This window comes from Exiguobacterium indicum HHS 31 (genome assembly GCF_001939065.1).
Taxonomy (GTDB): Bacteria; Bacillota; Bacilli; order Exiguobacteriales; family Exiguobacteriaceae; genus Exiguobacterium_A; species Exiguobacterium_A indicum.
The window spans coordinates 57,672-114,535 of record NZ_MPSZ01000005.1 but is presented as its reverse complement, the minus strand read 5'-3'; the positions used below and the strand labels follow the sequence as shown (position 1 = coordinate 114,535).

Sequence of the window (56,864 nt, the reverse complement as noted above, 5' to 3'; positions counted from 1 at the left end):
CTCGACATACGCTCCTGGTGAGAATCAACAAGCAAGAGCAGCGTTTGAGAAAATGCGTGTAGCGGCTAAAAAAGAGGGAATTACGCTCGTTGCATTTAGTACTTATCGCTCCTATGCCTATCAAAAAACGTTGTTTGATAAATATGTTGCGCGTGATGGATATGAGAAGGCGAGTACGTATAGTGCGGAACCCGGGAAAAGTGAACACCAAACAGGTCTTGCGTTTGATATCGGAGGCGCTGATTCAACAAAATACGCCACGTTCAGCTTTTCAAAAACAAAAGAGGCAAAATGGTTGTTTGCGAATGCTCACCGCTACGGCTTCCATCTCCGTTATCCATCTGGTAAAGAATCTTGGACGGGTTATACGTATGAGAGCTGGCACTATCGGTATGTCGGAGCAACGCTTGCCGCTCGTCTAAAAGTCAGTGGATTAACAATGGAGGAGTATTTCCACCTCGCACCATGGAAACCAGTAAAGGTTTCGACTCCTTAAAAACATGGTAAATAGAGGATGTTGGCTTAGTCCGTTATTCGTCTCGGGTGAAAGAGGTGGAACGAATGGCAAAAAAAGATGCGAAACATCACATCATGACGTTTACGTTCAAAGAAGAAGCGACATCCTATCAAGTATTTAGTGAATTGAAGAAATATCATGCACGAGGTCAAGTCGATTTCGAACAGGTTGCCGTCATCAAGCGAAATGAGAATGGTGCTTTTTCGTTTGAAGATGCTGTAGACCTAAGCGGATCGAATCGCGCCGTCAAAGGCTCATTGATTGGAATGGCCGTTGGTATCTTAGGTGGACCATTTGGCATCTTGCTTGGTTCGATGACGGGTATGCTGATTGGTGGATCGAAAGACATGAAGGAAAATCAAGAAATCCAAGAAACGTTCAAACGAACACTCGGTGTCATTCCACCTGGACAAACAGGAATTATCGCGATCGGTGAAGAGTTTGAACCATCCGTTCTTGACGGATTAGTAGCGCAACATGATGGTACATTAGAACGAACGGATGAACAGTTAGAGTCGTAAGCCTGATAGAACGAAAGGGGCCTATCGCTTGGATCGCGATAGGCTCCTTTTCATGTGCATTTACTTAGTCGTACGTTCTTTTTTTGCTTTTTTGAAGAAGAACAATTCATAGACGACAGGAACGATGATAAGTGTTAACAACGTAGAAGTCGTTAATCCACCGATGACCGTCAAGGCAAGACCTTTTGAGATCAATGTTCCTGAAGAAGTGGTTAATGCGAGAGGTACCAATGCCATGATTGTTGCAAATGCGGTCATTAGGATTGGGCGTAATCGCGTTTTACCAGCTTCAATCAATGATTCGCGGATCGGCATACCACGTCCGACGTTTTGACCAATGCGGTCGACGAGAACGATTGCGTTCGTGGTGACGATTCCGATCAACATCAGGAAGCCGATCATGACACTAACAGACAATGGTTCATTCGCAAGGAAGAGCGTGACGAGTGAACCAATCGGAACAAAAATCAGAGAGGACAAGATGATGAACGGAATCCGAGCTTTTCCGAATGTGATCAACATTGTCAGGTAAACAAGTCCGATTGCAACGACGATCGCAATTCCGAGTGATTGGAAGATTTCGACCGTATCGTCATTTCCGCCACCACTTGTCAGTGAGACACCGTCTGGTAAATCGATTTTTTCGACGTCAGCTTTTACAGCGTTCGAAACGTTTTGAACGTCGTCTCCTTTGACTTGTCCAGATACGCGAGCATATACTTTTCCGTCGAGTTTCTGAATCGATGTGAAGGTCTCGACTTCATTGACATTCGCAACATCTTTTAAAGCGACAGGACCGTTTGCTGAGAAGAGTTGGACATCTTCGAGATCTTCTTTCGAGACGAGTCCTTCTTCATAAGATAATTGTACGTCTTGATCCTTATTGTCGAGATTGAGCGTTCCGACCGTGACTGGCTTCGTTTGATCGTTGACGGTACCGAGAATTTGGAAACCAGATAGTCCGCGATCACTTGCTTTCTCAGGATCGATTTCTACGAGATACTGCTTTTGTTTTTCGCTGAAGTTGTTCGTGATATATTTCAAATCATTATTTTTCGACATGTTATCCTCGACGAGTTTTGCCGCTTCTTGAAGGGCTTCGAGGTCGTTCGAGAACAAGTCGACATCGACGTTGTTATTCGACGGAGGACCACCTGTCGATAGTTCAGCCACACTGATTTTGACATCGACGTTTTCATCTTGAGCGATGTCTTCCATCTGTGTTTCAAGTGACTTGATCGTTTTCTCGACGTTTACACCGTCTTTTAGATTCAAGAAGTAACTTGCTTTATTATCGAGACGTAAGCCTGTCGTGAAGTCACGTGCTCCGACAGAAGTCGTCACGTCAGCAATGGCTTTTTCTTTATCAAACATTTTTTCCATCTCAAACGAGACGTCACTTGTTTTTTCAAGTGATGTGGCAGCCGGAAGTTCGAGCGATGCCGTCAAGGTCTTCGATGCCTCGTTCGGAATGAACGTAAAGCCGAGACGCGGTACGATCGCTAGGGAACCACCGAGAAGGACGAACGATACGATCAAGATGATCGCCTTGTGCGAGAGTGATTTTTCAATCAGCTTGCCATACCAACGTTGGAGAGCGCCTTCTTTTTCTTCTGCTGGTACCTTCTTGAAGGCAAATTTTGCGAGAATCGGTACGATCGTGATCGCAACGAGTAGTGACGCAAGTAATGAGAAAATAATCGTCAAAGCGAACGGTAAGAAGAACTTACCAGTAATCCCACCGACAAATCCAATCGGTAGGAAGACGACGACGGTCGTCAGCGTTGATGACGTGATTGCTTTTAGAATCTCTTTTGTCGATTGTTCGATGATCTCATCCGTCATACCGGATTCGGATTTTCGGACGCGCCGGAAGATGTTCTCGATGACAACGATACTATCATCGACGACACGACCGACTGCAACAGCCATCCCACCAAGTGTCATGATGTTCAGGGAGATATCTTGCCAGTTCAAGAAGATAGCGGCGATGAGTAATGACAATGGAATCGAGACGATGGCGATGATCGTCGCGCGGATGTTCCGCAAGAATAAGAGTACAGCGAGTGATGCGAAGAGGGCACCAAGTAATCCTTCTTTGACGAGTGTCGCAACGGACTCCTCGATATCCTTCGCTGAATCAATCCCAATCGTATAGTCGACTTGGTCGTCATATTTATTGAGGATCTTCGTGACTTCATCTGCGATTTCGACCGTATTGGCATCTTGTTTTTTCGTGATTGCCATCGATAAGGAATCTTTTAAATCGTAACGTGTTTTTTCACTTTGTTGTGAGACGGCTTCGATTTTTGCGATATCCTCTAGGCGAATCGGCTCTGCAGGTTCAGACGCCTGATCTGCAGCTGCACCACCTGTTGTACTTGGTGGTCCTTGCGTTGCACCTTGTGGTGGACCGCCAGCAGATGAACCACCTGTTTGACCGTTACTTGATGAACTAGTTGCACCTGTAGCAGGTGTTAATTGTAGATTTTTTAGTTTATCTAGATTTTCTAGTTTTTCCTCAACACGAATCGGAATTTTCGAATCGTTTTCTGATAGCTGACCAGATGGGAACGAGACATACTTTCCATTGATTTGTTCCTTGATGCTTGAGAGCGAGAGACCCGCTTCCGTCGCTTTCTCCTTATCGACGGTGATTTGAACGAGATCATCCTTATAGCCACCAACCGACACGCTGTTGATGCCTGGAATCTTATTAAGTTCAGGCTCGATGTCTTCCTTAAGGATTTTTTCGATGTCTTTACCATCCTTGCTAAAGAAGGAGATATTATAGATCGGGAACGATCCAAAGGACAGACGATTTAATTTCGTCGTTGCTTCCTCCGGTAGATTCGCATCTTGGATGGCAGCATCGATTTGTTGTTCGACCTTATCCATATCGGTATCGAACGGGAATTCGATGTTTAAGATACCGATACTTTCATAAGAAGAACTTGTTAGCTTGGTAGCCCCTTCAATTCCTTTAAGGGAAGTTTCAAGCTTTGAGACGACTTGTTTATCGACATCGTCAGGTGATGCACCAGGGTAAACCGCTTCGATTGAAATCTGAGGAAACTCGATTTCCGGGAACTGATCAACTTTTAATTGTGAGAAGGAATACACGCCTCCTAAAATCAATAGGATTGCAATGATGAAGACAGCAACCGAGTTCTTCAAACTAAATCGGGTTAAAAAGTTCATATGAACGCTCCTTTCTTTTTATATGTGCTTATTTACATAGTAGAGGACACTCATAGAACCCGCAACTTTAAAACTGTTTTTATTTAAAAAGATCTTTCTTGGAAAAAGATAATTTTTTTGTGAAAAAGGCTTTACACTTTTCGATATGCTGCTATAATAAAAATATACCCAGTAACAACACAGCATGATTCTGTAGCTCAGCTGGGAGAGCGCTACCTTGACAGGGTAGAGGTCGCTGGTTCGAGCCCAGTCAGAATCATACCGAAATCGTTCCTTTTCGAAGGGACGATTTTTTTTTGCGTTAAAAAAACTATTCCCGAAATCAATCAGGAATAGTTGGAAGGGAGGTAAATTGTTTTATTGAATTTCAAGATGAAGATCGCCACGCTTCGTCCACCCTGCGACGGTCGTCAATCGATAGAAGACGAGCGTCAAGACGCCAGGTAGAACGACACCAGTCAAGAAGAAGACGAGGAACGCCTGAGGACCTTGGTTGACGAAAATATTGAGTGGGGCAATCATCGAATTTAATCCAAGTCCTGCGAGTTCGTACGGTACTTTCAAAGAGAGAAGAAGCGTCGCGACAGGAGCTGAAATCATCGCTGCGAGAAACGGTGCAACGACAAGACGTGGATTTTTAACGATATTCGGGAATTGTACTTTAGGTGTTACAAAGAATGAAGCAATCAAACCACCTGGATCCGTCTGACGGTATGCCATCAACGTGAAGCCGACGAATTGAGCGGAACAGCCAATCAGTGCAGCGGCACTTGCTACAGGATCAAGTTGCAAAGCGATAGCGAGTGCAGCGGACGAAGCAGGAGACATCAATAAGACACTAAAGATGAGTGCGATGACAAGAGAAGTTGCGATTGGAGATGATTCAACGGATGCTGTGATCATGGCACTGAATTTTGTAAGGAGTGGTGTCGTGACGGCAGCAGCACCGATTCCAGTCACGCCGCCAGCAAGGACAGCACTCATCGGGATGACCATCATGTCAAATTTCGTTTTTCCAGTCATACGTTTTCCGACGTATACAGCGACGGCAGCTGCGAGTAACGCACTGATCGGCTGACCGGGTACAAGAACGAGTCCAGAAGCAGTTGATTGAAGAGCGGCACCACCGATCGTCGCTGCGATCATCGCGCTGAACAGAACAAGTGTATTTCCTCCGAGCTGAAAGGCAATACCGGCACCAAGTGCAGGGGCGAGTAGTACTTTTGCGACACCACCAATCGTCAGTAGCATTTGGATATGTAGAAGATTTCCGAGTGTCTCAATCAGGAGTCCGACACCGAGTGTTACAAGAACGGCATTTGCCATTCCAGCTGATACTTTTACCATTCGATCCATCGCATATTCTTTCAACGTTGTCATCCTCTCTCTATCTATCTCTATTTTTTGCCATGAAAAAAGCCTATCCGTTTTTGGGATAGGCGCCACTCATTCTGTGCGGGCGCCTCATTCGATGCATCGAAAGAAGGGCCCAAAAATCATTTCCGTTTCATCATCGGAAAAGTTTTCAGTCCCTCATGCATAGAATAATCAGTCGGCCGACTTGGTTAAATGGCTGTTGCGTCGGAATCATTCGATCGTGCCCCTCTCTGTGAATTTTTCTAAGCCTAACATGCTCTTGATTAATAATCAATATTTTCTGACAATTTATTTTTTCCTGAAATCTGACAGGAATTCACGGTATCATCGGGAAATCCTAATGTACCAACAATGGAGGCGTTTACATGAAAGTGATGCTTTTTACAGATATTCATGGTAATGCATCAGCATTACGTGCAGTATTGTCCTATCTTGATCAACAACCAGAGATCGATGCCGTCTATTGTCTCGGTGATCTTGTCGGCATTGGACCAGAGCATAATGAAGTCATTGATCTATTGAAGCAACGACCAGATATTCAAACGATTTCTGGGAATCATGATGAATGTGTCCTTGCTTTAATCCATGGGGAGAACTATCCCGATAGTTACCGCCATGCGAAAGAGCACCATCAATGGATTGCGGATACGTTGACGCAAGAAAATCAAAAGTATTTGGAACGTTTACCGCGTGTCTTAAATATCATGCATCAGGAACAAACGATGCACCTGACGCACTATGCTTATGCCGACCAGACGAAGAAGATTGGTGAAGAGCCGTTAAAGCAAGCGGTGGATGGAACGAAAGAAAACTTATCCGTCCTGTTTGCTGGAAGTGAGGCGCGGATCATTGGTTTCGGTCACCATCATCCAGCGCAACAAGTCGAGACAGAGCAAACGCTCTTTATTAATCCAGGTGCACTTGGATGTCAGGAAACAGCTATTGCTCCAGTAGCAATCATCGATTGGGAGAAGGACCAAGTCCGTTCAGAAATCCTGAAGCTTTCATATGATGATCGACCATTTTTAGACGTTCTCAAAACGACGGAGATGCCGGAACGTGAGTTGATGCGCCGACTCTTCTTCGGTAGTAGGACATGAAAAAACCTTCATGAGTAGTTCATGAAGGAATTCAATCAAGACGACAATTTTGTCATGATTGAGATAAGACAAACGACAATCAGTAACACGATACCGATGTTTCGTTTCAATGGATGGCGTGACCAGTAAAAGAATAGCGCAAGGACAGGGGCCACAAAAAAGGCAACGATGAGACTGATTAATGTTGCAAGAAATAATACAAACATCCAAAGCTTGCTCGTTATCCGGTATACCTGCCACATGTCGTAAAGCGACATGAGTGTATAGGCGAGTAACACGAAGATGATTCCGGTCGATAAACTCAAAGTGATCATCACTCCATTCTCTATTTAGTATAAGGGAGGGAGCGAGAATGACTACACGACTTGAAGTAAAAAACGTGACGAATCGATGAACGTGCGATTATACGCTGTAACGAAAGAGAAAGGGGAAAGCACCAATGTCAAATATTTATCGTCGTTTTTTTCTGTTTCCGGATATTTTGATGATGCTCGTATTACTGATTGCGGTCAGTAGTTATGTCCTTGCTCAGCCGTTTCATTGGACGACTATATTATTCTTTTGTCTTGGACTGATCGTATTTAGCTTCAGTGAATACTTGACGCATCGTTTTTTGTTTCATTTACCACCGCCTAAAAATGTGCTTGGACGAAAATTGTTGAAACGACTTCATTACGATCATCATGCGCATCCGAATGAACTGCATCTGTTGTTTTTACCGGTCTGGTATTCCTTGCCGAATCTTGGTTTCTTTGCTGCTCTGACCTATTTTCTGACGCAATCTGTCGTTTCGACAGCGGCAGCCGCGAGTGGATTGATCGTCATGCTGCTTGTGTATGAATGGAAACATTACGTGGCACACGTTCCGTTGAAACCGAGAACACGCTTTGGAAAATGGATGAAAAGAACGCATCTATTACATCATTTCAAAAATGAACACTACTGGTTTGGTGTGTCAAATCCGGTGGGAGATTGGTTGTTTGGCACACTGAAGGATGAAAAAACAGTTACTTCTAGTCAAACGGCACGGAATTTAGAAAAGAATCGAGAATATGAAAAACCGCCGATCCACTGACCGGCGGTTTTTTGATTCATAAAATACGTAGCATGGCACGACGAATCGTATCGAGCTCAAGTGGATGCGCAATCGATGGCCATTCGGCAATCAATGCGATATACGTCCGGAAAATCAGAAAGGCTGTGACATCGACTGGTACGTCACGATCATCTTGTCCAAGGCGAGTCTCAAGGAGCGTTTTAAGATATTCGACGACATGTCGTTCAATACGTGTCCGTAATTCTTGCATTTCTTGTAATTTAAGATTACGTGTTTCTTCAATGATTTGAAGAATGAACAAATGTTGTTGCTGATGATAGACGATAGCATCGATCATTGCTTGCTTATTTTCTTCTACCGTCGCATGTTCGACGTAAGCGCGTTCTGCTTCTTCTTTCATCTCTTGCAGCACACGGGTTACGAGCGATTCGAACAAATTGAGTTTACTTTCAAACAGTTGGTAGACGGTCGGTTTCCCGACATGAGCGCGTCGAGCGACACGCTCGATCGTCGTACCTTTATAACCGAGTTCAGAAAAGCAAGCCATCGCTGAGTCTAGTATCAGTATTTCTTTATCAGACTGTGTCATGTTGTTTTCGTCTCACTTTCGTTGAGAGTAAAATCCGCTTGGCTCCGAGCCCTCCAACGAAGCTGATGAGCAACGCGACGACTAGGATGGTCGCGAGGACTTGACTGTTTGAGATGAGGGTGTCCGTCACACCAAGTCCAAGGGCTTCACGGAATCCACCGACTGAATACGTCATTGGTAAGAAGGCGTGAATCGCTTGGAAGAAGCTTGGCGTCATCTCGACTGGGAACGTACCGCCACTACCACCGATTTGAAGCAGAAGTAGTAGGAAGGCAAGGAATTGTCCGACGCGACCGAGTAGCATCGCGAGCGTGAACAGAATCGTGATGAACGTCATACCTGTTAAGGCGGCGAATCCGTAGAGTGCAGGAACGCTCGCGACATCAGAATCGAGAACATAGACGATGGCCGTAGCCGCTGCGACACCTTGTAATGCGCCGATCGGTAAGATGAGTGATAATTTACCGACAAGGAAGCGCCATGTCAGACTCTCGCCATGTTCTGGACGAATCTGGTAGACAGACGAGAACATCAAGGCACCTGCGAATAAGGCGATACTAAGGATGTAAGCTGATAAACCAGAACCGTAGTTGTTGACCGTCGAATAGTCATGTTCTTTTAAGACGACAGGTTCTGCCAGCATGTTATCCCGCTCTTTCGTAGGCTTGACAGTTGCGTCCTTAGCCCCTTTGCTAAGCTCATCCTTCAACGTTTTAGCCCCATCTTCAAGTTTCGTATTGGCATCCGCGATTTTTGAAGCCCCATCGGTCGTTTTACCGATACCGTCTGTAATCGTAGTTGAACCAGATGCCAATTGACCTAACCCGTTAGTTAACGCGCTAGCTCCTGTTTGGAGTTGGTGTGTGCCATCTGAAAGTTGATTAGCTCCGTCAGCCAGTTGTGTACCGCCTGTTGCCGCTTTATGCACGCCTGCAGTATATTGACCGAGTTTTTCATTGAATGTCTTTTGTCCGCTTGCTAATTGTTGTGCGCCAGATTCGACTTGCTTCGCACCGTCGACGAGTTTTACTTGACCTGCGTTCAGTTGCGATACGGCGGACTCGACTTGCTTACCGCCAGCAGCAAGTTGACCGATTTTTTTCGTCGCTTCGGTTGCTTGAGCAAGACTTTGATCGATTGCCCCTTCTTGCGCAGCGAGGCTTTTAATATTTTCTTCTAACGTTCCAATTGTTCCAAGTAACGTTTGTTTCTCCTCATCTGATAATTGATCAGAAGCGGAAATAACTTGTTTTAGTTGAGCGGCATTTGCTTCAAGCGCTTCTCGACGCGCACGTAGATCTTGTTTAGATTGTGCAGCATCTTGATTCAATTGATTTAATAATACATTAGCTGCCTGAGCTTTCTCGTCCAGTTGATTTAATCCGTCCGTCAACTGAGGAATTTTTTCGTTGAGCTGAGCCGTACCCGCAGCCAGTTGCTCTACCCCTTGACGGACTTGTGTCGAGCCACCGCTGAGTTTTGTTGCTCCGTCTTCTAGTTGCGCGGCACCGGCTTGCAACTTACCACCATTTTCGTCTAGCGTGTTCAACCCAGAAGACAACTCACCCGTTTTTTGAGCGAAGAGAGCAGTTTTTTCGTCGAGTGTCGTGACACCGTCACTGAGTTTTTTTGAACCTTGATTTGCTTCCCCGAGCTTTTCAGATAGTGTCAGACTGCCATCCGCAAGTTTTCCGAGGTTCGTAGCCAGTGTTTTAGCACCATCCGCTGTTTTGTGGTTGCCATCTTCTAGTTTAGAAGAACCGTCCGATGCCTTTTCCATACCGTTTGCAATTTTCTTTAACGCACCGAAGATCGCACTACTGTATTGTTTTGTCACGGATTTACGGATCTTTTCGTTTAATTGTTTGGCAGCCGTACTCGAAATTTGTGTGCCCGAGTAGTTTTTGGCTGGGTTCAAGTAATATTCCAACTCAATCTTTTTTGGATGATCATCGAGTAGTGTCGTTGCATTTTTAGAGAAATTCTTCGGGATGACAACCGTCATGTAGACTTTTCCGTCGCGTAGTTCTTTTTCGGCTTTGTCCTGAGACAAGAACTGCCAATCAAAATCATCATTTTTTTTGAGTTTGTCGACGAACTGATCCCCGATGTCGACTTTTTCTCCTTTAAACTTCGTTGCTTTGTCTTCGTTGACGATAGCAACCTTAATATCTTCTGTACGACCGTATGGGTCCCAGAATGCAGATAAGAAGATGGAGTTGTAGAGAAACGGTACGAGGATGAGGGCGAGAATGACGACGATCATCATCGGACTCTTCAATTTCTTCCATTCTGAGCGAAACATAAATACAAATCCCCTTTCTAAAACTCAAAACTAGTTTGAGTTTTAGGTTTTGATGAGGTTTACTTTACTCTCTTCATTAAAAAAAAGCAATCGATAATCTTGATTTCACATAAAAAAGACGACTCGCAGGGAGTCGTCTCGAAAAAAGCGAGTTAAGGGAGCAAAAGTAGTTTTCCTGTGCTGCGTCGGCTTTCCAAAAAGTCATGTGCTGCTTTGCCATCAGATAATCTGAATGTTGTAGGCGAAGACAGGGTGAGATGGTCGGATAGAATCCAATCAAACAGTTCACCCGATCTACGGATGCGTTCTTCAGAAGATGTTAATACGTTCCAAAGATCACCACCCGTCAATGTTTTGGACGTATCCATCAAAAAGCGGGGATCAACAGGTGCAGGATCACCGCCTGCCATACCGTAGAAGACAACTGTTCCATGGACTTTCGTGACATGGAAACTATCCATTAAGGTAGAACCGATAGACTCATAAACGACATCGACCCCTTTACCAGAAGTTTGCGCGAGTACGTGCTCGACCCAGTTCTCTGAATATAAATAGACAGATTCACAGCCAGCAGTTTTAGCGATCCGTGCTTTCTCAGGAGAAGACGTCAATCCAATCGGAGTTGCCCCAAGCAAGCGAATGAGCTGTGTCAACAACTGCCCAACGCCACCGGCAGCGGCATGCACTAAGACGACATCTCCCGGTTGGACATGATAGCTATCTCGAGTTAAATAATGCGCTGTTAACCCTTGTAATAAGACAGAAGCTGCTGTTTCGTATGAGATACCATCAGGAAGCGGAATCAATTTATCAACGGGTGCTGCGACGTACTCAGCATTCGCAAGCGGGACATCCGCAAAAGCAACTCGTTGACCTACGTGGAACGTTGAAACAGCAACACCGATTGCGGTGATGACTCCTGCACCTTCATACCCTAAAATATAGGGAGGCTGTCCTTCTAAATGATAGTTTCCTTTTCGGCGATAGATGTCTGCAAAATTCAAACCGATCGCTTTCATTTCAATCAGAACTTCCTGTTCAGTAATTGTTGGCGTTGGCACGTCTTCGAAGCGTAATACATCAGAACCTCCAAATTCGTGGAAAGTTAATGCCTTCATCTCAACACATCCTTCTTTTAAATCTGCTTTTAGTATAAGGCAGAACATCTGAAAATGATGGACAGATGCGTTACACTAGAAAAAAAGAGGAAAGAAGGGACGTTATGAAACGTGTCTTAATGGGAGGAATTCGTTTTTATCAGAAAGTCATCTCTCCCATGAAGCCAGCCACATGTCGATTTTATCCAACATGCTCCCATTACGGGATGGAGGCGATTGAACGTCATGGTGCAGTAAAAGGGAGTTATTTGACGACGCGTCGATTGTTACGGTGCCAACCGTTTCATCCAGGTGGTCTCGATTTCGTTCCAGAACCTGATCAATTTAGTTGGAAAGCACCGCTGCAACGGGAAAATCCGCGGGAGAAGGCGGAAGAAACGAAGGAGTAAGTCATGTGAAGGTTCTCTTTTGTTTAATGAAGTAAGAACAAATAAAGGGACGTATGTTACCGGAAATTACCGATAACATACGTCCCTTTTTGTTCTATTTACAAACGATCATAGTTTACCCGTTAAAAACTGTGCTTCGCCAAGACCGAAGCTCCAGTCGGCTGCATCATTTTCGACGATCGACACCATCAAATCAGTCGGTGCGAGTCCGCAGTTTGCTTGTAAGCGTTCGGCGAGTAAGTGGTAGAGACGTTGTTTTTTCTCTTCCGTCCGCGTTTTACTCGTTACACTAATAAGAACGATATCTTTACTCCGTTCAAATCCAAGTCCTGTATCTTGAATGACCATCTCATGTGCTTTATGCGTATGCACGATTTGATAACGATCGCGCTCCGGCACATCAAATGCTTCGACCATCGCATCGTGTGCGGTGTCGAGTAACGTTTTTAACTCTTCTTCTGAACGTCCTTCAATGACGTCGAATCGTAATAACGGCATGTGAAATCACTCCTTAACAAAATTATGTAGAGTAGGGGGAAAACCCTACTCATATATTACTCGAAGAATGGTTTGTATTGACGACGATCGTGCATGACAGACAACCATTGGACAGTCGAGAATTCTTCAAGTACCCACTCACCGTTGAAGCGACCGAGTCCTGAATCTTTTTCACCACCAAATGGCATATGTGGCTCATCGTTGACCGATTGATCGTTGATGTGAATCATACCTGTCTCGACTTCAAGCGCAAAGGCAGTCGCGCGTTCAATAGAAGAACCATGGACAGCGCCACTCAATCCGTATGGAAGTGAGTTCGCGATTTCGAGTGCCTCTTCATCCGTATCGAACGGGATGATGACAGCAACCGGTCCGAAGATTTCATTTTTAGCGAGTGGCATATCATTCGTAACACCAGTGACGACAGTAGGTGCGATGACGTTATCTTTTGCTTCGCCGCCGACACGAACGGTTGCACCCGCAGCTTTTGTTTTCTCGAGATCTTCAAGAATTCGTTCAACTTGTGATTGGTTGATGAGCGGTCCGACTTGTGTCCGCTCATGTGATGGATCACCGTATTGTAGCTCTTTTACACGAGCAACGTATTTCTCGACGAATTCATCATGAATCGAAGAAGCGACGAGAATTCGGTTCGTCGACATACAAATTTGACCTTGGTGATAGAACTTGCTGTAGACAGCAGATTCGACCGCGCGATCGAGATCAGCATCATCAAGTACGACGAAGACGTTGTTTCCGCCAAGTTCAAGCGCTGTTTTCTTTAGATGTTTACCAGCAAGTTCACCGATATGACGACCTACTTCAGTTGATCCTGTGAATGAAATCAAACGTGGTACAGGATGTTCGACGATAGCATCACCGATTTCTGAACCGCGACCGACGATGACATTCAAGACACCTTTTGGCAATCCAGCTTTTTCAAACAGACTAGCAAAAATCAATCCGCCTGAAACAGGTGTGTCCGTAGCTGGTTTGACAACGACTGCGTTCCCGATGGCAATAGCAGTAGCGATCGACCGTACAGCTAAGTGGAACGGGAAGTTCCATGGACTGATGACACCGATGACGCCAAGTGCTTTACGGTAGATCCGGTTTTCTTTACCTGGTACGACCGATGGACGAATTTCACCGTGCATCCGAAGTGGGAATGTCGCAGCTTCCTTGACGATCAAGACAGAAGCAAGGAATTCGCCTTCCGCTTTAATACGTGTACTTCCTGACTCTTTAATCAACCATTCGATGATCGTTTCTTTCTCCTCGTACAAGACTTTCAAGAAGTTTTCGATCAAGCCTTGGCGTTTTAAGGCAGGAACTTTCGCCCAGTCTTTTTGAGCGACTTGAGCCGCTTCATATGCGTCATCTAAATCTTGTTGATTCGCTGCAGAGATTGTAAAGAGCTCTTCACCCGTGAAAGGATTCGTGTTCGTCATGTTGCTGTCACTTGCGCCTGTGCGCCACTGACCGTCAATATAAATTTTCGTGAAATCTGTATGCAATGTAGCTTCGTTTTGTTGAGCCATATCATTTCATCTCCCATTCGTTTTCATAACAATTAAGTTATTCACGTTATGAAAAGAAGTAAAACACATCCGTGCACTTCGACCAAACATATTGCTCAAAGTCAGTCAGTCAGATGGGTTTTAAAGCGCTTTAAATCAGGAAATCAATCAGTATAGTGCTATAAAAAGGAGGAATTTTATTTTGAAGAAGCTGAAAGTCCTGTCTCGAGAAATCAATTGGTGGTGGCCATTGTTATATGGTCTCATTGGGATTGGTTTGACGGGAATCGTGACGTGGTTAGATGTGTATATATCAGACTGGTTTCCAAAAGAGTGGCAAACGACACTTGGCTTAGCACAGACGATCCATAGTTCGGTTTTTACCGGACTGCTCGCCATGATGACGTTCACGTTCTCGACCATTCTTGTCGTATTGACGACCTATTCATCACAATTCTCACCACGAACATTGCCTAACTTCATCGAGAATCGGCAAGTGCAACACATCTTCGGTATATTCATTGGAGCGGTCAGTTACTCGATGACGATGCTCTTTTTTCTTCGTCCGGCTTTGAAGACGAGTGTCGTCGCTTCAACAGTAGCGGTTCTCGTCGTGTTGATATCGATCGTTGCATTCGTCGCATTCATTCATATCGTCAGCCAGTCGATTCGCGTGACGACATTACTGGATCGATTACACGAAGAAGGGAACGAATTATTGAAACGGCAAGTCGAACATCTAGAATCGGGAGAACAAAAGATTACTGAAAGAAAGATGACGACAAATTATCCACATCTTATTCAGGCAACTCGAACCGGATATATTCAAGCAGTCGATTATGATGCTTTTGATCAGAAAGACCGCGTGTATATTGATCGAACGGTCGGCTCATTCGTAACAGAGGGAGAAGCCATCGGACGGGCGACTTGCCGGGATATCAATGAAAGTATCTTAATTGGACCGACGAAATCTTCAGAACAGGATTTTGCATTTGTTCTTGAAAAATTAAGTGAAGTTGCTTTACGTGCGATTTCTCCAGGAATCAATGATCCGAATACAGCGAGACATGCGGTTCGGATCATTGGTGACTTAATGCGACAGTATGCCGTAATACCAGATGGTGTACTAGTTGTTGGAAAGGACCAGCAACATATCGTCGTCAGGGAAACCTACCAACAATTGTTGTACACGACGTTTTATCAACTCCGACATTACGGAGCAGAGGATATTTCAGTTCTCGCGACGATGCTCGAGTCGCTTGGAACGATGAAGCGACAAGCCTTACCTGCTCACTATGAAACGATTCAACGATTCATTCCATACATCTGTTCGGAAGTACATTTTGAAACAATGAACGACTGGGATCGTGATTTTTTACAAAATCAAATCCATCGGGCGTTGAATGAAACTTTTGTCTCCCCTTCGACGTAAAAAGGGCAAGAGAATCAAAAGAAGGGAGGAATAGAAAGTGACAATCTTGTTATGGAGTCTGATCGTCGTCTGTTTTCTAGTCGCTTTTGCAGGTCTCGTGTATCCGATCATCCCAAGTGCGCCGATTTTAGTAGTTGGTTTTTTGATTTATGGATTCGGATTCGGGTTCTCTGAACTATCGATTAGTTTTTGGGTGATTCAAGCGATTTTCATCATTCTCTTATTTACGCTCGATTATCTCGTCAGCGCCTACACCGTCGATCGACGAGGAGGCTCACAAGCGGCTAAGATTGCAACGACAGTCGGATTGATTGCGGGACCGTTTATTTTGCCAGGTATCGGATTATTAATTTTCCCGTTCGTCTTTGCCATCTTGACGGAAAAAATCATTAGTAAAAAAACATGGCAAACCTCGGTTTCAGTTGGGATCGGAACAGTCCTTGGTATCTTATCAAGTGCCTTATTAAAGGGAATCGCGATGTTACTCATGATCGTAATCTTTATTCTCTATGTCGTCTGACGGTCTGAAATGATGTCTTCAAGTACACATTTTATGAAAGTTCCGTTATAGTATGAATATGAAAAAGTAGGGAAGCTTTGAAAGTCTGAAGCTTCTTTTTGCTGTAAACCACCAGATGCCTCGGCATCTGGCTTTATATTAATGGAGGTGAATCCCCTTTCTTCGGGGAAACGATTGGACAGTACACACTCAATGGAGACATTCGACACGACGACGATCATCATTCGGCTACTCGTCATTGCACTACTCATCGTCTTAACCGCTTTTTTTGTAGCTGCCGAATTTTCGGTCGTCAAAATGCGAATGTCTCGAATCGATCAGTTGATTACAGAAGGAAGCAAGACTGCGAAAGTGGCGAAGAGGCTACTTGAGAATTTGGATTATTATTTATCGGCCTGTCAACTTGGAATTACCGTGACAGCGCTTGGTCTCGGGTGGTTAGGAGAATCAACGGTAGGTGCGATTCTCGGTATGTTGTTCGAAGAGATTGACATTCCGAACTCCGTCTCGACGATCATTTCGTTCGTTCTTGCATTCTCGATTGTAACGTTTCTTCATGTCGTGCTTGGAGAACTTGCTCCAAAATCTTTAGCGATTCAAAAAACGGAAGCGATCACGATGTTACTCGCGCCACCACTATATTGGTTCGGTAAAATCATGAAACCTTTCATCTGGACATTGAACGGTTCAGCACGAATCATTCTTCGGTTGTTTGGCGTCGAGCCAGCGGGACACGAAGAAGTCCATTCTGAAGAAGAGATTAAAATCATCATGACACAGAGTTATAAGAGTGGAGAAATCAACCAGACTGAGCTTTCCTACATGCAGAACATCTTCTCGTTCGATGAGCGGATCGCGAAAGACATCATGTTACCGCGGACGGACTTAATCACGATTTCGAACGATGCATCGATGGAGGACATCATTCGCCTCGTTGAAGAGTATCAGTTCACACGTTACCCAGTAGCGGAAGAAGGAGATAAGGATAAAATCCTTGGCTTCATCAATGCGAAACAATTATTTACGGATCATATGGCGAATAAAGGAAAAGCATTAAGCTATTACATCCACAACTTGCCGATTGTATCCGAATATTCGCCGCTTCAAGATGCCATGCTGAAAATGCAGGTGGAACGGACACCGATGGCACTCGTCATCGATGAATACGGTGGTACGGCTGGTGTCATCACGATGGAAGACATCTTGGAAGAAATCGTCGGAGAAATCCGAGATGAATTCGATAAAGATGAGAAAGCAGATATCGAACAAATTCATGAGCGATTATACCGCATCTCAGGCCGTGTCTTGATTGATGACCTAAATGAACGCTTTAACTTAGGAATCGAAGAAGAAGACATCGATACGATTGGTGGCTGGGTCATGGCACAGGATACGGAAGTGTCGAGTGGTCAAGAATTCCGCTATCAGGAATACACGATCAAAGTCATGGAAGTCGATAATCATCAAGTGAAATCGATTTATCTTCAATTGCCTGATCAAGAAGAAACTGCAACAGAAGAGATTGGATAAGAAATAGAATGTGCAAGACGATGAACTTCGAGTTCATCGTCTTTTTTTGTCTACTTAAAAAATGATTAGCTAAGGTGATAGACACATCTTGTGTTTATCTCCCTCAGTGACGGGTATTACTGTCTATGTGGCAAAAAAAGCATTTTTTAATTCAACAGGAAAAGGGGTTTTCTATCATGTCAAACGTCATTCTTACTTCACGTGCATCTGCAGTCGGTGGTCGCGACGGGAAAGTCGCTTCAGACGATAACGTCATTAATCTCGATTTAGTCATGCCAGGAACAAAAGGCAAAGAAGACATTCCGACATCAAACCCGGAACAGTTATTCGCAGCAGGATATGCCGCTTGTTTTGATGGTGCCTATAACTTAATGGCGCGCCAAGCAAAAAAACGAGTCGAGACGCGGACGAATTCAGAAGTCAGCCTCTTACAGGATGAAGCGGATAACGGTGTAAAAATTGCAGCGAAACTCGTCGTCGAGGTCGTTGGCGTATCGCAGGAAGAAGCCGAAGACTTACTAGAGAAGACACACAATTTCTGCCCGTACTCAAAAGCGACACGTGGCAACATTGATGTTGATCTTTCTGTTAAAGTCGTCGATTCACTATAAGCATAATCGACGAATCATGACGAATCATAAGGAGGGTTTTCCATGGCACCGAAAGAAACCGATCGTCCAAATGAAGAGTTTGAAGATGAACGGGATCGTCTGTCGGATAAAGAACGGAAACTGACAGAGGAGCAACAAAAGGAAATCCTAAAAGGAAAAGACGAAATGCCAGATGATACGGTTTCTCCACGAGATCGCGGAGAAGATCCGATTTAAATCAAACAACTTGGGGGATGAATCACATGTCTAAAAAAGTAGCAGTCGTACTCGCCGATCATTTTGAAGATGTAGAATTCACAGGACCGGTTGATGCATTAAAAGAAGCAGGGCACGAGATCACTGTCATTGGTGTTAAAAAAGGTGCAGAACTCGTCGGCAAACAGGAAGAGGCAAAAGTAAATGTTGATCTCTCGATTGATGAGACTTCAGCAGCAGACTACGATGCTCTCCTTATTCCAGGCGGTTTTTCACCAGATTTACTTCGAGAAGACGAGCGTTTTGTCTCATTCGTCGAAGAATTCGATATGTCGAAAAAACCAATTTTCTCAATCTGCCATGGACCACAATTGATGATTAATGCAAAAATCGTCAAAGGAAGAAAAATGACAGGTTATAAATCAATTCGAATTGATTTAGAAAATGCTGGTGTGGACTTTGCAGATGAAGAAGTCGTCGTCGACGATAATTTCGTCTCAAGTCGTCAACCAGATGATATTCCTGCATTCAACCGGGAAATCGTTGCAAAACTTGGCTAATGGTATAGAACAAAAATCAGCACTGCGATAACGCAGTGTTGTTATTTTTTTTTTTTTTTTTTTTTTTTTTTTTTAGGGGGTTTTTCTGGATAATCACAGAGTTCCGTAATGACGCCGTGTGAATGACGAGGATTCATATAAATCAGTCGTCGTCCGAACGGCGTCGTTCGATACGTATCTTCTAAAAATGTTAAGCCTCGTTGTTTTGCTTCTTCAATCGCCTGATCTAAATTCTCTACACGATAAGCAATATGGTGGACACCTTTCCCGCGTTGTTTTAAAAAACGTGCGATTGGACTATCCGGACTTGTTGGCGTTAACAACTCGATGTGCGCATCATCGAACTCGATGACCGCAATATTGGAAGCAACACCAGGCGCAGGATTCGAGTACTCTTTTGTTAAGGTTCCTCCAAGTACGTTTGTATAAAATGAAATGGCTTCCTGCATGTCGCGAACGGCAATTCCAGTGTGGTCTAATTTCATATGACATCCTCCTTCTGTTCGCTTCAGTTTCCCAAAAACACTCCAAAGTTGCAACGATGAGTTACCTTCCAAATGTTTCTATTACATAGAAGAGGAAAGATTTATTTAAATTGAAATATCACTGAAATATTATGGAAGAGGAATGAATGCTATAATCAAAAACGTTCTTATAAAAAAGAAAAAAGATTACAGAATTTAAATTTAACTTAAATATTCTACGATAAATCATAAAACATATACTACAGAAAAAGAGGGAATACTACATGAAAAAAACGTTCGCGTCGCTCATCGTTTCCGCACTGGTTCTTTCATCAGCACCTCATTTTGCAGCAGCAGACGATTTAAGTGAACAGAAAGCCAAAAACGAACAACAGCAACAAGACAATGCTAAAAAGCAAAAAAACTTAGAGTCTTCTGTTAATCAAGAAGGTAAAAAAATCTCTAAAACACAACAAGAAGTCAATCGACTAGACGAAGCGTTGAACGAAAAAATCTTTGCTGTCGAAACAAAAGATCGTCAAATCAAAGCAACAGAACGTGAAATCGTTGAGCTTGGAAAAGAAATCGAGAAATATAAAGCGAAACTAAAACGCCAAGAAAAACTACTCGGTGATCGTCTTCGTGTCATGCAAGAGAATGATGGAAACTCAATTAAATGGGAAGAAGTCATCTTTGGCGCTAAAAACGTTGGTGACCTCGTAAGCCGTGTCATGGCAGGGAAATCCATTTCAAAACAAGATGATAAAATGATCACGGATTACCAAAATACGCAAAAACAATTAGCGGATGCGCAACAAAAAGTAAAAGAAAAGAAAGCGCAGTTGGTCGTTGAGAAAAAAGAATTAAAACGTCAACAAGCGGATCTTGAATCACAATTAAAAGAGCGGAACAAACGCTTAAAAGAACTACGTAAGAAAAAAGAAAAGTTCGAAACACAATTGATGGATGCAAAAGAAGTCCAGCAAATTTTGATCGCTCAAGAAAAAGCGATTGCAGCTGAAAAAGCAGCGCGTGAACGTGAAGCACGAATCGAAAAAGAACGTCAAGCTCAAGCGGCACGTGAAGCAAAAGCACGAGCAGAAGCTGAAGCAGCTCAAGCAGCAGCTCAAAAAGAAGCGGAACAACAAGCCGCTAAAGAAGCAGCAGCTCAGCAAGCAGCACAAGAGAAGGCAGCGCAATCAGCAAAACCTTCTGGTTCGACGAAACAATCGGCACCAAAACCATCTACACCAGCACCAACTGCGCCAGCACCGTCAGCTCCTGCGACACCTAAACCGTCACCATCATCAGGCGGACTCTTCATTCATCCAACTGCTGGTGCTGTGACACAAGGGTATGGTTCTGCAGGCGGAGAAAACGGTTATACGTTCCATAACGGGATTGACTTCGGTGGTCCAGTTGGCACGCCGATCGTTGCAGCTGCAACTGGTACAGTCATTACAGCATCAGGTGGCGGCCCTTACGGAAATCACATCATGATTGCTCACCAATTGAACGGGAAGACATATACGACAGTCTATGCACATATGAGTTCATTGAACGCTAGTGCAGGTCAACGCGTCAGCCAAGGTCAACAAATCGGTACACGTGGTAGCACAGGAAACTCAACAGGTCCACACTTGCACTTCGAAATTCACGTTGGTGGATACAGCTACAGTGCAACAGGTCCAGCTAACTCAGTAAATCCAATGACTATGTTTTAAACAGTGAAGAATCGTTGCATATGCAACGATTCTTTTTTTTATATTTGATAAGAAATATATATATTACAAAAAAACGTTTTCACTTGAAATGTAAATGAAATTTTTTTGAAACGATTAGGGTGCTATAATCTATTTCAGATATGAGAGAAACTTGAATACTATAATAAAAAATGAAAATACATAAGTGAGGAAAACGATATATGCTAAAAAAACTAATTTCTACCATTGTTTTAGGGGCATTACTTACAACAGGTACACAACCGATCGCGGCAGCAACGATTAAAGAAAAAAAGGCAGAAAATGCCGCTGAACAACGTAAATTAGAAAAAGAGATTAAAAAGCAAGAAGCTAAAATTTCAAAAGAACAACGTCAAATCAATCGAATCGACGCAGCGATTAACGAAAAGATTTTCCAAGTTTCCGAAAAAAATAAACAAATTAAACAGTTAAGCAATCGAATCGATGAGTTAAAGGCAGACATCGTTCGTTACGAGGAGATGCTACAGAAGCAGGAAGAACTTCTCGGTGATCGTTTACGTGTTTTCCAAGAAAACGATGGAAACTCGATTAAGTGGGAAGAAGTCATTTTTGGATCAAAGGATTTAGGTGATTTATTCAGCCGAGTCATGGCGGGTAAAAAGATTGCTGAACAAGATGATAAAATGATTTCAGATTACATCGCGACACAAAAAAAATTAGCAGAAGCAAAACAAGCACTCGTTGAGAAAAAAGCGGAGCAAATGCAAGAAAAGAAAGTATTGCTTGAACAAAAAAAAGCGTTGAAAGCTCAAATGAAAGAGCGTAGTGCTACACTCAAAAAATTACGAAAAGGGAAGACGAAGTTTACGACAGAACTGTTAGACGCAAAAGAACTGCAAGCGACTCTCGAAGCGCAAGAACGTGCGATTGCGGCAGCGAAGGCAGCGGCTAAAGCAGCGGCTGAAAAAGCAGCAGCAGAGAAAGCGGCAGCTGAAAAAGCTGCTAAAGCAAGTGCTCAAGCAGCAAAACAAGCCAATAAGAATACAGAATCAACAAGTTCAGATACAACACCAATCGCTTCAGGTGGTGGGAAATTTGTCCGACCATCTTCTGGTGGGGTATCACAAGGGTTCGGACCAGCTAGTGGAGCAAACGGTTATACATTCCATAATGGCGTCGATTTCAAAGGTCCCGTCGGATCTCCGATCGTCGCAGCAGCAGCCGGAACCGTCATTACAGCATCAGGTGGTGGACCTTACGGAAACCACGTCATGATTTCGCATTTCTTGGATGGAAAAGTCTATACGACGGTTTACGCTCATATGAGCTCATTATCTGTTCATGCAGGACAAACGGTCTCTCAAGGTCAGCAAGTCGGAACACTTGGTAGTACAGGAAATTCAACAGGACCACACTTACATTTCGAACTACATGTCGGAGGTTATCAATATAGTGCTTCTTCTCCTCTGAATGCAGTGAATCCATTGGCATATCTGTAATCAAAAAACGGGCTTCGGCTCGTTTTTTTTTGCTGCTATGCTACAGTTAAGGCGAAACGAATACTTGAGCAACTAGGGGAGCTGGAGGAATCCGGCTGAGAGGAAAACCAATCTGTTTTCGACCCTATTACCTGAACTGGATAATACCAGCGTAGGAAAGTTGAGCCGAACGGATACCGGAATGCGTGTATAACGCTTTCGTATAGCGTCGACTGCTTTTTTACAGCGGTCGACGCTTTTTTTGTCGGTCACGACTCCCTTACATTGCTCGATGGGAAGGTGAAAAGAACATGAAACATGTACTGACGATTGCAGGATCCGACTCCGGTGGTGGAGCTGGGATTCAAGCAGATTTAAAAACCTTTTCGGCTTTAGGCGTTTATGGAATGAGCGTCCTGACAGCTGTCACGGCGCAAAATACACTGGGTGTTCAAGCGGTGGAAGAGTTATCTCCAGAAATCGTAGATGCCCAGTTAACGTCGATTTTCTCAGACATTCGTGTCGATGCGATCAAAATCGGAATGGTCTCGAATGCGCAGACGATTCGTGTCATTGCTACACATCTCCGCAAACAGACAGTTCCGATCATATTAGATCCCGTCATGGTCGCTAAAGGGGGACATGCCTTATTACGGACGGAAGCCGAACAAGCATTGATTTCGGAGCTTTTACCGCTTGCGACACTCGTCACACCAAATTTACCGGAAGCGGAGCGTTTAACAGGACGATCGGTCACCAATCTAGATGAAATGCGACTGGCGATGCATCAATTAGCTACACAGACAGGGGCAGTATTACTAAAAGGTGGACATCTCTCAGGAGCTGCGACGGATTTGTTGTTTGATGGGGAAGTAGAACACCGCTTCACATCGGAACGGTTAGACAATCAACATACTCATGGAACTGGTTGTACCTTATCTGCGGCGATTGCGGCGCGGATGGCGCTTGGAGAAGATTTGACAGATAGTGTAAGACAAGCAAAGAGCTATGTCACGGAGGCGATTCGTCATGGATTTGCTCTCGGACAAGGTATTGGACCGACACATCATTTTCATTCACTTTGGAGGGATACACATGTTTACGACCATTCTTGAACACAAACCACTCATTCACCATCTGACGAACACGGTAACGATCAACGACTGCGCAAACGTCACACTCGCTGTTGGAGCATCACCCGTCATGGCGGAAGACATTCGCGAAGTAGAAGAGATGGTTAGACTCGCGCAAGCCCTTGTCTTAAACATTGGTACGATCGATGCAGACATGCAAGCAGCTCAACGACTTGCAGCCCGTGAAGCGGGACGTTTGAATGTCCCGATCGTTCTTGATCCAGTTGGAGCAGGGGCAACGACATTACGTACTGCCTTTTCTAAAGAACTCATTGATCTCGGGTGTACGGTCATCAAAGGAAATACTTCTGAAATCAAGACGTTACTTGGGGAAGACGGACGAACTAAGGGAGTCGATGCTGCGGGAGATGCAATGATGGATCGAGAAAGTATTCGTGCATTCGCTCGCAAACACAAATCTGTCCTCGTCGTGACAGGTCCGAACGACTATATCACGGATGGAACGCGCGAAATGGAATTACATGTAGGAACACCTCGTCTAGGAGACATCACGGGTACGGGCTGTATGACGGCTTCCTTGATTGCGAGCTTCCTCGGCGCAGGATATACGGCGTTTGAGGCGGCTGTTCACGGAACATTCGTCATGGGAAAAGCAGGAGAACAAGCAGTCTCTGCGCAAGGTCTTGGTGATTTTAAACGAGAATTGTTCAATGCGATCAGCCTCATGACGGAGCAAGAACTGGTGGAGGTGACAGAACGTGTCAATTGATTACTCCATCTATGCAGTGACGGATCGTCGGTACCATCCTGGCGTCGCGATCGAGACGGTCGTTGAGGAAGCTGTTTTAGGTGGTGCGACGATCGTGCAACTACGAGAAAAAACCGCACAAGGAAAGGAATTCTACGATCAGGCAGTTCGGTTGAAGAGACTGACGGATCGACACGACATTCCTTTGATCATCAATGACCGGATCGATATCGCGTTACTCGTCGGAGCTGGTTTGCATATCGGACAAGAAGACATTCCTTTAACCGCAGCACGTCGCCTTTTACCAGATGCTGTAATTGGTATGTCGGTAGCCACTGTTGCACAAGCGATTGAAGCAGAACGAGACGGAGCCTCTTATTTAGGCGTGGGATCTCTATTTGCGACGTCATCCAAAGCGGACGCTGATTCCATGTCGCATACGATGCTTCAGGCGATTCGGGAAGCCGTACGATTACCTCTAATCGGTATTGGTGGAATCACAGCAACAAATGTCTCCACCCTTCCCATCCCGCTAGAAGGGTACGCCGTCATTTCAGAAATTTTCGCTAAAGAAGATCGGCAACTCGCTGCGCAGCAAATGACAGATGCTGTGCGAGAATGGCATCAATCACTTTAGAACAGGGTATAATCCGTTCAGAGGTGATTGTATTGAAATGGCAGACGATCCGTTTTCGCGGCTATTGGATTCGATATCGGTTAGAACCACAAATCATTCGAGTCGATAATCAGGGGATCTACCATCTAGGAAAAGTCTTATTTCCGCGTCCTAATCGTATATCTTATGAGATGGCCCTTTTATTGAAAGAAAAGTATGAAAGACGCTACAAACGTCCGTTGTATATTAAAACGAGCTCGATTGCGACGGAAATTTGGGGACATACTCATTTAGACATCTATTACCGGGTACTTCTTCGTCTACCGATTCCGACTCGGCTACGACAGCGCTATTCGAACCGATTAGAGAGTACGAAAATCATTGATATCGGCGTACGCGCTGTCGATCAAAATCGAATCGTCTGGGATATCGGAGATTATGTTGGAGGATGGTTCGTATTTTGGCTCATTCGTAGGCGCATGCGCTAAACTTGCAATGTTCTGTTTTCCCATGGTGCAATATAGGTAAAAACGAGGTGATGGACATGGATATTCCCCGTTGTGAAACGATTGCGATTGACGAACAACGTGCGTCTGAAATCGGACAAGTCGTGGATACGATCCCAACACTTGAAATCGGAAAGCTATTTAAGATTCTTTCGGATGCGACACGACTGCGAATCGTTTATGCGTTGACGATTGAAGAAGAACTATGCGTTTGTGATGTCTCAGCCTCTGTCGACTGTTCGATTGCGACGGCGTCTCACCATCTTCGGTCTTTGTTGAAACAAGGACTCGTCAAGTTCCGAAAAGAAGGCAAAGTCGTCTATTATTCCCTGGATGATCATCATGTCTCATCGCTTGTGCATATGGCTATGGAACATGTGCATGAGGGAAAAGCAGTACGTGAATGATTCTTTAGAATAACGAAAAGCGTAGCTATTGCTGCGCTTTTTTTGTTCATCTCGGATCGTTTTCCTAGGACAAGCATCGACCTCGTCCTGTCAATCAAGATGACGCCTCTATAATCTGAAGAGGCTGACTCGAAAAAAGAATAACTCATCTTTTCAGACCCTTTCCTCAGGCGAGACACAAGCTGGCTTTCTTGCTTCATTCCAGCAGAAAAGCAGGTCTCGTTCGTCTCTGATAGCGCAAAATCGCGCTTGTTCCTGTAGAAGTGGCGTGTGACGCGTCATTCTTTTTGTTACGAGATAAGGGTGGCAGAATGATGATCTGCCACCCTTATCTTTGTAAAGACTGACTTTTGAGTCAGCTCCTTTTTGTTTATTCTTGTGCTGATTTCTCTGATATGGCAGGAACGAAGCGATGGAAGAAAAAAATCGTTGCACTAATCATCAAAAAGGACAGAATTGACAGGCCGAGGCACATCCATTTATATGTAGCAATTAACGCATCCGATTGTTGTAATTTTGCCTGAAGCGTTCGATATAAATCATCTTTTACACGTGATAAGTCTTCAAGGATCGTCTGAGTCGTTTGAGTCGATTGTCTGGCGAGACGTTTTGCTGCTGCTGGACTTTGGCGTTCATATACGACGAAAACCCGTTCGATTTCTGACTCCCAGACATTGTTGCGACGAAGAAGATCTTTAATTGTTCCTGGAGTAGTCGAAGATTGATTCAGACTATTACGTAAGTCATGAATTTTCGAAGTCGAAAAATAATATTGTTCAATATAACGATTATCTTCGTACAATAAGAGGCCGCGGACTGCGTTTGCTCGATCTCGATTATGTTCAACCAACTGATCGACTTGATTAATTAACGGTATATCATGATCCTTCATCTGCGCTGTCATCGCCGCAATTGTCCGATAACCAGATAAGGCATAAATGATTGGTATAGAGGCAAATAAACTGATCAAAAGAATCAGCAGAACACGCTGACGCCATAGTGAGTGCATGCAATCATTCCTTTAAATAAAAAGACATGTCATTAGCTTAACTACTATTACAAGAAAAGTGAAGCCTGTCTATTTTTTGAATAGGGATAGGAAAGTAAGAAGTCAGTATTCTGAATAAAAAAGCAGGAAAGCTAGTGCAATCCGAGAAGCTGTTTTATGTAGAAGAAAAAGCGCAGCTTGGCTGCGCTTGGTTAAAACGAATAGGAATGTTCCTTATAGTTTCCGAAAACCGTATGAATTTCTGAGAATGTAACGAATGCATTTGGCTCAACGGAAGAGACGATCTCTTGCAAACGGACGATTTCATTATTTTGAACGACGACATAGACCATTTTTTTCGTTCGGTTGGAATATCCTCCACGTGCATCGAGAATCGTGACACCACGACCGAGTTCTTTTGTAATGACTTCATTGATTTCATCTGCTTTCTCACAAATGATGATACATTGCTTAGAAGCAGAATAGAAACTGTAAACCGTCTGAAGGGCTTTGGCGCGAACGAAGCTCATGATGAGCGCGTACATAACGTGTTTTAAGTCAAACACCCACCAAACAAGGATGTAGATGACAAGATCTTGCATCAGAAATATGCGAGGAAGTGGCCAGTTATGAAAACGAGCGAAGAAAAATTTTCCAAGAATATCAAGCCCTCCAGTTGAAGCACCACCGAAGAATATCAATGCCATCGCAAGTCCAGAGACTAGACCGGCAAAGATGGAGGCGACGAGCGGATCATTTAAAGATTCCGGAACAATTTGAGTCGGAATCCAGTCGATTAAAAAAGAGGAAGCAACGACGATGATGCCGGATAAGAACATGAACCGTTTACGCAGAAAACGAAAACCTAAAAGGAAGAGTGGGATGTTTAAAAGCAATTGCGTTAAACCGATTGGCGTGTGGAAGAGCTCTTGGATGATGAGTGTGATCCCCATGATACCGCCTGATCCGATATCATTTGGAGATAGTAGTAAACTGATGTAAAGGGAATAAAGCAATGTACCGATGATTAAAAAACTAATTTTTTCAACTCTCTTTTTCTGTGGGTGTGTTGTAGTCATGGCAATATGATGAGTGACCTCATGCTCCTCCTTCTGTGAGTATCTGCCTGCAAGAGTACGCCCATATGCATAAAATTTCAACCCTTCTTATGAAAAAAGATGAAAAAGGGTACGTTTTTTTAGGAAGGTGATGAAAATGAAAAAAACGTTCTTGCTTATTGGTTGTATTTGTTTAGTAATACTAATTGGTATTCGCATTTTTCAACCATCGGATGAAGAAAATCGAACGTCTATTTGGCATGATGGAGATCTCGTAGCGAGACAAGTGGGTGCTTCGATGATGAATACGGTAGCGGTTCGTCAATTAGCCGAACAACTTCCGTTCTCATCAGATTTAAAACAGGTAGATGTCGAAGGGGAATCGTTGCGGCTTGTTTATGAGGTTACAGGAAAAGAGCGACAAGCCTGGATTGGTACCGATACTGGAACACTACAAGTGAATCAGGATTTTTTGAAAGCTCGGTTATCTAAAGTGCTGATGCATCATACACTTGTTTTATTTTCAACGATTCCTGATTTGACCGATCTCGAAATTTACTACACGGATCCGTATTCAGGTGCAGATTTTACGATGGACCGGAAAACATTCGACGCCTACACTCCGACCGATATTGAACGAGCTACTTCCTCTTCTAGACGCTTTAATCGGGTCGTCATTGATGGTTATGTGCTCGATGCATCAAGGCGAAATACTTTCTTTGAACGCTTCGCATCACGACTACGAATTCAAACTAATTAGTTGTATAAAGCAAGAAAAGGCATTTTTCACAATCTCGACACAATGATATCGTTTACATCTCGTTCTTTTATAAAAACGATAAAACAGGTCTATTCAATACTTGAACATCTTTTAAGATGGAAGTATGATAATAAATGAACAAACATTGTGAAGTGTTGAACAAAAGAAAGAGAGGTTTCTACGATGAACGAGGTAGAAGCATTAGAAGGATTACGGAATAAAGCAATCAAGTCGACGCGCATGCTACAAATGCGTCCTCTCGAGTACTTAGTTCGTGCCATGCTAGCAGGGATTTTCATTGGATTTGCAATTATTTTTACCTTAAAAGCAATTAACGGTCTATATATGGCGGAGTCACCTGTTGCGACACTTGTTGGTGGACTGACCTTCGGAGTGGCACTCGTCCTGATCGTTTACGGTGGGGCAGAGCTGTTCACAGGAAATACGATGTATTTCACGACGGCGACGATGCGCGGCTATACGACGAAGATGGATACGATGAAGGTCTGGTTGATCTGTCTGATTGGAAATGGACTTGGAGGATTAGCATTTGCGCTACTCTTTTCTCAAACAGGAATCATCCAAGAGCTTGGTATGAACAACTGGTTATTTTCTGTCTCAGAAACGAAGATCCACCATACGACGTGGGAAATCTTCACACGAGCTATCTTCTGTAACTGGATGGTCTGTTTAGCGATTTTCATTCCAAAGAACATGAAGAATGAGTTGGCGCAGATCATGATGATGATGGTACTGGTCGCAGTCTTCTTCGCATCTGGATTTGATCACGTCATCGCCAATATGGCCTTGTTCTCCATTGCGTTAGTCGTACCACATCCGGATACGATCACATTTGCCGGAGCGATGCATAACCTGTTGCCAGCTTTAGCTGGAAACATCATTGGTGGAGCAGTCTTCATGGGAATGATCTATACGTGGCTGAATAAAGAAAAATTAGAAGTAGATGAATCACGTCAATCCACGACACCTGTTCATATTGCTTCGAAACAAAATGCATAATCAAAAAGCAGCTGTCGCGACAGCTGCTTTTTTCATTCATTCCATATGTTGAAAGCGATCGACGTCTGCAGCCAGTTCTTCGTAAATCGTCTCGACGATTTGTGCATCATCGAAGAGCCCGAGGACGTTATCGTCCGGTAAGGCGTCAACAGGAGACGTAAAGTACAGAACGGCCGTCAATAACAATTGTTCCTGCTCCGCATGCATTTCGAATTTTTTCTGATAGAGAGCACGAAGCATTTCAAGCAGTTGTTTTAATTGAAAATAAAGGACGAGTTCTGCCTCGCGTTCGATGTCCGAGCTTTCTGTAGACGCGATATCTTGCGTCAAGTGCGCAAGTCCGATTTCTGCTCGAACTAACAATTCTTGCTGTGCTTTTTCATCACCAACGAGGTCGAGTGCCTGTCGGTGAAAATACGTATAAGCCGATTTAAAATCGCCGGGTGTGAATTCCATGGTGATGCCTCCTTCTCTTCTCTTTCTAGTTTCGCCTTATTTCTTGCAAAATTGCAACTATTTCGTGAAAATAAAGATACAAGAAAGGGGATTACATAATGCCGACACAAGCAGAATTACAACAATACGCGTCTTTAGCCGTGCGTACGGGAATTAATCTACAACCAGGACAACAACTCGAGGTGCGTGCAGGAATCGAAAATTTGCCGCTCGTTCGTGAAATCACGCGTGTCGCCTACGAAGTAGGAGCTACGCAAGTATATGTACAATGGTCAGATGATGAGATGACGAAAATCCGTTATTTCGATGCACCGGAAGAGTCGTTTGATACGTTCCCGGATTGGTTAAAAGCACGTTACGACCAACTGGCAGAAGAAAAGACAGCGTTCTTATCGGTCGTCAGTGAAGATCCAGATTTATTGAATGGCGTGGACTCGAGCCGAATCGCACGTGCGAATAAAGCAGCCGGTGTCGCTCTTGCTAATTGGCGGAAGTTCGTCATGAGTGACAATGTCAGCTGGTGTGTCGTAGCAGCACCTTCTGAAAGCTGGGCGAAGAAAGTATTCCCTGATTCAGAGAATGCTGTTGAAGAGCTCTGGTCAGCTATTTTAAAGGCTACACGTGCCGATCAAGCGGATCCGGTCGCTGCATGGGCGGATCATGATCAGAATCTGCGTTCAAAAGCAAAATTCCTGACAGAGAAGAAATACAAAACATTGCACTACACAGCTCCAGGAACAGAATTATCAATCGAATTACCAGAACGTCATGTTTGGTTAGGTGGCGGTGGTCCGAATGCAGATGGTGTTGATTTCATCGCGAATCTGCCGACAGAAGAAGTGTTCACGTTACCGAAAAAGACAGGAGTCAACGGACACGTCTCGAGCACAAAACCGCTTAGCTATAGTGGGAACTTGATTGATGAGTTCACACTCTGGTTCGAGAACGGAAAAATCGTTAAAACGGAAGCGAAACAGGGTCAAGAAGCATTAGATGACTTGATTTCACTTGATGAAGGTGCACGTTATCTTGGAGAAGTTGCGCTCGTGCCACACCGTTCGCCGATTTCTGACTCGGGTATCCTATTCTATAATACATTGTTTGATGAAAATGCTTCATGCCACTTAGCGATTGGTCGTGCGTACTCGACGTGTCTCGAAAATGGTCCTAGCCTTTCAGCAGAAGAACTAGAAGCACAAGGCGCGAACGACTCGATGACGCATGTCGACTTCATGATTGGATCAGCGGATCTATCGATTGAAGGAGAACTTGCAGACGGAACGCGTGAATCAGTCATGCGTGACGGAAACTGGTCAATCTAAACGAACAAAAAGGTGAGTCCGAATACGGAGCTCACCTTTTCTTGTAAGATTCTTGTTATGCTTCTTCACCAATAATTTTCACTTCTGTCTCAAGTAAGATACCGAATTTTTCTTGAACCGTTTCTTGGACATGACGAATGAGCGCGATATAGTCGGATGCAGAGGCATTCTCGACGTTGACGATGAAACCAGCGTGTTTCTTGGACACTTCAGCGCCACCGATGCGTGTTCCCTGTAAGTTGCTATCTTGAATCAGCTTCCCTGCAAAATAGCCTTCTGGACGTTTAAAGACGCTACCACAAGAAGGGTACTCGAGTGGTTGTTTCGTTTCTCGCTTATGCGTCAAATCATCCATGACTTCCTTGATTAGTGCTGGGTCACCCTCTGTTAAGGCAAATCGACCTTCGAGGATGATGTATTCTTTCTTCGAGAAGCAACTTGTCCGGTATCCCAGTTCGAGTTCATCATGCGAAATGTTCAACAGTTCTCCTTGTCGTGTCAATACAGTAGCGCTATGGAGGCAATCCTTGACTTCACCACCGTATGCTCCCGCATTCATGATCAATGCGCCACCAATCGTTCCTGGAATCCCACAAGCGAATTCAAGACCGCTGAGCTGATGCGCGTAAGCTACACGAGACGCTTCGATGATTGCTGCACCACTTTGAGCAACGAGTTCATGTCCTTCAACCGAGATATCGGTTAACTTCTCAAAGGAGAGGACAATGCCGCGGATGCCGCCGTCACGTACGACAAGATTCGATCCGTTTCCAAGCAACGTCAAGGGAATACCTTGTTCGTAAGCATATCGGACGACAAAAGCCGTTTCTTCATAAGAGGTTGGAATGATGAATAAATCCGCGATTCCTCCCATTTTTGTATACGTATGATATTTTAAAGGTTCATTGATTAGTACGGACTCTTTTGAAATGCCTTCATACAGTCCCGTCATTACTTGTTCAGTCATTATGGTCTCAGTCCTTTTCATGAATTCCTACCAGCGCTCATGCGCTCAAAATATATTTTAACATTAATCGTGCGGTCGTTGTTCAACATACTGTTCCCAAAATACCGACTTATGCCGGGAATTGCAAGCACTAGGGAGTGAATGTCATCGATTAGTAATGAAAAATGTCACAAGGAAAGCAGAGTCAGGAAGAGGAATGAAGCGAAAAGAACTCGGGAAAAGAGAAGTATAGAAGGAGGCGATGACGATGGAAAGTGAACGTTTATGGATGCGACCGTTCGAAGAAGAGGATTTCAGTTTTTATAAGTCGCTTGTCCAAAATGAGCAAGTCATGCGTTATATCAATGGAGGTACTGCCCTGAGTGAAGATGAAGCACGAGAGTGGTTCGAACGGCAATTGGAGCGATACTCGGATGAGCGACAAACTGGTTTTTTGCTGTTATTCAAAAAAGAAACGAATGAACCGATTGGTTTCGCCGGATTATTGATGCAGGAAGTGGATGGAATTGAAGAATTAGAAGTCGGTTATTGGCTCGAACCGAAGCACTGGAAAGTCGGTTATGGTCGTGAAGCAGCGAAACAACTAATGATGGAGGCGTTCAACCGAGGGCATGATCGAATCATCTCGATCATTCATCCCGATAATCATGCTTCGCAAAATGTCGCTCGCGTAAACGGGCTGAACTGGGAAAAAGATACGGTGTTTAGAGGCATTCCTGTCACGATTTACGCTGGACAACTATCACGACTTTGTCGTAACTAAAGAGGAGAGTTTTTATGTACGAATTTAACTTCGCGTCTTTTCACTCCATGACACCTGATACCTTATATGCACTTTTGAAATTACGGACGGATATCTTCGTCGTCGAGCAGGAGTGCGCGTATCCGGAGCTAGATGATCAAGATCAACAAGCGACACACCTAATCGTCCGGAGTGAGAGTGGTCAAATCGTCGGATGTCTTCGGATGTACGATCACCCGACAAAAGGAGTCGCGATTGGACGGGTAGCCGTTCATCGTGCACACCGGTCGGTTGGGTTAGCGAGACAAATGATGGAGAAAGCGATGGTTCATTTGCAGAAAGAAGCTGCGATCTACTTACAGGCACAAGCACACCTAGAAGGGTTTTACGGATCGTTTGGTTTCGAAACCGTATCCGACCCTTATTTAGAAGATGATATTCCACATGTGGACATGCAGTTTCACGCAAAGGATTCAAAAAAAGACTTCACGTCGACGATCGATGAACCGATGAATAAGTAGAATGAACTTTTTCGGAGGTGGATCAGTCATGAAGAAAGTGCTGGTCATTTTCGCTCTTAGTCTAATTGGTATCCTATCTTTAGGAGTCGGTATTTCGTATGCTCAATTGCAGGGGAACTATCGTGACTCTGAAAAAGAGTTGATGACGATTTTAGAGCGGCAACATGATTTATCAGCTTCCTCCTTTCTTGAAGTGCGCGCATCATTCTCTTTACGACATCGACAAATCATACACGTTCGACTTCGGGGTGAACCTGCCATCACATATGAGTTCATTCAGCCAAAGGATGAAATCGAATACCTGGGGTCTGTCGGAACAAGTGTTGAAAAGACAGGAAAACAAGATGCCGTCTTTCGAAACGCTCATTTAAAAGTCGGTAAAAAATAAAAAATGGAGGATCTTCCTGAAACGACGGAAGATTCTCCATTTTTTGCTTTCAAGACGATAGGATATTGCGTACACTACGAAGAGATACTGGAATGAGGAGGTCGAGGGAATCATGTGGAAACCCTTTATAAAAAATCAATCAATTGCACCGGCGTTACAAGCCTTCCGGGAACTTGACATCGAAATGTTTCGGACACATGTTGCCCAACTGAACGATGCGGAACAACAGGCCTTACAATTCATTAAGCGGGCGCTAGAGCAGGATTCACCTGCTCATTTAAAAATAGCGCTTGAAATGAAACAACCACTCGTCGAAGTCGATCGTCTGTTTCAAACACTCGTCACGTGTCAAAATCGTCAGCAGTTACTCGAAATGCTGCTAGCATACGGTCTAGACGTCAATCAAGTCTATACACTTGAAGGGCATCGATCGATCGTCCGCCAACCCCTTCACTTTCCGGTAGGTCTATATGCGGCGCGCCATTCCGAGTTGTGGGCACTTGTTGCTGAAAAGCTGGACTTTACTTATACGATGCATCTTCAACGCAGTGATCAATTCATGGAGACGCATGAATTGAATCTACTTGATCTCGTCTTATTGCTCGATATCGAAGAGGAGTTGACGGTTCGAGTGCTGGATCAGCTGTGCGAATGCAAGGCGACCGTTGGACTTGCAGAACGATTACAACGTCCCGCTTCACCATTGTTACTAAAGACGATTGAGGCGGATGCCTATCTAGCGACGTTTGTTTATGCTAAACATTATTTCCCGTTTTATGCGCTGATCGGACGACAAACCGTACTGTTCCAATCTTTATTGAACCGTGTGATGCAAGCGTCCATTGCTTCTGAAATGATTGAAGATGCCTTGCTTGCTTTTCATAACCATCAACCTGGACTTGCTTTGACATGGGGAGACGCCTACATCGAACAATTATACGAGATGGGGCTAGTGCTTCTTAAAACGGGTCATGTTGATTTTCGAGAAATGGATGCGGAGTATGTGTTGCCTGAATACGATGAAGTGATTGAACGATTACGTGGTTAACGATTTATTTTGAACTTGAAACGTATGCCAATGAGAAAAAAGTTGGATATCGCAAAATGTACTTTTTTGGTATAGTCTCAACACATCTAAGTTTGTGGAATGAAAAATGGTTTCGAACGTCTTGATGTTTGCTTTACACAATTTGGCTTGAAAGGTATCTAAAATTCGCCGACCGTAACCTTGATATTTCAACTCGGGCAAACACGTGATTTCAAGGAGACGAATCGTACGACCATATTTTTGATAGAGCAGTGTACCGATCACTAATTGTTGGTCGTATATTAAATAAGGTGATGTGTTTGAATGGCTGAATTGTTCATAATGTTCTTGATGATATGGAAAAAGATGATCACATCCTTTTATAGAGTGATTTCGAAGAGTGAGGTATAATTCTTGATTACGGGCATGTATAGGTTGAAAGCGTAAAGATGATACACGGTCATTTGAAATTCCGATTAAGCGAAATTGTTCAGCAGAAAGTGTATATCCGAGTGTTTTCCAAACCGATGATAGCGCACCATCTTGAGGCGGAACGACCTGTACTTTAATTTGTTGGGCACCTTGACGAACAAGATACTCATGTAAGTGTTTCGCAAGAAGGTGAAATGCGGAGATATTTGAGTAGGCACCGTTCATCAGACAAGTCATTTCATTTGAAATACGATAACCAAGAGTCGCATAGACTAGATCATGTTTGAGATAAACGAATTGATGACCTTCAAGTAATTGAAAAAAAGGAATGTCGTGTGCCCATTGATTATGTTGTAATAGTTGGTGAACATGTCGTTTTTGATTCCGTGACAGTTGATTATAATGTACGATAGACAAAATCATAGTCCTCCCTTAATTATATGAAGTTTATTCACCTATTATTTTACAGTAAATTAAAGGTATTTATATATTGTTTTTGAAACGGAAAGTAGATGGATTATTTAAGAAAATGAGGTTAATTGATTATGAAATATCTTTGGGGCGTGATTGGATTAACACTCTTTTTACTTCTCGCTGATGCGACAGTAGGAGAAGCAAAGGATTATGACGAGCCTGATATCAGTATGTCTACGACATACGGCGATTATGGAGCACAAAGTCATATTATCGTCGATCGAAAAGAACCGATCTATGAAGGGTTCGATTCACCGAACGACATGGCATTCCTATTCGCTTGTATTGCATTACTCGCAACAGTTGGACTTGGCATCGTCAATGCCTCCGATTGAAATGAATCTGACTAATAAAAGGCAAGTGACGAATCCATCGTCACTTGCCTTTTATTGTCTACTACGTGTGATCAAGAAGAATCTACTCTTAGAAATGAATTCGTTTTTTTCGACCAACGCGTGCCATTCGTTCGTGTTCTTGTTCGAGTCCGGCTCGTTCGAGGAGATCGAGGTAATAGCGAAACGGAGTCGAGCGATGCGAAAAATATGGGATATATTCAGTGAAAAGCATCGTCTCCGCTCGATCTAACGCGCGTAGGGAAATGAGAGCATGTAGCTCTGCGAAACGAATTTCTTGATAGGTGGATAAAGCGTCTGCATCAATCCGAACATGCGACTGTAGTTTTTTAGCATGCGCATTCAAGCAATGGATATATGCTTCTTGATGTTCGGGTTTCTCGCAATGGGCAAGTACGGCAAGCAAAAGGTCACTGCGCTCGGTATCGACGTCCATCGGAACCTTCAACGCTGTATAGAGGGCGCGTTCCATCCACTCGACACCATGACTATCATTTTTATAATAGCCGACTAATTCTTGAAAAAAATCGACTTGCGAGACTTTCAATAATCGAAACGGATCATTACTTAAAAATAAAGGTTCTTCCCCGGCAGCCGACGAAAGAAGAAAGAAAAATTCCTCAAAGGCAATCCGGGTTCCGTTTTTACGATGAGCGTAATGGCGTAAATGCTTCAACAGGCGTTTTGCGGTGATATACCAATTCTTTTGTTCGCGAAGCGGTACGATCGTATTTGGCTCAAGGTACTGGAGATCGTATGCTAATTGAATAAACCGTTCCGTCTGAGCAATCGTCTGTTCGACGGTCGGTTGTTCCTGTTCTTTTTGCAAATCCTTATACTTCACGAACTGTGTCAACATGGCGTCGAACTCTTTCTCTTCGATGACTTGTCTCGGGAGTTGACGATAGATTTCGACGATGATATCGCGAAGGGTCGTATCGCCATATTGTTCTAGTAAGAGTCGCAGTTTCCGTATTCTCATGATCGCCCTCCTTCGCAAGAAAAGCACAGTACAACACTATTCAATTCCCGCTTTTTTCATAAACCGAACCTCTTCATTTGCGCTTTTTAGTCAGAGACGACTATCTTAAATAAGAAGACTCATTACAGAAGGGGACGATTACACATGAATGAAACCATTCAACATTTACTCAACCACCGGTCAATCCGGAAATTCAAACAACATCAATTAGACGAAGAGACGATTGAAACACTCATAAAAGCCGCACAAGCTGCCTCGACATCCTCTTATCAGCAAGCCTATGCGATCATCGGTGTCGAAGACGAAGGATTGAAACGACAATTAGTCGACGTTGCAAGTGGTCAACGATATGTGGCAGAAAACAGTTACTTCTTCGTCTTTTGTATGGATTACCACAAACATACGTTAGCGGCAGAACTAGCAGGAGGCGACGTGAGCCGGACGATCGAGACGACGGAAGCGCTTGTCGTAGGGGCTGTCGATGCGGGACTTGCCGCTCAAAATTTAGTCGTAGCTGCCGAGTCGCTCGGCTACGGAACGGTCTACATCGGTTCACTACGAAATGATGCTCGTCGTGTCAGCGAACTCTTACAACTTCCAGATCACGTCGTACCATTATTCGGAGTCGCGGTCGGTCTTCCGGATCAACAACCGGGTAAAAAACCCCGCCTTCCGATGGATGCGGTCTTCCACCGGAATACGTATACTGATGACGATACGATGCGTGAGTTACTGACAGGATACGAAGAGTCAACGTCATCGTATTACGGAGAACGGACCGGTGGTCAACGGACAGAAGGGTGGGTCAAACAGATGGCTGCCTCGATGCACGAACCGAAACGGACGTATCTCCGCGAGTTCTTGAAAGAGAAACAGATCGCAAAAGATTGATACGGAGGTATCTGAATGGCAGAACATCAACCACACCGCTCTCGCTTGGAGCGACGACGTATGCAGTTAGAAGAGCAAGCTAGACAAGAAGAAGAACAGGCTAGGCAAGAAGAAGCTTTTTCGAAAGCGTACGCGCCGGACGAATCATTTTCTCAACAATCCTTTGAGAAGCAGCAAGAACCGGCTACGTATCATCGATATGTCGAAGAGCAACCGCGAGATCGAAAAAGTACATCGCGTCGTTCCGGAAGCGGCATGCTTAAACAGGTCGCACAGATGATCGGGGGTGCCGGATCACGGTTGTTTGCTAATCGGGAACGCTCGAGACGCCCGAGGAAGGCGGGGCGATCAGAGCAATCGGTACAGCAGAATCCTGACGTCTCTTCACGCGAAGCTCATCCTAAAAAAATCAAGAAAAAACGTCGTTTTAAACGAAAGCTTCTTGGACTATTTTTATTGTTGCTCATCGCATTCGTTCTTTTTGCTTCACAACCATTCACGTTCTTATTGATCGGTAGTGATGCACGACCTGGAGAGTCGTTGCGTGGATCACGTTCAGACTCCCTGTCGGTCATGCAATTCATTCCACTTTCTCGAACGATTCAACTGACGTCGATTCCTCGAGATACGTATACACCGATTTCCTGTGAGAATGGAAAGAAGGATAAAATCACACATGCCTTTGCCTTCGGTGGAGAAGAATGTACGCAAGATGCTGTTTCGGGTCTACTCGATGAAGAGATCGATGGAAAGATCGTCATCTCCTTCGATAGTTTCATCGGATTAGTGGATCAAATCGGCGGAATCGACCTTGTCTCGACAGGAACATTCTCCGAGCAGGATGCGAGTGGGAAAGCAAATCAGTATTCATTCCAAAAAGGGAAGGAATATCATATGGATGGCGCGATGGCACTTGCCTATTCGAGACATCGAAAAACGGATAATGACGGAGCGCGCGCGAATCGTCAGTCGGAAGTCATCCAAGCCGTCGCGACACACTTGATGAAGCCGACTGGATGGTCGAAAATTCCAGCAGCGCACACGTATATGAAAGAAGAGATGAACCTTGATTTAAGTGTCCGCGAGATGGCGACGGCAGGGTTATCGATTGCCTTGATGTCAGAACGAAAACATTATGAAATCGAAGCCGTCAGCCAACGACTGAACGGGATTTTCTATGACTTACCGAATGAGAAGGCACTGCAAGAACTACGTGATCAGCTCGATACGACGTTTTATGGCACATTGAAGAACTAATGGGGAGGGGTTTCCTTCCGTTCATTGCGGGTATAAATTGATGTACGTTGCTCCTTTGGTGGATTGTTTTAGGTTATCTCTGAAATCGACGATTTTTGGACATGACATCATGACATTCCACGAAGGTGACTAACTTATCGAGGAGGGACCCCCCATATGAAAGTACTAGTCGTAGGTGCATCCGGTACGATTGGAGCGCGCGTCGTCAAATCGCTTGCCAAGGGTCATCAGGTCACGGTCATCGTTCGTCATGAACATCTGGTGGAACGATTCGAAAAACTCGGTGTCAAGGCGCATTACGTCGATATCGAAACAGAACTCGAAAAAGTCATTGAGCACGGAGTCGCAGGGCAGGATGCAGTCATTTGTGCGGCGACCGCAGGAGTAGACGGCGAAGCAACTGAAATAGAACTGCTGGATCGAACAGTCGCTTTGAAAACAATTGATGCAGCTAAAAAAGCGCGAGTACGTCATTTCGTGCTACTGAGCGCTTATGGTGCAGATCGACCTGAGCAATTCAAGAAAGATGTCTATCCGTTCTACGCTGCTAAGAATGCAGCAGAGGAACAGATTGAACATAGTGGTTTGACGTATACGATCATTTGTCCGGTTGCCATCACAACAGGTGAAGGGCGTGGCTTGATTGAAGCCGATGAAGATTTGAAGGACACGAAGGACGCGACGATTTCGGAAACGGATGTCGCATCGATCCTCGTTGCTTCTGTCGATAATCGATCGGTATTCAATCGACGTCTAGAAGTCAAGGAAGGGAAGACTTCCTTGAATGAGGCCTTAGGGGGAGCGGAAGCTGTCGGTAGCGTTAAAGATAACCGTCAAGTCAAAAAACAATTACCACGTTTTAACTAACTGTTTGTCTCGTTAAAACGTGAATTCTCTAAAATGAAGCGAACTCATTTCCGCGTATAAGACGGAAGAGTTCGCTTTTTTGTTGATAAAAGTAGATAGTCGAAAAGAGGAAGTCTGCTACACTGAACAAAGAAGGAGGGGGTTAGATGTGAAAAAACCGTTGATCTATCTGATCCTAGCGATTGCTATTATCGGCATTGCCTATCAAGGTTATCAAACATATGATGCAAAACAAAAAAAAGTGGAGCAACAACAAAAACAAGTATCACAAGGTGGTCTCGAAGTAGGGATGAAAGCCCCGAACCTATCCTTGCGTCAAGAAGGAAAAACCATTGATCTAGACGAAATCAATCATGATGTCTTTGTCATTAATTTTTGGGCAACGTGGTGTCCACCTTGTAAACAAGAGATTCCAGAACTAAATGCCTTTGCACGACATACAGATGTACCCGTTTACGGGATCAATGTCACGACATCAGAACGACGTGTTTCGGATGTTGCCGATTTTCTGAAGCAGACACCTGTTGAATATCCTGTGTTATATGACCGAATGGGAACGTCAGAAGATGCTTATCGTCTCGTAGCAATGCCAGCGACTTATGTATTAGACCGGAAAGGAAAGATTCTTTCGAAGCACATCGGTCCTGTAACAGAACAGATGTTAAAAGAGATGGTGAAACGAACAGGAGGATGACAATGGAACTCCTATGCCACAACTGCTCCTTTCAACAAACATTCCAACTCGGTCAACTAGATGGTTGGCCGACATTTCCTGCTGTCTTGACGCAAGGGGTCGAAGCGTTCATGACAGGTCTCCCGCTTTGGTTCGTTCCGTCGATGCATGAACCGATTTTACAGCGGACGTATGTAGACGACTGGAATCGATTTCGATTAATTCAGCACTATCAGCTTTATCAGAAGGAATTAGCGGATGGTTGGGTACCGTATCAATTGGATTTATACCACTGTCCGACTTGTCACCGATTTTCGAATCGGTTTTGGTGTGCCCTATTTTTACAACTAGATGTCGTTCAACCACTTTACGAATGCCCACATGATCAGACGATACTAGAGCGAATCGAAATATCCGATATCGATCACTTTTCCTGCCCATCGTGTCATGGTCACTCCCTATATGTGCGTAGATAAAGCGAAAAAGCCATTCATTTCATGAAAGACTGATGAGAGAAACTCCTTCTCTATAGTCAATTCATGGTACTGAATGGCTTTTTATCGATCATCAACCCATTTGCCGAAACGAAAATGTTTGAAAGGAAGAGGGTGATGAATTACTGACATCTAACGTATAGGTTGTACCGTCAAAAATAATCGTATCGCCTAACCTTGCTTCAGGTGGTAAATAACGTCGTGGAATGAAACTTGAACCATTTTCCCATAGCAGGACAGCATATTTGCCGTCAAGTCGCTCCAGCGTACCACGTTTGATCATATTAACTCCTCCCACAAATTACATCGAAGTCATCCCTTGGTCGATCAGGAACGTACTCTCTCTCTATCATTCTTTGTAATTTTTAATCTTATGTTTGGTATATTCCCAGTTCATTTCATCTTTACACATGATTCTTTAAAAAAACGTGATTCCAAGCCGTTTTCGTCTTAAATCTGACGTATTTAACAGGAAATAAAGGAGATACTGGTAAGAAAAAAAGACCCGATAGGACATATCGGATCTTTAATATGAAATAGACTCAAGAAGCGAGAGATTGTTTTGTTTCGATTTTCGTTGGACGAAGAAATGCGAGTAAAAACGTAAACAATGGTGAAAGGAGTAAAAAGAATGCGAACGGGATGTATTCAGTTACCGGGACACCAAGAGTAGAAGCAAAGAATGCTCCAGAAACTCCCCACGGAATGAGTGGGTTGACGAGTGTTCCTCCATCTTCGAGTGAACGAGAAAGGAAACGCGGATCAATCTGACGCTCTTCAAAGATTTTCTTGAATGCTTGACCCGGAAGCAAGATGGACAAGTATTGCTCTCCAGCCATGAAGTTAACACCGATCGATGATAAGGCAACCGATGAAATGATGCTGCCATCGCGCTTCAATCGGGAAACCGTTCGTTCAATGACGACATCGATGACACCGATACCACGCAAGACGCCACCGAAAGCGAGCGCGAGCATGACGAGTGAAACGGACCACATCATCGATTGCAATCCACCTTTACTAATGATGGATGTAACCGTCTCACTAGAAGATTCTAGTTTTAATCCGTTCTGAATGACTGCCATCCAGTTCGAGATATTCCAGTTTCCTTGTACAAGACCTGTTAACAACAATCCACTTAAAACACCAGCAACAAGTGTTGGGATGACCGGCATCTTACGTAATGCTAACACCATGACGAGCAACGGTGAAAGCAACGTCCAAGGTGACAAGTCGAACAAACGAGCTAACTCCTGCTGTGTCGTTTGAACAACGGATGAATCAACATTTCCACTACTACGTCCGAAAATGAAGAATAAGATGAATGTGATCGTGATAGCGGGAATCGTCGTTCCCATCATGAAACGAATATGATCGAACACAGACACATTGACGATTCCGGGCGCGAAATTCGTCGTATCTGATAAAGGTGACATCTTATCTCCGAAACAAGCTCCACTGATGATGGCGCCTGCTGCAAGTGCAGGATTGACGCCCAGTGCGATTGCGATACCCATCAAGGCAACACCGACCGTACCGATCGTTGTAAACGAACTACCTGTAAAGGTCGAGACGACCATCGCAATCAGAAGAGCGCTCGGTGCGAACCAAGTCGCTGAAAGGGTCGATAACCCGAAATGGAGAAGGGTCGGCACTGCGCCACTCATCATCCAGACCGCGATTGTCATACCAACGAGCAACATGATCAAGATCGGTTTAATCGCTTCACGAATACCTTGAATCATATGGTGTTCGACGTCCTCGAACTTAAAACCGCGGTAAACGGCATATCCTGAGACGAAAATAAGACTAGACAAGATGGCAAGATGCGGTTCGGCTTTAGCACCGAATAACGCGGACAATAAGATGATGATACTGATTCCTAGGATAGCTGCGGATTCACGGAATGACATGCGCATGCTTCCACCTCCTTATATGAATATGAGAGTATGATAACGCTCTGTTGCTAACACGCTTTTATGCACAAAAGCATTGAACAAACGTAATACTAACGAATATTATGGAGGACGTCAACCATAAGAGTGTCGATAAAAAATATAAAAAAATAGAAATGTGACGATTTTTTGTCGTAAACGCTTTCTTTTTTTGTTCGAATCTTGCACAATAAGAAGTATCAAATGACATTTTTGTGAACGATGAGGAGGATACATATGTTTACATTGATTTTTGTAGTAGTCGTCGCGATCATGGGTGCAGGCGTATTTGGGATTGATCATCTCGTAGCGCAACGTGCGGAAAAGCGTTAAGTAGATGCGTGTAAAAGAAGCGTTGAAGGGACTGTCTTATAGAAGACAATCGCTTCAACGCTTCTTTTTTTGTGTAAAAACTAATAAAAATTCAATTGACAGTATAAATATACATATGTTTAAATCGGTATAACATTCTTTGAAGGGGAGCGTACTGATATGAAATGTACCATCATCGGAGCAACAGGATACACCGGAATTGAACTGATTCGCCTACTAGAATCACATCCTTCATTTGAGATCATATGCTTGATGAGTGACTCGATGGCGGGGGAATCCATGCATGACGTATTCCCATTTATGAATAAAAAAACATATTCCTCGTTATCTTCCTTTTCGGTGGATCATTTGATGGAAACCGAGACGGACATGGTGTTCTTAGCGACACCGAGTGGGATTTCAAAGCATTACTTAGAACAACTTCAAAACTGGTCCGGTTACGTCATTGATTTAAGTGGCGATTTGAGACTTCCAGCTGAAGCATATGCAACGTGGTATGACAAGGAACCTATTGATGCCCAGTTACAACAAAGAGCAACTTATGGATTACCAGAATGGAATCGTCAAGCTGTTACTGCGAGCAAATGGATTGCGAATCCAGGCTGTTACGCGACAGCAGTTTTGCTTGGACTAACACCATTCTTAAAAGAGAAAAAAATCGATCCATCTCAAATCATCATTCAAGCTTCTTCTGGTCTGACGGGAGCAGGGAAAACGTTGACGGCACAAACGCATCATGTCCATTCAAGCGAAAACGTTCGCTTGTATAAAGTGAATCAGCATCAGCACATCCCGGAAATTGAGCAGGCGCTTTTCGAATGGACCGGATCATCGCATCCGATTACGTTCTCGACCCAACTACTACCGATCAATCGAGGCATCATGGCGATTATGACGGTTCAGCCGTTGATCGATTTATCGGAAACGGAGTGGCGATCTTGGTTGACGGACCAGTATGCAACGGAACCATTCGTCCGAATCCAACAGGCTGATCCGGAAATCAAATCCGTCGTCGGGAGTAATCACTGTGATTTGACCGTTTATAAGGATGATCGGACAGGGCGAGTGACCATCGTTTCAGTCATCGATAACATGCAAAAAGGAGCTGCCGGACAAGCCGTTCAAAATGCCAACATTCTAGCTGGTTTTGATGAGACATCCGGTTTAACGCAACAGCCGATCTACATTTAATCAAGAGAAAAAGAAAGAGGAGGAACGCCTGTGTGGCAAGTACAAGTAAAGACCCCATTGACGATCACGACACCGAAGGGATTTCAAGCATCGGGAATACATGTGGGTCTGAAACGAAAGCGGAAGGATTTAGGTCTGATCTGGTGTGAAGTAGGAGCAAGCGCTGCAGCTGTCTATACGACGAATCAGGTGCAAGCAGCACCAATCACCATGACGAAACAAGCAATTCAGGCGTCACAAGGTCGTATTCATGCCGTCCTCGTTAACAGCGGGAACGCGAATGCGTGTACAGGGGAACTAGGGTTATCCCATGCGTATATGTCGCAACAAGCGATGGCGAAAAGTTTAAATGTTGCTCCAGAACAAGTCGCGATTGCTTCAACAGGGATCATCGGTCAACCGTTAGCCATTGATACGTTACTGGCAGGTATTCCACAGCTGATGCCTACAAATGACAAGGATGCCGCGGATGATTTTGCTCATGCGATCCTGACGACCGATACTGGTACGAAAACAGCTGGTCAACAATACATGCAAGGGGATGTCCAAATTTCAGTATGTGGCGTGGCGAAAGGATCAGGGATGATTCATCCGAACATGGCGACGATGCTTGGTTTCTTGACGACCGATGCAACGATTGAACCGGATGTCTTACAGACGGTGTTGCGTCGGACGATTCATCGGACGTTCAACTGCATTACCGTAGATGGAGACAGTTCGACAAATGACATGGTCATGATTTTAGCGAGCGGAGCTGCAGGGGGCGCAACGATCGTTGAAGGCACGGACGAAGCGTTGGCATTCGAACAGGCGATCGAAACGGTTTGCCAAGATTTAGCGAAACAGATTGCGCGGGACGGCGAAGGCGCGACGAAGTTGATCGAAGTGACGGTAGCGGGAACACAAACCGATGAAGTAGCACGAATGATCGCCAAACAAGTCGTCGGATCGTCTCTCGTCAAAACAGCCATCTTTGGGGAAGATGCGAACTGGGGACGAATCATCGCTGCTGTCGGAAGTATTAAGGAGCCACTCGATGTATCAAACGTTGACATCAAAATTGGTTCGCAGTGGGTGTTGCAACAGAGCATGCCTGTCTTATTCGATGAAGCAGTTGCATCGCAGGAACTGGCAAAGCAGGATGTCCATATTCATATCGATTTGCATGATGGAGTAGGACAAGGACACGCTTACGGCTGTGACCTGACGTACGATTACGTCAAAATCAATGCGAGTTACCGGACATGACGAAACGAAAAGTCATCAAACTAGGTGGTAGTGTGTGGGAGCAACTGGATGCGCGGTATTTCGAGGAATGGAAAGCGTGGGTCGAAACCGGTAACGAATTATTGATCGTCCATGGAGGTGGTCCTCTTCTATCGAGTTACTGTGAACAAGAGGGAATCAAACCCGTGTTTCGAAACGGTGTCCGTGTAACGACGGATGGTGTCTTACTCGGGGCGCGACGAATCTTAGCAGGGGAAGTTCAATCCGGTATCGTCCAGCAGTTGAATCAAGCGGGGATTCCTGCCGTCGGGATGAGCGGGTTAGACGGAGCAAGTGTTCATGGTAAAACAATCAAAGGACTCGGGGCAGTCGGTCAGATCACGCACATTCATCCACGATTATTCACGGTGTTGAGTACGAATGGCTATGTGCCTGTCGTCACATCCCTTGTCACAGGGGAGCAAGGTGTATTGAACAGTAACGGGGATGCGTGTGCGATTGCTGTCGCGAAGGCTTGGTCTGTCGATCGATTTGAATTGTTGACGGATGTCGAGGGTGTAAAAGTAAACGGTGACTATCAATTAGAAATCACGTCTGCAGCCATCGAAGCTGCGATAGCGTCGGGAGAAATCTACGGAGGAATGATTCCGAAGGTCGAAGCGATGATGCAGGCCACTCAGCATGGTATTCCAGAGGTCGTCATTCGGTCTGGGAAAAATGCGTTAGCTGCAGGGACACGAATCAAGGAGGAATTACATGAGTGCACTACTACCCACTTATCAACGTACTGATGTGGAATTGGTCAAAGGACAAGGGTCGATCGTAGAAGATGCGACAGGAAAGACGTATCTTGATTTCATCATGGGAATCGCTGTATGCAACACAGGGCACCGTCATCCTTATATTCAGCAACGGCTAGAGGAACAGTTGAATCAAATTTGGCATACGTCGAATCTGTTTCAAATCGCGACACAAGAGCGGGTCGCCGAGCGACTGACGGAAGACAGTCATCTCAGTCATGCTTTCTTTTGTAACAGTGGTGCGGAAGCGAACGAGGCGGCGTATAAACTCGTTCGAAAATGGACAGGGAAAACGGAAGTCGTCACGTTTAAACAGTCCTTCCACGGGCGAACGTTTGCGATGATGGGTGCAACAGGACAGGAGAAAATCAAAGCGGGATACGGGGAGATGGTGAATGGCTTCAAACATCTGCCGTTTAACGAGATGGAGAGTCTATCAGCGATTACGGAGCAAACCGCTGCCGTATGGCTCGAAATCATTCAAGGAGAGGGCGGAGTCGTCGTCGCCGACGATGCGTGGCTTGAAGCGTTGATGAAGAAGGCGCAGCAATACGATGTCAAAATCATCGTCGATGAAGTGCAGACCGGCATCGGTCGGACGGGCTCTCGTTTTGCATTTGAGCAGACGCCACTCGTACCGGATATCATCACTCTTGCGAAAGGACTTGGGAGTGGCCTCGCGGTCGGTGCGTTACTCGCGACGGAGGAGGCAGCGGAAGTATTCACGCCTGGATCGCATGGTTCGACCTTTGGTGGAAATCCACTCGCGATGACAGCTGCGGAAGCAACACTTGACCTCTTGTTAAGTGACACTGTCATGGCAGACGTTCAAGGAAAAGGCGAATATTTACGTCAGCAATTAGAAAAAAAATTACCCAAGTCGATCGTGAGTTCTATTCGTGGACGTGGCTTGATGATTGGTATCGAGTGTACGATGCCTGTTGCACCGCTGATTGACGCCTTACGTGAGAATGGTCTTCTCGTCGTCTCGGCTGGTCCTCATGTCATTCGCTTATTGCCATCGTTGTTCGTGACGGAACAGGAACTCATGCACGCCATCGAAAAAATACAACTCGTTTGTCAACAGGAGGTCATCGTATGAAACAATCCGGAAAACTAACGCTTGCGAACGGAACGACGTTTACCGGTTCGTGGCAAGGAACAGCTCCAGTCAAAGGCGAAGTCGTCTTTTTTACAGGAATGACAGGATATCAGGAAGTCTTGACGGATCCATCTTATCAAGGGCAAATTCTTGTCTTCACATACCCGTTGATCGGTCAATACGGTATTCAAGCGGAGGCGTCAGAAAGCAGCCAGATTCAAGTCGCTGGTGTCATCGTTCAAACATTAGCAGAGGACGGGGAAGGAACATCACTCGCGAGCTGGTTGAGCGAAGCGAATGTGCCGATTTTGTCGGGAGTCGATACGCGTTCTCTTGTGCATCTATTACGAACGGAGGGCGACCAATTCGGTGACATGGTGCAAGTGGATATGAGCGTCACTGCGTCAATCGACACAGCATACATCGCTTCTGTATCGACGACTTCAAACGTCGAATACGTACCGGAAGTCGAACAGGGGCACATCGTCTGTATCGATTACGGCGTGAAACAATCGATGATTGATGCTTTGCTTGAACGCCATATGCGTGTCACGGTCGTGCCATATGATACGACACCGGAACGGATTCAAGCGCTGGCGCCAGATGGTCTACTGTTTTCCAACGGACCTGGTGATCCGACGCAACTAGACCCGTTCCTTTCAGGAATCCATGAACTGGCGACGAGCTATCCGACACTTGGTATTTGTATGGGACATCAGGTTCTCGCTCATGCGTTTGGTTGTACCTTATTAAAACAACATCATGGACACCGAGGAGCGAACCATCCCGTACGTCATCTAGCATCCGGGCAAGTGTTCATGACATCTCAGAATCATGGCTATGCCGTTGATGTTAAAAGCATCGAAGCGTCTGAGATGGAACTTGCGTACGAACACATTAATGATGGGTCCGTTGAAGGATTGATTCATCCGGCTCTGCCAATCATGACAGTCCAGTTTCACCCAGAAGCGAGTCCAGGACCAACAGAGGCGATGGTCGTCTTCGATCAATTCGTAAATAGCGTATTACATCAGGAGGTAGCATATGTGGGATAAACAGAAAGTACTCGTCATCGGTTCGGGTCCGATCGTCATCGGGCAAGCAGCAGAATTTGATTATTCCGGCACACAAGCCTGTCAGGCGCTTCGAGAAGCGGGATGCGAGGTCATCTTAATGAATTCGAATCCGGCTACTATCATGACGGATCCGAGCACGGCAGATCATGTCTACATTGAGGCGATGACCCTTGAAAAAGCAACAGCCATCATCGAACAAGATCGACCATCCCATCTATTAGCGACGGTCGGTGGACAAACGGCACTCAATCTTGCGATGTCACTCGAAGAAGCAGGTGTACTTGAACAATACGGAGTCGAACTTCTAGGGACTTCGCTTGAGACGATTCGAGATGGGGAAGATCGCGAACGATTCAAGCAAAAGATGATCGAACTCGCGCAACCGCTTCCGGAAAGTCAAACGATCGAGTCGTTAGCGGAGCTTGAGGAATTCATGGCAGTACACGGGGTGCCACTCGTCATCCGACCAGCCTTTACACTCGGGGGAACGGGCGGCGGAATCGCGGTGACGAAGGACGAGGCACGTCTGTTAGCGCAGAACGGCTTACAAGCGAGTCCGATTTCACAGTGTTTGGTTGAAGTGAGTATCGCTGGCTATAAAGAAGTCGAATACGAAGTCATGCGTGACAGCGCAGATACGACAATCATCGTCTGCAACATGGAAAACATTGATCCTGTCGGTGTCCATACTGGAGACTCGGTCGTCTTTGCACCGATTCAATCGATTTCGGATCGAATGAATCAGCAATTGCGGACGGAAGCGCGTAAAATCGTGTCGCACCTCGGGGTCATCGGTGGATGCAACATTCAATTCGCGATCCATCCGACAGAAGAACGCTATTTCGTCATTGAAGTCAATCCGCGTGTCAGTCGTTCTTCGGCACTTGCTTCCAAGGCGACGGGATATCCGATCGCAAAATTAGCGACGCGTCTTGCGCTCGGTGAGCGACTCGACGATTGCATCAATCCTGTCACGAAAGAAACGATGGCAAGTTTTGAACCGACGATGGATTATATTACGGCAAAAGTGCCGTGTTTCCCGTTCGATCTATTTACTGGCAGTAACCGGACGCTTGGAACACAAATGAAGGCGACGGGTGAGAGCATGGCGATGGGGAAGACGTTAGAAGAAGCGTTACAAAAGGCGTGGCGCGGTGCAGGAGTCGAGCAATCGCCTCTTTATCCGACATGGATGAAAACAGCGGAATCGGATGAGCTGTGGAAAGAAGTGATGGCGCCGACAGATCGTCGCTTGCTTGCGATGCTCGCGCTACTGGATCGCAAGGAGACGACCGTCGAATCACTCGTCGAACAGACGAAAGTACAAGCTTTATTCGTCAAAGTACTTCAACGCCTTGTCGATCAGCAACAAAAAATCGATTTAACGGATGAAAGTTCTCTAAAGCAAACCAAAATGATGGGCTTTACGGACGAACAAATTGCGCTTCTGACGGGCGTTAGTGCTGTAGAGATTGAGCACTTACGTAAAGAAAAAGGCATCCTCCCTGTCTATCACATGATTGATACATGTGCGGGAGAGTTCAAGAGTGCGACTCCTTATTTCTACGGAAACTGGAGTGGTCAAACGGAAGTCACAGCATCGACGAAAAAGAAAGTCGCTGTCATCGGTGCGGGACCCATTCGAATCGGTCAAGGAATCGAATTTGATTATTGCTCCGTTCACGCGGTACGTGCATTGCAAGCATCCGGTTATGAAACGATCATGATTAACAATAACCCAGAGACCGTCTCGACCGACTTCGAAGTCGCAGATCGCCTGTATGTCGAGCCGTTGACACTTGAAGACGTCATGCATGTGCTAGAAGCAGAGGATTGCCAAGACGTCCTAGTCCAGTTCGGAGGACAAACGGGAATTGCGCTGGCGTCTGGTTTGGAGAACGCCGGTTATCATCTTCTCGGAACGACGGCAGATGTCATTGACCAAATGGAAGACCGTGAGCGGTTCTATCAATTTTTAGATGATATCGGTATCGATCGTATTCCAGGACAAGAAGTGGCGACGCATGAACAAATGACAGAAGTTGCAACAACGATCGGTTATCCGGTTATGATTCGTCCTTCCTATGTCATCGGAGGTAAAGGAATGCATATCATCCACGATCAAGAGCAATTAGAGACGATCGTGTCTGAATTGGCATTCCCTGTCCTCGTGGATGCCTACCTCCAAGGAAAGGAAATCGAAGTCGACTGTATTACGGACGGCACAACGACGTACGTTCCGATTTTGATGGAGCAATTGGAACGGGCAGGGGTTCACTCTGGAGATTCAACGATGATTCTGCCACCTGTATCGCTCAGCGCTACCGTTCAGAGCGAAATCGAGCGATTTGCACAGATGATCGGGCAACGAATGGATTATAAAGGAGCGTACAATATCCAATTCGTCTTGCATGACGATCAAGTCTACGTGCTAGAAATCAATCCACGTGCCTCCCGCACGTTACCAATCGTCGCTAAAGTAACCGGTCAACCGATCTTGCAGTGGGCAGTCCAAGCAGCGGTCGGTCAAGCGGTCGCACTACCAACGGAACAGACACAACTGGATTTCCATGCCGTCAAGACCCCTGTTTTTTCAACGTTGAAACTACAAGGCGTCGATCCGAAAACAGGTCCCGTCATGCGTTCGACAGGTGAAACGCTGCAATGGACGACAGATGGACTGGCGCTGGAACGTTTCATTTTCGACGAGACGACAAAACGACATTTGACGACGAGAGACATCATCGTTGCTGGAGCAGATACAGAGGCTTTCGGAACGAGTGTAGCATTAGATGAAACGATTGACTGGGCACAATGTGCGATTTTCTATTCGCACGTGATAGAAGAAAAAGCGAGTCGCGAAGCAGCGCTTGCTGCCGGGGTACAAGTCCTGACAGAACCTGAATTAGCGCATTATCATCTACAAGCGATAGAAAAGTCCCCTTATGCTGTGAAGCCACTTCATACATGGACAGAGCCGATCAAGGAGGAAGTAAAATGAAGACGATGCAACAACTAAAGCATTTCTTGACGATGGCGGAACTGACGCCGGAAGCACTGACGGAGCTATTGGCACTCGCGAAAGACATCAAGCATCAGCCGAGTGTCTACCAAAACGCATTAAGCCATAAAAAAGTGGCCTTATTGTTTGAAAAGGCATCGACGCGAACACGTCTATCGTTTGAGGTGGGTATCGTCGAACTCGGTGGACATCCGATCGTGCTAAGTGGAGCAGATATGCAAATCGGGCGGGGGGAGCCGCTCTCAGATACGATTCAAGTCATGAGCCGTTACGTCGATGCCCTGATGATTCGGACGTTCGGTCATGAGATCGTCGACACACTTGCGGCACACGGTACGATTCCAATCATCAATGGATTGACGGATCTACACCATCCGTGCCAAGTCCTTGCTGACTTGCTGATAATCGAAGAGACATTTGGAACACGATCTGGAAAGGTTTTGACATATATCGGGGACGGAAATAACATGGCCCATTCGCTGATGATTGGTGGAGCGCTCAGTGGAATGGAAGTTCGCATCTGTGCGCCGGAGGCGTATGCTCCTGATCCACAAATCGTTCATGAGGCACAAGTCATTGCGAAGGAAACGGGTGGAAACATCATCGTCATGACGGATCCTGAGGAAGCAGCGAGTGGTGCAGACGTCGTATATACGGATGTCTTCGCGAGTATGGGACAAGAAGAAGAAGCGACGATGCGTCTGCAAGCATTTGAAGGATATCAGGTTAATGCCAATATCATGAATCAAGCAAATGATGAAGCTATTTTCTTGCATTGCCTTCCGGCGCATCGCGGGGAGGAAGTCACGGCGGACGTCATCGATGGCAAGCAATCGGTCATCTTCGATCAAGCTGAGAATCGCCTCCACGCACAAAAAGCGTTGCTCGTCACATTACTTGGATAACCATAAAAGACTCGGTCACCAATTTGGCGACCGAGTCTTTTAGTTGAGCGAAGTTAATCATAATGGCGTCGGGCTAATCGTTCTTCTTGTTCTTTTTTGACTTGTCGCTTATTTTTTTCATGCAGACGTTTCATAAAAGGAGTCGTTTGCCAAGATGGAGCCCAGTCGGATTCTTTTCCGGCACGGAGGGCAAGAATATAATCATAGCTCTGATGAAGTCGTTCGATCATCTCTGTTCGGATATCACAAATGTGACCGTGTCCGGGAATCAAGAGTTTGACTTCATATTCATAAATGAACGACTCGAGTAACTCGAGCGTCGTCAAATACTCAGAGGAATCGTGTTCGATCAAGGGGATTTCAACGTCTGAAGCGTAATCGCCGCAGACTAACAAGTGAAGTGGCATGACGATGAAGGAAAGATGAGTCGCTTCATGACCGGGCGTCAAAAAGAAGATTAACTTCGTTTGTCCGATCGTTAAAATCGTCTCAGACTCATGGATGATATGTGTCACGTCTGGGAAAAGGACGGGAGAATCGATATAGAATTCATCATTAAAATCTTGTACGGCTTGGAGCGCTTCTTGTCGGTCGACATCGATGAACGGTTTAGAAGCGATGACGATGGCATCCGTAAAGGCATAGGCTCCTAAAATATGATCGAAATGGGCATGCGTATAGACGACGTATAATGGTCGTTCGCGACGCACGATTTCGACGTCTCGACGAATCGTTGCAATCTCATCGGGAAGCCAGCCAGGGTCGACGACGATCAGACAATCAGGCGTCTCGATTAATGTCGAAGTCGTTTTCATGAGTGTACTTTGATAGATCGTCACGCCGGGCATTTTCATCTGAATCATACGAATCCTCCTTTACGAATCTCTATCTATATCGTTGTATACCCATAAATTCGTTGGAATCATCAGCAGAATCAATAAAAAAGACGACTCGCACGTCGCGAGTCGCCTGCCCTCTAGAGGGAAATGGTCCTAGACCTATGTTATGTCATAATTGGAGCGGGTGAAGAGAATCGAACTCTCGTCATCAGCTTGGAAGGCTGAGGTTTTACCATTAAACTACACCCGCGTATTGGCTACATGAAATATAGTAGCATAGCAAAGAGGGCATTTCCATAACTTTTATGAAAAAAAGCAATTTCTTTTAAGATTCGGTGTACAATAATACTAGTTAATCGTTTCCAATGGTAATCTTGATTTGCAATATGGGTAAAGTTGGGTAGAGGAGAGAGTGTCTGGTGAATGAAGTGCGAGTTTGGAGCGAACAGCCGATGGGAAAAGGATGGAAGGCGATCTGTCACCATCAATTCGATCGTCATCGCTTATTGATAGGAGAGTGGTTCCATAACGTAGGTGTACTTGCTTTTTCCATCAATCAAGATGCGGATTTGCTACCGGATGTCCTTCCAAACACATTCGATCTGCCGCTCGTCTCGGAACGTGTGCAACGCGTCATTGCAGCATACGCTCCTTTTTCTGTACAATGTCTCAAGGTACATCTTGAGACGAAGGACGGAGTGGTTCCGTACTATCTTCTCAATCTCTTATCTGTCAGTCGGATCGAACATCTACATACGACGGATGTATTCCGTCCGGTCCCGAGACGACGCGTCTATTTTTTGACAGAGCGACGAATCAGCGATTCGATTTGTCCGCATCATCTTATGCGAGATGAGCGCACGCATCGCATGTTCGTCTCTGCTCAACTCGCTCGACAATTCGAGCGTATGGCTGTGACGGGTATCCGCTTTGAAGAGATACAACGAATGGAGGAATTCAAATGAAACAGTACACAGTCGATCATTGGATCACGCTAGAATATCCAAAGGTATTCGAATATCAAGAAGAAGAGACATATGTCAGTTTTTATTCGACGGATGAAAATGCGATGGGTACGCTCCAATTATCCATTTATGAGTCCGATTCAGAAGAATTGACACCGTATGAGGCGGCGGAACAAGAAATCAATCTGTTGGTGGAAGAGTTCGGCATCGAACTAACAGGAGCACTTGAAGTCCGTCGTAATTCAACAAAAGAAGCGTTGCTTGCAGTAGATGGGAAAGAAGAAGATATCTTCTTACGGATCTACGCGTATTCGGACGGGGAACGGTTAGTCTTATTGACGTACTCTGCAGAACGCGAGACGCTTGAAATCGAAGAAATCGAAGCGATGATTTCTTCACTGACTTGGATTCAATGAAGGATACGATAGAAGTGCAAAAGGCAACGGATCACAAGGATCCGCTGCCTTTTTTTATATCGATCGATGTGGCTTAAGAAGAACGGGAAGATGACTGTTTAGCTGCAGGATTGACTTGTTTATTCAACCAGCTCGCGATATCGGCAAAAACGCGGATGCGTTCGAACTCATGGAAGAGCTCATGACGTAACCCTCGATAAATCGTCAGCTGTACAGCATCAACACGGACACGATTATACATATCAAATAAATGATGAATACCTTTTCCGTCGAACGCGACCGCGTCATCCCCACCAGCAAGCAATAAGAGAGGCAAATGACGTGGATGCTGATAGATGGAAGCAAGTGCGTTGACGAGTTTCGTTGCGTGTAAGAGTTCGTGGAAGAACCCAAGCGTGACTGTTTGACCGGACAATGGATCTGCATCATAGCGCATGACGGATTGAGGATCCGAAGAGAGCCAAGCATTTTTAGAAAGTGCTGGGAAAAAGCGTAAGTTATACCGTCCGAACACGAGTTGTCCAAACCGTTCAGCAGGGTGTATTGCTGACAACTGATGGATTTGACGTTCGACGAGTTTTTGGCTGACATCACCGAGTAAACCTGTACTTGTCGGGGGTCCGCTCGCGATGATTCCAGCTACTGTATGACCGAGTGTTTGACCGATTCGGCGAGCAATCAACGAACCAAAACTATGACCGAAGATGAACACCGGTAGCGTCGGATAACGCTCTTTGATGTCAGAGACGAGTTCTTCTGCATCCTGCATCAATTGTTTAAACCCTTGATTCGGCTCGAGGTGTCCAAGTGTTCCGAGCTGTGCTGCTCGGGTTCCGAAACAGCGTAAGTCTGCGATGATCGTGTGGTAATGATGCGCATAGAGGAATTCGGCGAATTCCTCATACCGCGCGCCATGCTCCATCATCCCGTGAAAGACGATCACGACTCCTTTAGGGTCGTGGGCTTCGAGGCTATGCAATGTCGTAGTATAGCCGTCAGAGGCTATCCAATGTGAATGATCAATCGTCATGTAACTCATCCTCTCATTAAGAAAGTCCAAATACCTGTCCGTCTTCCGATACGCCCATGTGGAAGGCGGCAGGAACTGCCGGTAATCCTGGCATCGTTAATACATTCCCAGTCAATGCAACGATGAACCCTGCACCAACCGATGGACGGATTTCGCGGACCGTGATCGTGAAGTCTTCGACACGACCATAACGAGCAGGATCATCCGTTAAAGAAAAGGGTGTTTTTGCCATACAAATCGGTAACTCATTCAATCCCATCTCCGTACACCGTTCGAGTTCGCGGAGCGCTTTGTCT

The 56,864-nt window shown here is 45.0% G+C and carries 60 protein-coding genes, 2 tRNA genes and 1 riboswitch (2 of these 63 cut by a window edge); of the genes, 41 read left to right on the top strand and 21 right to left on the bottom strand.

Annotation, left to right across the window (positions count from 1 at the left end):
* A protein-coding gene (locus tag N179_RS12520) for a M15 family metallopeptidase (RefSeq protein ID WP_035398898.1) crosses the window boundary here: on the top strand, nt 1–496 show its 3' portion. It extends 338 nt beyond the left edge of the window; only the last 496 of its 834 coding nucleotides appear in the window; its start codon lies beyond the left edge, outside the window; the stop codon is at nt 494–496.
* A gap of 65 nt (nt 497–561) precedes the next feature.
* Nucleotides 562–1,038: a hypothetical protein gene (locus N179_RS12515; protein ID WP_035398896.1), complete on the top strand. Its 477-nt coding sequence runs from the start codon at nt 562–564 to the stop codon at nt 1,036–1,038.
* A gap of 60 nt (nt 1,039–1,098) precedes the next feature.
* Here N179_RS12515 and N179_RS12510 read toward each other — a convergent pair whose 3' ends face one another.
* A complete protein-coding gene (locus N179_RS12510; protein WP_035398894.1) occupies nt 1,099–4,239 on the bottom strand; it encodes an efflux RND transporter permease subunit in 3,141 nt (1,046 codons plus the stop codon).
* 186 nt (nt 4,240–4,425) lie between these two features.
* On the opposite strand from N179_RS12510, the gene N179_RS12505 reads away from it, so the two are divergent.
* Nucleotides 4,426–4,498 (top strand) — tRNA-Val (locus N179_RS12505).
* 98 nt (nt 4,499–4,596) lie between these two features.
* Here N179_RS12505 and N179_RS12500 read toward each other — a convergent pair.
* Entirely contained in the window at nt 4,597–5,619 is a 1,023-nt protein-coding gene (locus N179_RS12500) for a PTS sugar transporter subunit IIC (RefSeq protein ID WP_029340800.1), read from the bottom strand.
* Between the two features lie 362 nt (nt 5,620–5,981).
* Between N179_RS12500 and N179_RS12495 the strand changes: the two genes are divergently transcribed.
* Nucleotides 5,982–6,716 (top strand): metallophosphoesterase family protein, encoded by a 735-nt coding sequence (locus N179_RS12495; RefSeq protein WP_075642969.1) that lies wholly within the window; start codon nt 5,982–5,984, stop codon nt 6,714–6,716.
* Nucleotides 6,717–6,751: 35 nt separating this feature from the next.
* Here N179_RS12495 and N179_RS12490 read toward each other — a convergent pair whose 3' ends face one another.
* The gene (locus N179_RS12490; RefSeq protein WP_023467158.1) at nt 6,752–7,030 is read right to left on the bottom strand and encodes a hypothetical protein; all 279 of its coding nucleotides are present in this window, start codon (nt 7,028–7,030) and stop codon (nt 6,752–6,754) included.
* A 125-nt stretch (nt 7,031–7,155) separates the two neighbouring features.
* Between N179_RS12490 and N179_RS12485 the strand changes: the two genes are divergently transcribed.
* Nucleotides 7,156–7,791 (top strand): sterol desaturase family protein, encoded by a 636-nt coding sequence (locus N179_RS12485; protein ID WP_023467160.1) that lies wholly within the window; start codon nt 7,156–7,158, stop codon nt 7,789–7,791.
* Between the two features lie 16 nt (nt 7,792–7,807).
* On the opposite strand, the gene N179_RS12480 is transcribed toward N179_RS12485, so the two are convergent.
* The 3 genes from N179_RS12480 to N179_RS12470 form a co-directional block, all read right to left on the bottom strand.
* The gene (locus N179_RS12480; RefSeq protein ID WP_035398890.1) at nt 7,808–8,362 is read right to left on the bottom strand and encodes a TetR/AcrR family transcriptional regulator; all 555 of its coding nucleotides are present in this window, start codon (nt 8,360–8,362) and stop codon (nt 7,808–7,810) included.
* Nucleotides 8,349–10,667 carry a YhgE/Pip domain-containing protein gene (locus tag N179_RS12475; RefSeq protein ID WP_075642968.1) on the bottom strand — a complete coding sequence of 773 codons (2,319 nt, stop codon included), beginning with the start codon at nt 10,665–10,667 and terminating at the stop codon, nt 8,349–8,351. The genes N179_RS12480 and N179_RS12475 overlap by 14 nt, the downstream gene beginning before the upstream one ends.
* Before the next feature lie 152 nt (nt 10,668–10,819).
* Entirely contained in the window at nt 10,820–11,785 is a 966-nt protein-coding gene (locus tag N179_RS12470; protein ID WP_075642967.1) for a quinone oxidoreductase family protein, read from the bottom strand.
* Between the two features lie 104 nt (nt 11,786–11,889).
* Here N179_RS12470 and yidD point away from each other — a divergent pair, with 104 nt between their 5' ends.
* Nucleotides 11,890–12,174, top strand: a complete 285-nt coding sequence (yidD, locus tag N179_RS12465; protein ID WP_023467166.1) for a membrane protein insertion efficiency factor YidD — start codon at nt 11,890–11,892, stop codon at nt 12,172–12,174.
* Between the two features lie 108 nt (nt 12,175–12,282).
* Here yidD and N179_RS12460 read toward each other — a convergent pair whose 3' ends face one another.
* Both N179_RS12460 and N179_RS12455 read right to left on the bottom strand, forming a co-directional pair.
* On the bottom strand, nt 12,283–12,672 hold the full coding sequence (locus tag N179_RS12460) for a tautomerase family protein (RefSeq protein ID WP_035398885.1): 390 nt from the start codon (nt 12,670–12,672) through the stop codon (nt 12,283–12,285).
* 56 nt (nt 12,673–12,728) lie between these two features.
* On the bottom strand, nt 12,729–14,213 hold the full coding sequence (locus N179_RS12455; protein WP_081637438.1) for an aldehyde dehydrogenase family protein: 1,485 nt from the start codon (nt 14,211–14,213) through the stop codon (nt 12,729–12,731).
* A gap of 181 nt (nt 14,214–14,394) precedes the next feature.
* Here N179_RS12455 and N179_RS12450 point away from each other — a divergent pair, with 181 nt between their 5' ends.
* The 6 genes from N179_RS12450 to N179_RS12430 all read left to right on the top strand — a co-directional run bounded on the left by N179_RS12450 (nt 14,395) and on the right by N179_RS12430 (nt 19,040).
* Nucleotides 14,395–15,624 (top strand): DUF2254 domain-containing protein, encoded by a 1,230-nt coding sequence (locus tag N179_RS12450; protein WP_058265741.1) that lies wholly within the window; start codon nt 14,395–14,397, stop codon nt 15,622–15,624.
* Between the two features lie 37 nt (nt 15,625–15,661).
* On the top strand, nt 15,662–16,144 hold the full coding sequence (locus N179_RS12445) for a DUF456 domain-containing protein (RefSeq protein WP_023467174.1): 483 nt from the start codon (nt 15,662–15,664) through the stop codon (nt 16,142–16,144).
* Between the two features lie 192 nt (nt 16,145–16,336).
* Nucleotides 16,337–17,674 (top strand): hemolysin family protein, encoded by a 1,338-nt coding sequence (locus tag N179_RS12440; RefSeq protein WP_023467176.1) that lies wholly within the window; start codon nt 16,337–16,339, stop codon nt 17,672–17,674.
* Nucleotides 17,675–17,850: 176 nt separating this feature from the next.
* Nucleotides 17,851–18,285, top strand: a complete 435-nt coding sequence (locus N179_RS12435; RefSeq protein ID WP_023467178.1) for an organic hydroperoxide resistance protein — start codon at nt 17,851–17,853, stop codon at nt 18,283–18,285.
* 42 nt (nt 18,286–18,327) lie between these two features.
* The gene (locus tag N179_RS17065) at nt 18,328–18,501 is read left to right on the top strand and encodes a hypothetical protein (RefSeq protein WP_023467179.1); all 174 of its coding nucleotides are present in this window, start codon (nt 18,328–18,330) and stop codon (nt 18,499–18,501) included.
* 26 nt (nt 18,502–18,527) lie between these two features.
* Entirely contained in the window at nt 18,528–19,040 is a 513-nt protein-coding gene (locus tag N179_RS12430) for a type 1 glutamine amidotransferase domain-containing protein (protein ID WP_075642965.1), read from the top strand.
* 41 nt (nt 19,041–19,081) lie between these two features.
* Here the strand turns inward: N179_RS12430 and mce are convergent, their stop codons facing one another.
* Nucleotides 19,082–19,525 (bottom strand): methylmalonyl-CoA epimerase, encoded by a 444-nt coding sequence (gene mce, locus N179_RS12425; RefSeq protein WP_075642964.1) that lies wholly within the window; start codon nt 19,523–19,525, stop codon nt 19,082–19,084.
* 263 nt (nt 19,526–19,788) lie between these two features.
* On the opposite strand from mce, the gene N179_RS12420 reads away from it, so the two are divergent.
* From N179_RS12420 to N179_RS12390, 7 genes are all read left to right on the top strand, one after another.
* Nucleotides 19,789–21,228 carry a murein hydrolase activator EnvC family protein gene (locus N179_RS12420; protein ID WP_023467184.1) on the top strand — a complete coding sequence of 480 codons (1,440 nt, stop codon included), beginning with the start codon at nt 19,789–19,791 and terminating at the stop codon, nt 21,226–21,228.
* Nucleotides 21,229–21,428: 200 nt separating this feature from the next.
* Entirely contained in the window at nt 21,429–22,706 is a 1,278-nt protein-coding gene (locus tag N179_RS12415) for a murein hydrolase activator EnvC family protein (RefSeq protein ID WP_023467186.1), read from the top strand.
* Between the two features lie 64 nt (nt 22,707–22,770).
* A riboswitch (TPP riboswitch) is annotated at nt 22,771–22,881 on the top strand.
* A gap of 115 nt (nt 22,882–22,996) precedes the next feature.
* The gene (gene thiD, locus N179_RS12410; RefSeq protein WP_023467188.1) at nt 22,997–23,800 is read left to right on the top strand and encodes a bifunctional hydroxymethylpyrimidine kinase/phosphomethylpyrimidine kinase; all 804 of its coding nucleotides are present in this window, start codon (nt 22,997–22,999) and stop codon (nt 23,798–23,800) included.
* A complete protein-coding gene (gene thiM, locus N179_RS12405) occupies nt 23,781–24,548 on the top strand; it encodes a hydroxyethylthiazole kinase (RefSeq protein ID WP_075642963.1) in 768 nt (255 codons plus the stop codon). Before thiD ends, thiM begins: the two co-directional genes overlap by 20 nt.
* Nucleotides 24,538–25,164 (top strand): thiamine phosphate synthase, encoded by a 627-nt coding sequence (gene thiE, locus N179_RS12400; RefSeq protein WP_075642962.1) that lies wholly within the window; start codon nt 24,538–24,540, stop codon nt 25,162–25,164. Before thiM ends, thiE begins: the two co-directional genes overlap by 11 nt.
* A 23-nt stretch (nt 25,165–25,187) precedes the next feature.
* Nucleotides 25,188–25,631 (top strand): hypothetical protein, encoded by a 444-nt coding sequence (locus N179_RS12395; protein ID WP_238987955.1) that lies wholly within the window; start codon nt 25,188–25,190, stop codon nt 25,629–25,631.
* Between the two features lie 56 nt (nt 25,632–25,687).
* Complete coding sequence (locus N179_RS12390; protein WP_041254995.1) at nt 25,688–26,056, top strand: ArsR/SmtB family transcription factor; 369 nt, start codon at nt 25,688–25,690, stop codon at nt 26,054–26,056.
* A 370-nt stretch (nt 26,057–26,426) separates the two neighbouring features.
* Here N179_RS12390 and N179_RS12385 read toward each other — a convergent pair whose 3' ends face one another.
* Entirely contained in the window at nt 26,427–27,065 is a 639-nt protein-coding gene (locus N179_RS12385) for a CHASE3 domain-containing protein (protein WP_035398843.1), read from the bottom strand.
* Nucleotides 27,066–27,256: 191 nt separating this feature from the next.
* The gene (locus N179_RS12380; protein WP_023467195.1) at nt 27,257–28,123 is read right to left on the bottom strand and encodes a YitT family protein; all 867 of its coding nucleotides are present in this window, start codon (nt 28,121–28,123) and stop codon (nt 27,257–27,259) included.
* A 136-nt stretch (nt 28,124–28,259) separates the two neighbouring features.
* Here N179_RS12380 and N179_RS12375 point away from each other — a divergent pair, with 136 nt between their 5' ends.
* Entirely contained in the window at nt 28,260–28,862 is a 603-nt protein-coding gene (locus tag N179_RS12375) for a hypothetical protein (protein WP_055966647.1), read from the top strand.
* Nucleotides 28,863–29,045: 183 nt separating this feature from the next.
* Nucleotides 29,046–29,882: a formate/nitrite transporter family protein gene (locus N179_RS12370; protein WP_023467197.1), complete on the top strand. Its 837-nt coding sequence runs from the start codon at nt 29,046–29,048 to the stop codon at nt 29,880–29,882.
* A gap of 36 nt (nt 29,883–29,918) precedes the next feature.
* On the opposite strand, the gene N179_RS12365 is transcribed toward N179_RS12370, so the two are convergent.
* On the bottom strand, nt 29,919–30,338 hold the full coding sequence (locus tag N179_RS12365) for a YkvA family protein (protein ID WP_023467198.1): 420 nt from the start codon (nt 30,336–30,338) through the stop codon (nt 29,919–29,921).
* Between the two features lie 98 nt (nt 30,339–30,436).
* Between N179_RS12365 and N179_RS12360 the strand changes: the two genes are divergently transcribed.
* Nucleotides 30,437–31,660 (top strand): aminopeptidase, encoded by a 1,224-nt coding sequence (locus N179_RS12360; RefSeq protein ID WP_075642961.1) that lies wholly within the window; start codon nt 30,437–30,439, stop codon nt 31,658–31,660.
* A gap of 55 nt (nt 31,661–31,715) precedes the next feature.
* Here the strand turns inward: N179_RS12360 and murB are convergent, their stop codons facing one another.
* Nucleotides 31,716–32,627, bottom strand: coding sequence for a UDP-N-acetylmuramate dehydrogenase (murB, locus tag N179_RS12355; protein ID WP_035398835.1), 912 nt, complete (start codon nt 32,625–32,627; stop codon nt 31,716–31,718).
* A gap of 247 nt (nt 32,628–32,874) precedes the next feature.
* On the opposite strand from murB, the gene N179_RS12350 reads away from it, so the two are divergent.
* The 4 genes from N179_RS12350 (at nt 32,875) to N179_RS12335 (ending at nt 35,326) form a co-directional block, all read left to right on the top strand.
* Nucleotides 32,875–33,390 (top strand): GNAT family N-acetyltransferase, encoded by a 516-nt coding sequence (locus tag N179_RS12350; protein ID WP_023467201.1) that lies wholly within the window; start codon nt 32,875–32,877, stop codon nt 33,388–33,390.
* A 14-nt stretch (nt 33,391–33,404) separates the two neighbouring features.
* Complete coding sequence (locus N179_RS12345; RefSeq protein ID WP_055966650.1) at nt 33,405–33,890, top strand: GNAT family N-acetyltransferase; 486 nt, start codon at nt 33,405–33,407, stop codon at nt 33,888–33,890.
* Between the two features lie 28 nt (nt 33,891–33,918).
* Entirely contained in the window at nt 33,919–34,278 is a 360-nt protein-coding gene (locus tag N179_RS12340; protein WP_050678267.1) for a hypothetical protein, read from the top strand.
* A 112-nt stretch (nt 34,279–34,390) separates the two neighbouring features.
* Nucleotides 34,391–35,326, top strand: a complete 936-nt coding sequence (locus tag N179_RS12335; protein ID WP_023467204.1) for a hypothetical protein — start codon at nt 34,391–34,393, stop codon at nt 35,324–35,326.
* Here the strand turns inward: N179_RS12335 and N179_RS12330 are convergent.
* The gene (locus N179_RS12330; protein ID WP_035398871.1) at nt 35,315–36,154 is read right to left on the bottom strand and encodes a GNAT family N-acetyltransferase; all 840 of its coding nucleotides are present in this window, start codon (nt 36,152–36,154) and stop codon (nt 35,315–35,317) included. The two genes, N179_RS12335 and N179_RS12330, sit on opposite strands and share 12 nt — an antisense overlap.
* Nucleotides 36,155–36,282: 128 nt before the next feature.
* Here N179_RS12330 and N179_RS12325 point away from each other — a divergent pair, with 128 nt between their 5' ends.
* Complete coding sequence (locus N179_RS12325) at nt 36,283–36,546, top strand: hypothetical protein (protein WP_023467206.1); 264 nt, start codon at nt 36,283–36,285, stop codon at nt 36,544–36,546.
* A gap of 88 nt (nt 36,547–36,634) precedes the next feature.
* On the opposite strand, the gene N179_RS12320 is transcribed toward N179_RS12325, so the two are convergent.
* Complete coding sequence (locus tag N179_RS12320; RefSeq protein ID WP_023467207.1) at nt 36,635–37,546, bottom strand: hypothetical protein; 912 nt, start codon at nt 37,544–37,546, stop codon at nt 36,635–36,637.
* Between the two features lie 144 nt (nt 37,547–37,690).
* Between N179_RS12320 and nfsA the strand changes: the two genes are divergently transcribed.
* From nfsA to N179_RS12295, 5 genes are all read left to right on the top strand, one after another.
* A complete protein-coding gene (gene nfsA, locus N179_RS12315; RefSeq protein WP_023467208.1) occupies nt 37,691–38,437 on the top strand; it encodes an oxygen-insensitive NADPH nitroreductase in 747 nt (248 codons plus the stop codon).
* A gap of 15 nt (nt 38,438–38,452) precedes the next feature.
* Entirely contained in the window at nt 38,453–39,694 is a 1,242-nt protein-coding gene (locus N179_RS12310) for an LCP family protein (RefSeq protein WP_023467209.1), read from the top strand.
* Between the two features lie 156 nt (nt 39,695–39,850).
* Nucleotides 39,851–40,561 carry an NAD(P)H-binding protein gene (locus N179_RS12305; protein WP_023467211.1) on the top strand — a complete coding sequence of 237 codons (711 nt, stop codon included), beginning with the start codon at nt 39,851–39,853 and terminating at the stop codon, nt 40,559–40,561.
* Between the two features lie 148 nt (nt 40,562–40,709).
* Nucleotides 40,710–41,255 (top strand): TlpA family protein disulfide reductase, encoded by a 546-nt coding sequence (locus N179_RS12300; RefSeq protein WP_023467212.1) that lies wholly within the window; start codon nt 40,710–40,712, stop codon nt 41,253–41,255.
* A 2-nt stretch (nt 41,256–41,257) separates the two neighbouring features.
* Complete coding sequence (locus tag N179_RS12295) at nt 41,258–41,710, top strand: hypothetical protein (protein ID WP_075642960.1); 453 nt, start codon at nt 41,258–41,260, stop codon at nt 41,708–41,710.
* A gap of 91 nt (nt 41,711–41,801) precedes the next feature.
* Here the strand turns inward: N179_RS12295 and N179_RS12290 are convergent, their stop codons facing one another.
* Together N179_RS12290 and nhaC are read right to left on the bottom strand one after the other, a co-directional pair.
* Nucleotides 41,802–42,011, bottom strand: coding sequence for a DUF3006 domain-containing protein (locus tag N179_RS12290; RefSeq protein WP_023467214.1), 210 nt, complete (start codon nt 42,009–42,011; stop codon nt 41,802–41,804).
* 259 nt (nt 42,012–42,270) lie between these two features.
* Nucleotides 42,271–43,647 (bottom strand): Na+/H+ antiporter NhaC, encoded by a 1,377-nt coding sequence (gene nhaC, locus N179_RS12285; RefSeq protein WP_023467215.1) that lies wholly within the window; start codon nt 43,645–43,647, stop codon nt 42,271–42,273.
* Nucleotides 43,648–44,154: 507 nt separating this feature from the next.
* Here nhaC and argC point away from each other — a divergent pair.
* The 7 genes from argC to argF are packed head-to-tail and all read left to right on the top strand — an operon-like array spanning nt 44,155 to nt 53,318.
* Nucleotides 44,155–45,186: an N-acetyl-gamma-glutamyl-phosphate reductase gene (gene argC / locus N179_RS12280; protein WP_055966654.1), complete on the top strand. Its 1,032-nt coding sequence runs from the start codon at nt 44,155–44,157 to the stop codon at nt 45,184–45,186.
* A gap of 30 nt (nt 45,187–45,216) precedes the next feature.
* Nucleotides 45,217–46,434 (top strand): bifunctional glutamate N-acetyltransferase/amino-acid acetyltransferase ArgJ, encoded by a 1,218-nt coding sequence (gene argJ, locus N179_RS12275; protein WP_075642959.1) that lies wholly within the window; start codon nt 45,217–45,219, stop codon nt 46,432–46,434.
* Entirely contained in the window at nt 46,431–47,204 is a 774-nt protein-coding gene (gene argB, locus N179_RS12270) for an acetylglutamate kinase (RefSeq protein ID WP_075642958.1), read from the top strand. Before argJ ends, argB begins: the two co-directional genes overlap by 4 nt.
* A complete protein-coding gene (locus N179_RS12265; protein WP_075642957.1) occupies nt 47,170–48,315 on the top strand; it encodes an acetylornithine transaminase in 1,146 nt (381 codons plus the stop codon). Before argB ends, N179_RS12265 begins: the two co-directional genes overlap by 35 nt.
* Nucleotides 48,312–49,370, top strand: coding sequence for a carbamoyl phosphate synthase small subunit (locus tag N179_RS12260; protein ID WP_075642956.1), 1,059 nt, complete (start codon nt 48,312–48,314; stop codon nt 49,368–49,370). Before N179_RS12265 ends, N179_RS12260 begins: the two co-directional genes overlap by 4 nt.
* The gene (carB, locus tag N179_RS12255) at nt 49,360–52,392 is read left to right on the top strand and encodes a carbamoyl-phosphate synthase (glutamine-hydrolyzing) large subunit (protein ID WP_075642955.1); all 3,033 of its coding nucleotides are present in this window, start codon (nt 49,360–49,362) and stop codon (nt 52,390–52,392) included. Before N179_RS12260 ends, carB begins: the two co-directional genes overlap by 11 nt.
* Nucleotides 52,389–53,318 carry an ornithine carbamoyltransferase gene (gene argF / locus N179_RS12250; RefSeq protein ID WP_075642954.1) on the top strand — a complete coding sequence of 310 codons (930 nt, stop codon included), beginning with the start codon at nt 52,389–52,391 and terminating at the stop codon, nt 53,316–53,318. The genes carB and argF overlap by 4 nt, the downstream gene beginning before the upstream one ends.
* A 53-nt stretch (nt 53,319–53,371) precedes the next feature.
* Here the strand turns inward: argF and N179_RS12245 are convergent, their stop codons facing one another.
* Both N179_RS12245 and N179_RS12240 read right to left on the bottom strand, forming a co-directional pair.
* Nucleotides 53,372–54,181: an MBL fold metallo-hydrolase gene (locus N179_RS12245; RefSeq protein ID WP_075642953.1), complete on the bottom strand. Its 810-nt coding sequence runs from the start codon at nt 54,179–54,181 to the stop codon at nt 53,372–53,374.
* A 152-nt stretch (nt 54,182–54,333) separates the two neighbouring features.
* Nucleotides 54,334–54,407, bottom strand: a tRNA-Gly gene (locus N179_RS12240).
* 169 nt (nt 54,408–54,576) lie between these two features.
* Here N179_RS12240 and N179_RS12235 point away from each other — a divergent pair.
* Nucleotides 54,577–55,122 carry an imm11 family protein gene (locus N179_RS12235; protein ID WP_023467228.1) on the top strand — a complete coding sequence of 182 codons (546 nt, stop codon included), beginning with the start codon at nt 54,577–54,579 and terminating at the stop codon, nt 55,120–55,122.
* Nucleotides 55,119–55,538, top strand: coding sequence for a hypothetical protein (locus N179_RS12230; protein ID WP_023467229.1), 420 nt, complete (start codon nt 55,119–55,121; stop codon nt 55,536–55,538). Before N179_RS12235 ends, N179_RS12230 begins: the two co-directional genes overlap by 4 nt.
* A 73-nt stretch (nt 55,539–55,611) precedes the next feature.
* On the opposite strand, the gene N179_RS12225 is transcribed toward N179_RS12230, so the two are convergent.
* Entirely contained in the window at nt 55,612–56,568 is a 957-nt protein-coding gene (locus tag N179_RS12225) for an alpha/beta fold hydrolase (RefSeq protein WP_041254998.1), read from the bottom strand.
* Nucleotides 56,569–56,584: 16 nt separating this feature from the next.
* Nucleotides 56,585–56,864, bottom strand: the final stretch of a protein-coding gene (locus tag N179_RS12220) for a formate--tetrahydrofolate ligase (RefSeq protein WP_075642952.1). It continues 1,400 nt past the right edge of the window; only the last 280 of its 1,680 coding nucleotides appear in the window; its start codon lies off the right edge, out of view; its stop codon occupies nt 56,585–56,587.

What these genes read in the sequence shown, in the direction of transcription:
- N179_RS12390 (WP_041254995.1), top strand. Translation starts at nt 25,688, where the DNA reads ATGGATATTCCCCGTTGTGAAACGATTGCGATTGACGAACAACGTGCG.
- N179_RS12345 (WP_055966650.1), top strand. Translation starts at nt 33,405, where the DNA reads ATGTACGAATTTAACTTCGCGTCTTTTCACTCCATGACACCTGATACC.
- N179_RS12475 (WP_075642968.1), bottom strand. Translation starts at nt 10,667, where the DNA reads ATGTTTCGCTCAGAATGGAAGAAATTGAAGAGTCCGATGATGATCGTC.
- argC (WP_055966654.1), top strand. Translation starts at nt 44,155, where the DNA reads ATGAAATGTACCATCATCGGAGCAACAGGATACACCGGAATTGAACTG.
- N179_RS12340 (WP_050678267.1), top strand. Translation starts at nt 33,919, where the DNA reads ATGAAGAAAGTGCTGGTCATTTTCGCTCTTAGTCTAATTGGTATCCTA.
- N179_RS12365 (WP_023467198.1), bottom strand. Translation starts at nt 30,338, where the DNA reads ATGGAATTCACACCCGGCGATTTTAAATCGGCTTATACGTATTTTCAC.
- N179_RS12375 (WP_055966647.1), top strand. Translation starts at nt 28,260, where the DNA reads ATGAAAAAAACGTTCTTGCTTATTGGTTGTATTTGTTTAGTAATACTA.
- thiD (WP_023467188.1), top strand. Translation starts at nt 22,997, where the DNA reads ATGAAACATGTACTGACGATTGCAGGATCCGACTCCGGTGGTGGAGCT.
- nhaC (WP_023467215.1), bottom strand. Translation starts at nt 43,647, where the DNA reads ATGCGCATGTCATTCCGTGAATCCGCAGCTATCCTAGGAATCAGTATC.
- N179_RS12515 (WP_035398896.1), top strand. Translation starts at nt 562, where the DNA reads ATGGCAAAAAAAGATGCGAAACATCACATCATGACGTTTACGTTCAAA.
- N179_RS12440 (WP_023467176.1), top strand. Translation starts at nt 16,337, where the DNA reads ATGGAGACATTCGACACGACGACGATCATCATTCGGCTACTCGTCATT.
- N179_RS12295 (WP_075642960.1), top strand. Translation starts at nt 41,258, where the DNA reads ATGGAACTCCTATGCCACAACTGCTCCTTTCAACAAACATTCCAACTC.
- nfsA (WP_023467208.1), top strand. Translation starts at nt 37,691, where the DNA reads ATGAATGAAACCATTCAACATTTACTCAACCACCGGTCAATCCGGAAA.
- N179_RS12310 (WP_023467209.1), top strand. Translation starts at nt 38,453, where the DNA reads ATGGCAGAACATCAACCACACCGCTCTCGCTTGGAGCGACGACGTATG.
- N179_RS12480 (WP_035398890.1), bottom strand. Translation starts at nt 8,362, where the DNA reads ATGACACAGTCTGATAAAGAAATACTGATACTAGACTCAGCGATGGCT.
- N179_RS12510 (WP_035398894.1), bottom strand. Translation starts at nt 4,239, where the DNA reads ATGAACTTTTTAACCCGATTTAGTTTGAAGAACTCGGTTGCTGTCTTC.
- N179_RS12260 (WP_075642956.1), top strand. Translation starts at nt 48,312, where the DNA reads ATGAAACAATCCGGAAAACTAACGCTTGCGAACGGAACGACGTTTACC.
- N179_RS12325 (WP_023467206.1), top strand. Translation starts at nt 36,283, where the DNA reads ATGAAATATCTTTGGGGCGTGATTGGATTAACACTCTTTTTACTTCTC.
- N179_RS12290 (WP_023467214.1), bottom strand. Translation starts at nt 42,011, where the DNA reads ATGATCAAACGTGGTACGCTGGAGCGACTTGACGGCAAATATGCTGTC.
- N179_RS12435 (WP_023467178.1), top strand. Translation starts at nt 17,851, where the DNA reads ATGTCAAACGTCATTCTTACTTCACGTGCATCTGCAGTCGGTGGTCGC.
- yidD (WP_023467166.1), top strand. Translation starts at nt 11,890, where the DNA reads ATGAAACGTGTCTTAATGGGAGGAATTCGTTTTTATCAGAAAGTCATC.
- N179_RS12335 (WP_023467204.1), top strand. Translation starts at nt 34,391, where the DNA reads ATGTGGAAACCCTTTATAAAAAATCAATCAATTGCACCGGCGTTACAA.
- N179_RS12350 (WP_023467201.1), top strand. Translation starts at nt 32,875, where the DNA reads ATGGAAAGTGAACGTTTATGGATGCGACCGTTCGAAGAAGAGGATTTC.
- N179_RS12470 (WP_075642967.1), bottom strand. Translation starts at nt 11,785, where the DNA reads ATGAAGGCATTAACTTTCCACGAATTTGGAGGTTCTGATGTATTACGC.
- N179_RS12265 (WP_075642957.1), top strand. Translation starts at nt 47,170, where the DNA reads ATGAGTGCACTACTACCCACTTATCAACGTACTGATGTGGAATTGGTC.
- N179_RS12320 (WP_023467207.1), bottom strand. Translation starts at nt 37,546, where the DNA reads ATGAGAATACGGAAACTGCGACTCTTACTAGAACAATATGGCGATACG.
- N179_RS12305 (WP_023467211.1), top strand. Translation starts at nt 39,851, where the DNA reads ATGAAAGTACTAGTCGTAGGTGCATCCGGTACGATTGGAGCGCGCGTC.
- N179_RS12245 (WP_075642953.1), bottom strand. Translation starts at nt 54,181, where the DNA reads ATGATTCAGATGAAAATGCCCGGCGTGACGATCTATCAAAGTACACTC.
- N179_RS12500 (WP_029340800.1), bottom strand. Translation starts at nt 5,619, where the DNA reads ATGACAACGTTGAAAGAATATGCGATGGATCGAATGGTAAAAGTATCA.
- N179_RS12495 (WP_075642969.1), top strand. Translation starts at nt 5,982, where the DNA reads ATGAAAGTGATGCTTTTTACAGATATTCATGGTAATGCATCAGCATTA.
- N179_RS12380 (WP_023467195.1), bottom strand. Translation starts at nt 28,123, where the DNA reads ATGACTACAACACACCCACAGAAAAAGAGAGTTGAAAAAATTAGTTTT.
- N179_RS12230 (WP_023467229.1), top strand. Translation starts at nt 55,119, where the DNA reads ATGAAACAGTACACAGTCGATCATTGGATCACGCTAGAATATCCAAAG.
- N179_RS17065 (WP_023467179.1), top strand. Translation starts at nt 18,328, where the DNA reads ATGGCACCGAAAGAAACCGATCGTCCAAATGAAGAGTTTGAAGATGAA.
- mce (WP_075642964.1), bottom strand. Translation starts at nt 19,525, where the DNA reads ATGAAATTAGACCACACTGGAATTGCCGTTCGCGACATGCAGGAAGCC.
- N179_RS12490 (WP_023467158.1), bottom strand. Translation starts at nt 7,030, where the DNA reads ATGATCACTTTGAGTTTATCGACCGGAATCATCTTCGTGTTACTCGCC.
- N179_RS12385 (WP_035398843.1), bottom strand. Translation starts at nt 27,065, where the DNA reads ATGCACTCACTATGGCGTCAGCGTGTTCTGCTGATTCTTTTGATCAGT.
- N179_RS12420 (WP_023467184.1), top strand. Translation starts at nt 19,789, where the DNA reads ATGAAAAAAACGTTCGCGTCGCTCATCGTTTCCGCACTGGTTCTTTCA.
- N179_RS12430 (WP_075642965.1), top strand. Translation starts at nt 18,528, where the DNA reads ATGTCTAAAAAAGTAGCAGTCGTACTCGCCGATCATTTTGAAGATGTA.
- N179_RS12370 (WP_023467197.1), top strand. Translation starts at nt 29,046, where the DNA reads ATGAACGAGGTAGAAGCATTAGAAGGATTACGGAATAAAGCAATCAAG.
- N179_RS12225 (WP_041254998.1), bottom strand. Translation starts at nt 56,568, where the DNA reads ATGACGATTGATCATTCACATTGGATAGCCTCTGACGGCTATACTACG.
- argB (WP_075642958.1), top strand. Translation starts at nt 46,431, where the DNA reads ATGACGAAACGAAAAGTCATCAAACTAGGTGGTAGTGTGTGGGAGCAA.
- N179_RS12460 (WP_035398885.1), bottom strand. Translation starts at nt 12,672, where the DNA reads ATGCCGTTATTACGATTCGACGTCATTGAAGGACGTTCAGAAGAAGAG.
- carB (WP_075642955.1), top strand. Translation starts at nt 49,360, where the DNA reads ATGTGGGATAAACAGAAAGTACTCGTCATCGGTTCGGGTCCGATCGTC.
- murB (WP_035398835.1), bottom strand. Translation starts at nt 32,627, where the DNA reads ATGACTGAACAAGTAATGACGGGACTGTATGAAGGCATTTCAAAAGAG.
- argF (WP_075642954.1), top strand. Translation starts at nt 52,389, where the DNA reads ATGAAGACGATGCAACAACTAAAGCATTTCTTGACGATGGCGGAACTG.
- N179_RS12485 (WP_023467160.1), top strand. Translation starts at nt 7,156, where the DNA reads ATGTCAAATATTTATCGTCGTTTTTTTCTGTTTCCGGATATTTTGATG.
- N179_RS12415 (WP_023467186.1), top strand. Translation starts at nt 21,429, where the DNA reads ATGCTAAAAAAACTAATTTCTACCATTGTTTTAGGGGCATTACTTACA.
- N179_RS12455 (WP_081637438.1), bottom strand. Translation starts at nt 14,213, where the DNA reads ATGGCTCAACAAAACGAAGCTACATTGCATACAGATTTCACGAAAATT.
- thiM (WP_075642963.1), top strand. Translation starts at nt 23,781, where the DNA reads ATGTTTACGACCATTCTTGAACACAAACCACTCATTCACCATCTGACG.
- N179_RS12360 (WP_075642961.1), top strand. Translation starts at nt 30,437, where the DNA reads ATGCCGACACAAGCAGAATTACAACAATACGCGTCTTTAGCCGTGCGT.